The sequence below is a fragment of the Hymenobacter sp. M1-2 genome (genome assembly GCF_057808495.1).
Map to the genome: position 1 here is coordinate 1 of NZ_JBTYZO010000032.1, position 55735 is coordinate 55735.

The window sequence follows — 55735 nt, forward strand, 5'->3', positions numbered from 1 at the left end:
AAGGCCAGCCCTGGCTTTTGCGGACCTCTTCCGTTGTTAACTCACACCAAGCGTTAGAGAATAGGCCGAACTCCGTAGTGGCGCTCCACCAACCGCAGCCAAATGGCCACATTGCGCCGCATCACGGCTACGTCGTGAAACTTGGCGTGCTCTACATCGAGCACCGGGGGCAGGTCGCCGGGCACCAACGGCACGGTGCGGGTGAACAGGTTGGCTTGCCGCGCCGCGTCGGAGTTGGGCTGAAAGTAGTGATAGGCCCCGCGGTACACGCCCGCCTGCCGGGCGGCATTCCAGTTGCGGCGAAAGTGCGAGTCGCGGAGGGTGGCGCCTTCTGAGGCTTTAATGAAAGCAAACTTCACCTGATGGCTCGCCACTTCCGCCCAGTCGATACGGCCTTGGTAAGCTGAAACATCGATACCGTGTATAGAGTAGCCTTCAAGCAGGGGCGTTTTCTCGCGCCCGGTGAGGTGGCCAATAGTGAGCGTGGCCCAGGTACGGCGAGCGTAGCGGTTCACCTGCCGCCGATATTTGCTATAGAGTCCTAACGCCCCCAGCAACACCAGCAGTAGCGCCCAAAGCAAGAAGGGGCGCACCCAGGAGCGGCGACGAGAGGGGGAAGAAGAACGTTTCATTGAGGTAATCACGGCAAAAGTAACGCCACCAACGGCTGTTGTAGTGCCCAAAAACGACAAAAGGTGGGGCGCAGCAGCCGTTTTTACCGAACTTGCTACCTCGTTTCTCGCACACTACTTCCCATGCCCACACCTCCTGCCCCCAACGATGCCCGCGACGAAAACGGCCGTTTAATTCGTGAGTTACACGGCGTTACGCTAGCTACTATTGTAGAGTATTTGCACACCCACTACGGCTGGCCGGGTCTGGATGAGCGGTTGCGTATGAACTGCTTCGCCGTGAATCCTAGCGTTAAATCGGCCCTGGCTTTCCTGCGCCGCACGCCGTGGGCCCGTACCAAAGTAGAAGAGCTCTATATTCAAACCCGCACCGCCGAAGTGTTAAAGAAGTGATTAGGAGATTAGGTGACAGGTAACACGTGATAGGTGAAAAAATAGCACAACAGTCACCTTAACCTATCAACCACATCATTTCCTTATCATCTTTCTAATTCGTCCTATTTTCCAACAACCTCTCACGTGTTACCTGCCACCTGTAACTTCCTCACTTAAATGGCCGACGTAACTGAAAAATCTAGCTTGTTGGCTCTGGGTGCGGGGGCGGTTTGTTTTCTGCTATTCGAAACCGTAGCCTACTACTTGCTGCGTTGGGTGACGTCGCCGCTAGGCATGGCCGATCAGTATCAACCCGAAAACACCATTGTGCCGAACTGGGTGAAAGCAGTGGTGTTTCTGCTGCTGCACCTGATACTGGTAGTTGTCGGCGTCCTGACGGTCAGCAACCAGCTTCCACGCCGCTATCGAGGGCAGGTAATGGGCTGGTTCTATCTGTCGCTGCTGATGGGGTTCGTGTTGCTGTTTCTGCTATTTAACGGATGATATTCTTCTAGGCTGCCGGCCCATTTCGGTGGAAGCCCAAGGCAATAAAAAAAGCCACTGCAAAGCAGTGGCTGATGAGACAAGGTACCGGTCGGCCCCGGCGTTATAATAAGCAGTGACTAGGATTAGCGCTGCTTGATTTGAATTTCGCGCTGCTGGCTCGCTGAGTCCTGGAACGGAATGCGGATGCGCAGCTCGCCTTGCTCGTGAATAGCATCGATGCGGCTCAGGTCGAGGTTGGCCGGCAGATCGAGCACTCGGGTGAAGAGTGGCGCGGCCAGCTGATCCTCGGGGCTGTGGCGGAACTCACCATACACCGTCAGACGGCTGTTGCTGAGCACCACGTGGATATTTTCGGGGCTCACGGAAGCAGCAGCTATGCGAATTACTACACCCTGCTCCCGCTTGTCCACGCGCATCTGAGGCTGCGCAATGCCTCCGCCCAGCGTATTGAGCAGATCCAACTGCGGGGCCAGGTTACGGATGAATTCTCGGCTTATCAGGTTCATGGTTGTTTTCCTCTCGTAGATTCGATGGGTGTATGGCAAACCATGTACCAACAGAATATAAGTACTATGTAGGTACTACTTCGGACATAATGGCCGCTGAAATGACAGTATTAATAGTCTTTGCAGCCATTGTGGCCGGCAATGCCGAACAGTCGTCTGAGCAAAAAGCCGCCTAGAATGGCTTCAATACCTTTCCAATGGCCATGCAGCGTATTTAGTCATTGTTTTGTTGTTTTACCTATCTTCTGCTTTTATGAAAGATTCTGCTGTCAACCTGGCCAACCTGTCTAGCCGGGCGCCCACCGATTTACCGAAAGCGGCTACGCTGCGAGAGTTGAAGCGGATTCGGCAAGAGCTGATAGACTTACAGGACCGTCTCTACGCCGAAAACCGCCGTAGCGTGCTCGTCATTCTGCAAGGCATGGACGCCAGCGGGAAGGATGGATTGGTCCGGCGCGTGTTCAGCGGCATCAACCCGCAGGGTGTACGGGTGCATTCGTTTAAGTCGCCAACCGAGGAAGAATTGGCTCACGATTTTCTATGGCGGGTGCACCTGCAAGCGCCGCGCCGGGGTATGATTCAGGTGTTCAACCGCTCCCACTACGAGGACGTGCTCATTACGCGGGTGCTAGGGCAGGTGAACAGCGAGGAGGCCCACCGCCGATTCGTGGCCATCAACAATTTTGAAAAGCTCTTGCAGCAGGCGGGCACGACCATCCTCAAGTTCTACCTGCACGTGTCGGAAGACGAGCAACGGGCCCGGCTCCAGGAACGCGTGCTGGATCCTACTAAGCAATGGAAGTACGAAGCCGGCGACGAAGAAAAAGCTCAGCAGTGGCCCCAGTACCGAGTTGTCTACGAAGACGTGTTTCAGCACTGCAACCCCGCCAGCTGCCCCTGGCACCTCGTGCCCGCCGATCAAAACTGGTACAAAGCTTACGTGGTGGCCCGCACCCTGCGCGATACGCTGCTGACAATGCAACCTCAATACCCACAAGCCAAAGCTGCCCGCCCTCAGTGAAACAAAGCACTCACGCCACCAACTCCTGTTCCACTTCCCGCTCGAAGCGCACCCGCTCATCGTTACCGAGGCCAACAAGCTGAAACCCATTCCGGAGCAGCACCCGCTGCGATACCTTATTGCCGGGAAGAGTGTGCGCTAACAGGCGACGTACTTGCCCAGTGCGGGCCGCGTGCTGCACTAGCCCCGCTACCAATTCGGTGGCCAAGCCCTGCCCGCGCCAATCGGCCGCAATAGAATAGCCAATTTCGGCGGTGCCTTCGGCGTCGGGCGGGCCCCAAAAGCCGCCCGCGCCAATGAGCGTGGCGGGGTGCCCGTCGATGGCTCGCTGAATGGCATACCAGCCGTACCAACCCGCCGCCGTGCGTCCGCCGGCCGTCAGCTGGGCCAGGAAATAGCGGCTGGCCTCCTCGTCGTACTCACCGGGAGGCCAGTCGGTGGGCATGGCGGCGCCTAGCAAAACCGGGAAGTAGTGGGGTTTGTATAGCTCGGCCGTGAGCAACGCACGGCTTGCCGCCAGCAGAGTGAGGCGCGGGGTGTGGGCAATAAGCGGAATCATAGCGAAAGATAGAGGCTGTACCTAAGCCACCTTGGGAGACTGTACTCCCTGGAAGGGCAAGTCCAGCAGAATAGCTTCCAAGGCTTGCGGCGCTGAGGCGGCAATGTAATACAGTCCTTCTTCGCAGGCTCCGTAAAACGAGCCGTTGCTGGCAACCAGTAAACAAAGTGGGTCGGCGTAAGCGTGGCCCACGATGCTGAGCGCTTGGCCTGGCACTAAAGGCTCGTACTCGTGGCGCAACCGACACAAATTGAGCAGTCCCGCAGCCTGCCGAACATCGAACTGCATGCTGGCCGTGCTATGGTCTTGCCGGGTGAAGTAGCAGTGCAGGCCACCGAATTCGCTCAGAAAAGCCGCGGCGGCGGGCAACCAAGTGAGTTGCAACTGATGTGCTTCCTGCTCATAAGGTCCACTATCGACGTTGCGGCCGGCGTACCAGCCCGCCTCAGTCAGCAAATGATGCACTTCATCGGAGAAAGCGGGCATGGGCAACAAGGCAAGTAGCGCCGCAAGGTACTACTGCCGAGGTTCGGGGCAATATGGCGCCACTTTTCCCTTTCATTATCAAAGCGGAAAGGACGAACAGTGCGCCAGCTGTACCAGTTTTAATTGCTACAGGAAAGCTTCACCCACTATCACCACTATCAACAGGCGTCTTCCCGCCAAACTTTACTAACCCTAGTAAAGCACCCGCTTCGCACGCCTTTACTGCTGAAGCCTAGTTTAGTCGGCGCGCGAGAGCAGCAGCGTAGTATCATCAACGGGCACCGGGGCTAGCGTGGCGATGGTAGTTGCCTTCGTGAGATAGTCGCCGGGAGCTACGGTGCGGCTGGCGACTACACCATCCTGCGGCGCCGTCACGAAAAGAAAACTCAACTGCGCGGGCGCTTGAGCTACTTGCTGTCGAGTGGCAGTCAACTGTTCTTGCGCGGCCGTGAGAGCTTTGGCAGAAGCAGTGGGCTGCTGCGCGACTAGCGTGTCGTAGGCCCGCTGGTGCTGGCTGAGCAGCACGTCGAGCCGACGCTGCTCGGCGCTACGAATTTTCTCGGCTACTTTCAACAATAATTGGCCTTTACGGACACGCTGGCCTTCACTGAAATACACTTCCCACACGCGGCCAGCCACAGTGGCCCGTACCGGCGTAGCGGGTGAGGCAGCTGGTTTGTCAGTGACAGTAGAAGGTGTTTCAGTGAGAGGCAAATAGGCAGTAAGCGTTTCGGGATAAGAAGGACCGTTGGAAGGGAGGGTTTGCACAATAGCGGCACTACTTGCACCCACTAACAGGGTAACAAGCGCCACCCGCAAATACTTTTTCATGATGGAGGAGGAAGGGGCTAGCGTAGGCGTAGCGCAGGAGCAAGGCCGGAGCCTTAATGTAGTGGCGCCACGGCTTGTGGCCGGCGCAAGAAGTAAACTACGAGCAGCAGTATCAGAAACACGGCCGCGCCGATGGTAGAAGACGCTGGCATAGAAGTCAGGAATAGGAGGGAGGCAACGGCGCCCACCATAACCAAGGCCAGCCCGAGAGCTGCTAGCCGCGTGAAGCGGGGAATGAGCAGGCCGATGGCGCCTAGCACTTCCACCGCACCAATGGCATAAGTGGCCCAGGCTGGGTAACCCATGCTAGTGATGTTGCGAATCATCTCCGGGTTGCCCATAAGCTTGGTGCCGCCCGCGAACAAGAAACCCAAAGCCAGCAGCCCTTGGAGTATCCAGGCAACAATGTTTTGCGCTTTCATAGGAGTAGAGGTTGGGAAGAGGCTGCGGGTTAAGTGTGGAAGGAGAAGGCAAATGAGTGTTAAGCAGCCGCACCTGGGCAGCCGCAGTCTTGGTCGAAGTCTTTGGGAAGCCGAGCCGCTAGCTGCTGCATCACCTGCTCCAGCGACACGGCCGCCAAAGCATTGCGCATAGCCTGCTCGGCGCTGCCAAATAAGTCTTCCAGGGTGTGCTGCATCACGCGGCCCAGGTTGCAGTGAGAGTTGGGGGTGGTGTTGCCTACGGCGAATAAGTCAGGCTCGGGTTCTTGCATTGCTTCGTACACATCCAGCAATGACACGCTAGCCGGAGCTTGCGCCAATAGTGCCCCGCCGCCCGCGCCTAGTTGCGTCCGAACGAGGCCCGCCGTCCGCAACGTGCTAATCAGCCGGCGCACCACCACCGGGTGGGTACCAGCACTGCCCGCCAGCACCTCCGACGATACCGGCTGCCCTTGCGCGTGCGCCAGGTAGGCCAGAATATGCGTGGCAACGGCAAAGCGGGTGTTCATGAAATTAATGTAACTGATTTGGTTGCAAATATACGCCTTCCCCGAAGAATAGCAAGGTCACTATACGGAATAAGCCGCGCCACCAGCTTTAGTCAGCGCGGTGAATAGTAGGTGAAGGAAGCAACTTTATGCTCGCATATGTGACTATTGTTGCAAGCATCTCGTTGATTGTCAACTAAGATGTAGTTTCGTCCTTGCACATTTTCCGCTGTATGATGAATAAGTTATTTCTTTCATTTTTGCTGATGGGAAGTGCCGCTAGTGCTTCTCTTACTCAGGCTCAAGGCATTCCTGCCAATCCTCAGCCGGCTAGCACCGTTAATTTGCAAGATGCCTCCCCCAGCCAGGGCGCCCGCACAGTTACGCTCGATACCAACCGGGGAAAGCTGAATAAAGCATCTAAACAGCCGATGACCGCGCCAGATTCTACTCGTTCGTCGCAAAAGCCAGCCCCGAAGAAAGCCAAGCCCTAGCCGCAGTCGCTTCTTTAGGTGTTTAGCTAGGCCCAAACTCTTGCTGGCCGGGGCCGTTTATTCGCTGCCATCGACTGAAAGTCCCTGCTATGTCCAGTTTGTTTTCGCCGCTCGTGCTGGGCGGCCTCACGTTGCGCAACCGAATTGCGGTGGCGCCTATGTGCATGTACAGCGCTCAGGATGGCTTTGCCAACGACTGGCATCTGGTGCACTTGGGCAGCCGTGCCGTGGGTGGAGCCGCCCTCGTCATTCAGGAAGCCACCGCCGTATCGGCAGAGGGCCGCATCACCCCCGACGACCTAGGCCTCTGGAAAGATGAGCACGTGCCGTTTCTGCGGCGCATCACCGATTTTATCAAGGCGCAGGGCGCAGTGGCCGGTATCCAGCTGGCCCACGCCGGCCGCAAGGCTAGTCACACCAGCCCCTGGAAAGGCAGTACTGTAGTGCCCATTGAAGCTGGCGGTTGGACCACGGTGGCCCCCAGCGCCCTGCCTTTCACGCCCGATGAACCCGTTCCCCACGCGCTGGATCTGGCAGAAATTCAGCAAGTTGTGGCTGATTTTCAGGCTGCGGCTCGGCGGGCGCTGGACGCGGGCTACGAGGTAGTAGAACTGCATGCTGCCCACGGCTACCTGCTGCACGAATTTTTCTCGCCCCTGAGCAACCACCGCACCGACGCCTACGGGGGCTCCTTCGACAACCGAATTCGGCTGCTGCTTGACATAGTGGACGCCACTCGCACCGTGTGGCCCGCGCACCTCCCACTGCTCGTGCGCATATCAGCTACCGACTGGATGGAAGGGGGCTGGACGGCTGACGAAACAGTGGCTTTGGCCGCCATCCTCAAAAAACGGGGCGTGGACCTGCTCGACTGCTCTAGCGGCGGCAACGTACTGACGCCTATTCCGGTTGGGCCGGGCTACCAGGTGCCGTTTGCGGCGCGCGTACGGCAGCAAACGGGCTTGCTGACTGGCGCCGTGGGCCTCATCACCACTGCCCGCCAAGCCGAAGACATTATTGCCACAGGCCAGGCCGATTTGGTGCTGCTGGCGCGGGAACTGCTGCGTGACCCGCATTTCCCGTTACGTGCCGCACACGAGCTAGGAATTGATGTGCACTGGCCCAACCAGTATCAGCGGGCTAAACCGCGTTAGAATGCCAGGATTCCCAGGGGAAGGAATGCTCATCTTCGCAAGGCGTGGGCCGCAACCTGCCTGGCCTTCTTCGCGACCTTAGCCTTACTACTTCACCTTGCGCTGTTCCAATGATCAAACCCTACTCCCTCCTAACCTGGGGTATGGCGGCCGTGCTAGCCAGCTGCGCTACCACTACCCGCACCACGCCCGCCGCTACCACCGCGGCTCCCACGGCCACAACTCCCACGGCGGCTACTGCTGCGGCTCCTAGTATAAAAGGAGTCGGCATCAACCCCGCCGACCTGGACCGCTCGGTGTCGCCGTGCGACGACTTCTTCCAGTTTTCGGGAGGTACTTGGCTGAAAACCAATCCTGTTCCGAGCTACGCTTCCAGTTGGGGGCCGCGCAACCTGCTCAACGACCGGACGCAGATTCTCCTACGGCAGATTCTGGACGAAGCCGCCGCTAATACGGCCGCTGCCAAAGGCACCAACGAGCAAAAAGTGGGCGACTACTATGCTGCTGCTATGGACACCGTGGCTATTGAGAAGGCGGGTCTGACGCCCTTGCTGCCGGAGCTAAACCGTATTGCCGCCGTCAAGGACTTGAAAGGATTGACTCCCGTGGTGGCTCGGCAGAAGATGTTGCAGACGGGTGCTTTCTTCCGGGCCGGGGTGGAAGTAGATGAGAAAAATTCCACCCAGTACACCGTGGGTATGGCGCAAGGCGGCCTCACGCTACCCGACCGCGACTACTACTTCAAGCAGGACGCGCGCACCGAAACCATCCGGGCCGCGTACCGCAAGTACCTCGTCAATATGTTTGGGCTGCTGGGCGACGCGCCGGCCGTGGCGCAGAAGAACGCCGCCACCGTGGAGCGGCTGGAAACGCGGCTCGCCAAAGCTTCCCGCACCCGCGTGGAACTGCGCGACCCGCAACTGAACTACAACAAGATGACGCTGGCCGTGGCGCAGAAACGCTACCCCAACCTTAACCTCGCGCCGCTACTGGCCGATATGCAGTTGGGCCAAGCCAAGGAAGTTGTGGTGGGGCAGCCAGCTTTCTTCGATGAGGTGAACACGCTGCTCAAAGCCGAGCCGCTGGCCGACCAGAAAACTTACTTGCGTTGGCACTTGGTTCGGTCGGTGGCGGGGGCGCTGCCCAAAGCGTATGTAGACGAGTCGTTTCGGTTCCAGCAGGTGCTGAGCGGCAGCAAGCAGCAACTCACGCGTTGGAAGCGGATGCTCGGTTCTACTGATGCTGCGCTGGGCGAAGCGTTTGGCCAGCTTTACGTGAACAAGGCGTTTTCGCCGGAGGCCAAGCAGAAGGCCCTGGACATGGTGGCTAACATCAAGGTATCGATGGCGGAGCATATCCAAACCAACACCTGGATGAGCGACGCCACCAAGCAGGAAGCCCTGAAGAAGCTGAACGCCCTGCGGGTGAAAATCGGCTACCCCGACAAGTGGAAGGACTATTCTGCCTTGAATATCTCGCGCGACTCCTACCTCCGCAACCTGCTGGCGGCGCGCGAGTGGGAGTACCGCGAAGAAGCCAAGAAGTACGGCGGCCCCATCGACCGCAACGAGTGGGGCATGACCCCGCCCACCATCAACGCCTACTACAACCCGCCGATGAACGAAATCGTGTTTCCGGCGGGCTACCTACAGCCGCCGTTCTTTGACCCCAAAGCCGACGATGCCGTGAACTACGGCGCCATTGGCGGCGTCATCGGCCACGAAATGACCCACGGCTTCGACGACCAAGGCCGCCAGTACGATGCCGCCGGCAACCTGCGCGACTGGTGGACCCAAGCCGACAACGATGAGTTCAATAAGCGCGCTGCCGTGGTGGGTCGCCAATACGATGCCTTTTCCCCGCTCGATTCGGTACACGTGAATGGCAAACTGACGATGGGCGAAAACCTCGCTGATTTCGCCGGTCTAACCATTGCTTACGGCGCCTTGCAAAAGCAACTCAAACAGCAATTCGGCGACCAGCCGCGCCCCCTTATCGATGGGTTTACGCCGGAGCAGCGCTTCTTCCTGAGCTGGGCCCAGCTACGGCGCACCAACATCCGACCCGAAGCTCTGCGCCAGCAAATCCTCACCGACCCGCACTCGCCGGGCCAGTACCGCACCATTGGCCCGCTCATGAACATGCCCCAGTTTTACCAAGCCTTCGGCTGCCAGCCGGGCCAGAAAATGGTCCGCTCAGACGCCGACCGCGCCGTGATCTGGTAATCCCAAAGAAGGTGATGCATAATGAAAAGACGCTCTGTGAAAACGGAGCGTCTTTTTTAATGAACCCGTGTAACCGTAGTAATGCGACATGAGCTATGAAAAGCGAGACACAGGACGGGCGGATGTGTTGCAGCATTGTACATGAGCAGAGGCATCCGCTTAAGGTCGAGTGCCGATAGAAAGGTGTACAGGGTGAGGGCCACAGAAAGGCTAGTAGGAGTAAGAATTAAGGGTGTAGGGCTTAACCATAGACGCCTACCCGACCTATGATTTGAATACTTTTTCTTCGAGCTATTTGAAAAAGTATAATTCCAGTTTTTCGAAGAAGTTGAAAATACAGTAGGAGCAACTCAACACTTTTTAACTAAATCAAGTATATTAGTTTATAAGCACCACTTTGATAGGACATTTTCTTTCGAAGCGTTGTACGCTGTAAAGTCGAACCGTTTTACTCATCTTTCTTATGTTTAAAACCATACTCCTTCTTCTCTTCGCTCTGCTGGTCTTCGTTGATCCAGAAACAGCACTCGCCACTGCTACCGAAGGCACGGCAGCTCCCACTGAAATGGCCGCGACACCGCGTCCTAACTACAAGCGTTACCGTGGCAACAGCCGTCACAAGCCTCGCAAGCTAGGCCCCGTTCGCCGTTGGAAACTGCGCCGTAAGGCCCAGCGTAAGCGTGGTACTGGTCGGCCGAGCATTAAGGCGGGCCCACCGGTGCGCACTAAGTAAACATCTTCGGGGCCTAGTAGTAGCCCCCGCTCTGTCCTGTGAGGATGGAGCGGGGGCTTCTTTGTGCCATCTTCTATTTCTGCTCTTCCTCAATTCTTCGGCATCATTTTAGTAAAGAGGCTCGACAGCAAGCGGCGCTAGGAATAGAAGGCGTACCTTCATCCGTTCGTTCGCTGGCTAACGTACATTGCCTCAACCTCAACTCTTTGTCATGATTCGAATTGTATTCCTTTTGTTGTGCGCGCTGCTCGTGCTTTGTGAGCCAGGCCACGCCACTGCCGAGCCAGCCGCCACCGAAGCGGTCGATACCCATGCCGACGCTACCGAAGCGGCGGCCATTCCAAGACCAAACTACAAGCGCTACAAGGGCAACAGCCGCAGCAAGAAGCGCCGGCTTGGGTTTTTCCGCCGCCGGGCCGCCCGGCGCAAAGCCATGCGTAAGCGCAAGCAGCAAGCAACTGCTCCAAGAGGCGTAATCAAAGTAGATGCTCCAGTAGGAACTATGCCCAAGCGGTAGTCCACTCCGCATTGTGTGAATGCACCAACTATTCGCCGCCTTTCCTGAGTAGGAAGGGCGGCGAGTTTGCTTTTCAAGAGGTTCCGTACGCCCGGTCGTTTAGCCCATTTGAATACTAGAGCAATAGACGAAGACAGTAAGACAGCCGTAACCTAATGAGTGGCCGTATACTCGGGTACATCTCACGCCTAGCTTCTTTCACCTTATGATACGTGCCGCCACCCTCGCTCTATTGCTGACCACGCTCGTTGGCAGTGCTGCCCTCGCTCAGAACCGAGCCCCCGCTACACCCACTCAGCGCAAGGCGGGCGCCGTGAAAGTGCCGCCACCCAACACACCTATGCCCGCTCCGGCTACTGCCTCTGGCACCACCACCACCAACGGTCAGGGACAAAGCCAAGGCAAAGCCATTGCGCCTGGTCTAACCGGCGACCCCGCCCGGCAAGCCACTGTCGACGACAACCAACCCCTGCGCCAGCCGGTACCAGCCCCGCCTCTCGTTAAACCTGCTGCTCCCCCAGCTCCAGCTACCAACAAGAACCAGTAGATAACTTCTAGCATAACAAAGGCCGGGCAACTACCCGGCCTTTGTTGTTGGATGCGAATTCTGGGCTTAGAATCGGTGTTACCACGAGCCACTGTTGTCGTCGGTGCTGTCGAAGCCCCCGCCGCCCGTATCGTCTGAGGAAGTGTCGTCGTACGCACTATCATCGGACGAGAAGTAGTCGGGAGAAGAATCGGCGGCGGAGTCGGAGAAGTAATCTGGGGCCACTTCGTTGGAGCTGCCAGCATCATTCATGAAAGGGAAGCCGCCAGCGGTAGCGGGGCCAGCGCCGTTGTCGAGGGCTGGGGGAGTGTTGTCGGAGTTCAGGTGCGTGCTTTCTGGCTGGTCGTGCCCGGAAGCCATTCGGTTGCCGAGGTAGGCTCCGGCCGCGGCGGCGGCACCAGTTAGCAAGGCGCCGCCCATACCACTGCCACCCATACCACCGCCTATGCCGCTGCCGCCCATACCCGAACGATTTGGCAAAAACTCAGGGCCGGAAGCAGCTCCAGGATTGCGGCCATAGCCACCCGCGGGACCAGTGGGCGAATTGGGTAGAAAATCAGGAGCATTCTGGCCGGGCGTTGGGCCTGCTGCCGGCGCCGGGCGCCGCCGAAATAGCTTGAAGAGCAGCCAGATGATGCCGCCTACTACCAGTGCGCCCACAAGCAGCGTTCCAATACCAAGCCCCGATGATTGAGGTTCGGCAGCAGTATACGGACTTGTAACTGTGGGCTCTGGCTCGGCAGCAGACGGGAGTTGGTCTACTTGGTTTGAATTGGCGCTGGAAGCCGTTGCTGGATCAGGCGTGGTACCCGGTTCGGTCTTTCTAGGGTCGGAACTGGGATTAGCAGCCAGCATCAGCGTGTTGAGGCCCGTGCGTAGCCCAGCGAAGTAGTTGCCTTGCTTGAAGCTAGGAGTCATTTGCTGGTTGATTACGCGGGCTGTTAGCTCGGGCGTAATCACGTTGCGTAGGCCAGAGCCCGCCTGAATGGTGACTTTGCGCTCCTGGCCTGACAGTAATACCACCAAACCATTGTTTTTGTCGCGTTGCCCAATGCCCCAGGCTTCACCCAGCGCCCGGCCGTAGTCGGCCACGTCGCGGCCCCCAAGCGTAGGCACCGTCACGACTACTATCTGCGTGCCGGTATTGTCGGCGTAGCGACGCAGGCCACTTTCGAGCTTTTTGGCGTCGGCGGCACTCAATAATTGGCCTTGGTCCGTTACGAATCGGAATGGCGAAGGCCGTGCGGGTAGGTCGGCATCAGTGGCTTGGGCTATTGCCGCCGCGGGCCATTGCAATGCTACTACCCCGAGCAGCCACATGAAAACCAGAAAACGATGCATAGTGCAGAGGTTTAGAATGAGGAAAAAAGCCGCCGAACTCTCTCTGTGAATTTAATTGTGGGAAGGAGCCCGGAACGACGTCGGCTAAAAACATGTATCTACGCATGCCCTTGAAAAAATGCTGTCTTTGAGAGCTATAGCTTTAAAGCGGCGAACTGAAACAGTACTATGACGGGCACATACTTGGTGCTTTGCCCGATCTCCAGGAAGCTAAGCACACAAAAAAGCCGCTTCCTCGTGACGAGAAGCGGCTTTCCGTGGATTGTGAGGCGCGAATGAGCGTCTGTAGGGCTAGCGTTGGGCTACGCTGGCTAGGCTTAGGTCGGTGGTGCGCTGGGTGGTAGTGCGCAGTTGCAATGTGTAGCGGTGCGTATTCTTGCCTAGCGTTACGACTACGGCGTATTGCCCATCGCTGAGGCTTTCTACGTTGAGCTTCTGGCCGAACGAGGGACGGGTGGTAACTTCATCGTACAGCACAGCGCCATCATTCACGCGCACCAACTGCAGCCGACCCCGCTGCAGGCCAGGATTGCTCACGCGCACCAGGTACACAAATTCTCCTACGCGCTCCACGCCTACTGGCTGGCCAGAAATCTGTTGTTGCGGTGCTTCTTGCGCGGAAGCAGAACCCGTAAAACCTAGGGAAGTGGCAACAGTGAAAAGAGCGAAACAAGCGGCATTTTTCAAAGACGTTTTCATAACGATTGGGGATGGTGAGGGACGAATTAGCAGGACCGACCGGCCCTATCAGGCATTTGCCGCCGCAAAGGTCCGGCCCCAATATGTGGTATAGTAGATCGAAATATTATGCTTCTATCACGAAGCGGGCTGCTGTGTAATGCCATGGTTAAGTTGCCTGCTTGGTGTGCTTATGGGTCGTTAGTAAGAACCGTGCTGACTGGTGCAGGAACCCGTTGCAGGAAGCTAATTCGCGCGCTGCGCAGGCCAATGTAGCCTTACTCACACAGAAGAACCAAGCAGCTCAAGCACAGCAGCAGGTGCAGTAGACTCGGCTGGCGCTAATGGCCGAACAGAACCGGGCTACTGAAGCGCAGGCGCAAACCCAAACCGCACGCGTACAGCTGCTCACGCAGAAACAAAGAGCAGCCCGGCTAGCGGCCCTGCAACAAGAAAAAACCAACAAGCCCAGCTGCAAACGCTTGTGCTCTGGCTTGGGGTGCTCGGCGTCTGCTTGATCGTGGGGCTGCTGCTCCTACTGGCGGTTGCGGCGGCAAAGTGCGTTGCTGGCAGCTGCCAATGAGGTGAACCGGCAGTCGGCGGCGGAGAAGGAGGTGTTGCTGCAAGAGATTCACCACCGGGTCAAGAATAATCTGGAAATCGTCAACAGCTTGCTTTCCTGGCAGAGCAGCGCCCTGCCCGATCCGGCCCTAGTGGAAGTGTTGCGCAGCAGCCAGTCGCGCATCCACAGCATGGCCCTGGTGCACGAGTTCTTGTACCAGGCCGACAACCTGGCCCAGGTGCGGCTCGATGAGTACCTGGACCGTCTGCTCAAGGAGCTGCACCAGAACCTGACCACGCCCACGCAGCAGATTTCACTCACCTCCAACCTCTCGCCACTGGTGCTGGAGGCGAAGGCGACTTTCAACTTCGGTCTGCTGGTAAACGAGCTTATCACTAATACCCTGAAGCACGCTTTTCGCGGGCGGGCCAGCGGGCATCTGCACGTAGAACTGAGCGGCTCGGCGTCCAACTTCCGCTTGTTGGTGGCCGATGATGGCGTAGGTATGCCAAGTGCGGAGGTGCTGCAAACCAATACCGCCTCGCTGGGCACCAAGCTCATCAAGACCTTGGCCCGGCAGTTGAAGGCTATTCTGACTGTGGAGTCCAATCTGCCTACCGGCACGCGCGTGCTCATTGTGCAGCAGTAAAGGTTAGCGGGCGCCACACCCTACGCTTATTGGGTTGTGGCGCCGGTAAGCTCTAGCTTCTTGGTTTGTTGGACCTTTTCGCCTCCTTACCTGGCCTTCAGATAGGCCCCCGCTTCCACCACCCGAAAGGCCGGATCGGTGCGGAAGATGCCTTGCAGCGAGCCAACGTGGCGGGCGCCGATGATAGTAAGGATGCGCGTGCTCCGGGTGGACATTTGCGTCGTGACGAGGTTGGAGTAGATTTTCAGGTCGCGGTTGTAGAACACGGAGATGAACTCGGCCCCCACGTAGCGCGGATTGATAAAGGCCACGTCCACCATCGGGTCGGGTTTGAGCGTGCCGTTGACGATGCGGGCCGGCGTGCGGTAAACGAGGGTATGCAGCTGATGAAGGGTGGCCGGGCTGTTGAGGAAGGCCAGGTAGGCCGGCAGCGTCAGGGTGCCGCTTTTCAGCTGCTCCGATACGACCTTTACTTTATCGCGCAGCTGGGTCGTGGCCTGCTGGTACAACTCGATGTTGGTGCCTTCGTGCAGAATGCTTTGCGAGGTGCCGCCCGGCGCGTTCACGCAGTAAATCCGCTCCAGATTCAGGCGCTTGCCCAGCACGAAAGCCAGTTGGTACACTTCGGAGCGGCCATCGGGCAGGTTGGCGAATGAGAGCCGGCCTTGGCGGTAAAGCTGGTACAGACTATCGACGCGGGCTTGCCGCTCCGGCAGCTCCTCCACCGTGATGATGTCGGGCCGAAACCGTTGTAGCTGCTCGTGGAGGGTGGTAAGCTCGGCCTGCCGCCGGGGCGTGAGCACGTCGGTCAGCGGATTATCGGCTTTGTAGAGCTGGGCCAGATGGTCGCAGCCCAGGAGCAGGATATCGGTGGGGCGCTCGGCCGCGCTGGCCGTAGTGGCCGGTGGGCGGGTAGCGGTGCAGCCAGACAGGCCGATGAGCGAAACGGCGCACAAAAACAGGAAGCGGAACATAGAGGGAGAGGTTGAGGCACGACCGGCGAGGCTATGGGTTGGGATGCCGCGTCGGCTAGTGCATCCATAGATGTATCCAGCCACCCCAAACGTTGCCCATCGAGCTGACTATTGGTGTCGGGGTGCCTGTCAACTTCTGTTTTAGCTGGTTCCTGGTAGAACCAACGTGGACCCCACCCCCGTCCCCTCCCCTCCGGGAGAGGGGTGCGTTCTGACGGCTCTTGCGTCTGGCATCCCTCTCCGGGAGGGGAGGGGTTAACCCGCTGCTGATAGAGCCCTCCGCCTCACCTACTCACCTCCCTAGCTTGACCGTCCGGTTGGTCTTGGCGCTGGTGCGGGCGGCTTCCAGGATTTCCATTACTATCATGTTGTTTTCCAGCGAGGAAAGGTCGTAGGGCTTGAGCGTGATTTCCTTTTTGATGACGGCGGCCAGCAGGGAGAAGGGGTCGTCGTAGGGGGCTGGGCGCTCGGCTAGCTTCAACGATTCTTCCTGGTATTTGTCGTAGCCCTCGGCTTGGCGCACGCGCAGGTTGTTACGGTTGTCGGCGTAGATGGCGCCTTTCTGGCCGTAAATCTCCATGTCTTTCCGGCCCATGGGCCAGTTCCAGGAAGCTTGAATGGTGGCTTTGGCCTTCTCGTAGGTCAGGATGATGGTGGCTTCGTCGTCTACTTTGGGGTTGTTTTCGGGCTGGAGCTGCTGGGTTACGGCCGTGACGGAGGTGGGCTTTTTGCCGTCCTGCAACCAGGTCATCAGGTTTACGCCGTAGCAGCCGAAGTCCATGAGGGCCCCGCCGCCGTTCTGCACCGGGTCCGTCAGCCAATCCAGAAACTCCTGGTTCACGCCTATCTTCTTGGGACCCCGGTGCCCGTCCCGCACGATAACCTGGCTCAGCTCGCCCACCGTGCCTTTCTTCAGAATGGCGTAGGCCTCGTGGTTGGTGGGGTACCAGGTGGTTTCGTAGTTGGTGAGCAGCTGAATCTTATGCTTCTTGGCCAGCGCTTCCATCTGCCGGGCGTGGTCCAGGCTCACGGCCAAGGGCTTTTCCACCATCACGTGGATGCCTTTGGGGGCGCAGGTTTGCACCACGGCCAGATGCTCGTAGATGGTGCCGAAGGCCGTAACCGCCTCGGGTTTGGTGGCGGTTATCATTTCCTCCATCGTATTGAATACGATGTTCATGGAATAGCCGTGCTCCTTGGCGTAGCGCTGGGCCAGCTCCCGATTCTTCTCCACGATGCCCACAATCTGGATGTCGGTGCGGCCTTCGCGGCCTAGTATCCAGTGCACGTGGGTGTGGGTGAGGCCCACAACCCCCACCCGCAAGGGCGCCTTTTGCGCGAAAGCCGCTACCGAGTTTGCAATCAACATACAGACAATCAGCAGGAAGTATTTGTACGGCATGGGGCGGTGGGTTGGAAAGTTGGAAGGTGAAGTAAAGCAAAACCCGCCAGGGTGCAGCAGGCAAAAAGCCTAAGCGGGAGTACGTGTGCTCTCTGGCCCGGCAGAGCAAAGAAGCCGGCCGTGGCGATAAGTCTTCTTCCTTCAGCCCCGGCGGGGCGGCATATCGGTAGTTGTTGGGCTCATTTTACCTTTTCAAAAGCCCCATCGGGGCGACACAACCCGTCCAACGATTGGGTGTCGCCCCGATGGGGCTTTATCTAAATAGTATAGCTGTTTTTCTACCGATATGCCGCCCCGCTGGGGCTAGTGGGCCGACGCTACTGGGCCGAGTAATGCCTTTCGGGTTAAGCGGGAGGTACTCGCCGGTTAAAGCTGTTGCCGCCCATGCACAAAACGGCCCGGCCGCACAAAGCAGCCGGGCCGTAGAGCGCCGCGCCGGAGTTAGGGTGTGTAAACAGCAACAGAAAAAGGCACTGTTGAGCCTTTTAGATCGACAATGCCTTTTTCTGTTGCTGTTTACACACCCTAGTAGCTTTCCTTCTGGAAGCCGAAGACGCGCAGCTGCGCCTCAAATGTGTCGGGGAAATTGGCTTTGATGTGGTGGATGAGGGCCTGCAAGGCTTTGCGTACCTGCACCTCGTCCTGGTCTTTCTCGCTCACCTTGCCGCTGCGCTGCCCGGTGGTATCGGTGGCGGCCTGCACCAGCTGGGTGTATTCGTCGGCGAGGGGCTGCCAGTAGGCGGTGCCGTATTTCTTGCCGCCGAAACCATACTTCACGAGGGCCGCCAGCAGCTTGGTCACGGACTTCACCCGCTCGGGGCGGGCCTTGGGGAAGCCGTAGGTAGTGCCTTTTTTCTCGATACCGAACTCACTGTAGTACGCTTCCGCGTCGTCGTGTTCCTCGGCTATGTACGCTTTCACGAAGCGCAGGCCCTTGTTCAGGAGCTTGTCGAGGGCGCGGAGGCGCATGGTTTGCGGCGAGCGGGTGTCGCCGGCGGCATCGGCCGCGTCGCGGCTGGCGGCAAACGCGGTGGCCTGGGCCAGGAAGTCTTCCTTGGTGAGCCAGAGCAGCGCGGGCAGCGCCGAGGTTTGCCAGGCTTTGGCGGCGTTGGTTGCCACGGCTGCCAGGGCAATGGCACTGTTGGGAAGTTGTTTGGCCCGGCGTACGGGCTTGGGGGGCGTGGCTTCGGCCGCCGCCTCGGTAATAGGTTCTGACATGATAGAACTACGTAAAAGGTTGAGTTTACTTGCTCTAATATAGTGTTGCGTTGATACAAAGCAAACCTTACCCCAGCCCAGAAGTAAATGCTTCCGACCTGGGATAAGGTTGACCGAGCCCAGAAGTAATTACTTCTGCCCTGGTCTGGGCAAAACCTGCCCGGAAGTAATTACTTCCACCCTGGTTCAAGCTTGACTGAGCCCGGAAGTAAATGCTTTTGCCCTGGTTCAAGCTTATACCAGCCCAGAAGCATTTACTTCCGGGCTGGTATAAGCTTGACCGAGGATGGTGTGCACAAGTGTTGGTGAAATGGTGCGTGTGCCTTCGTCTGGTGCGAGGTGGAGTTCGCTTGATGAGCTTATGTCAGATAAAGGGGCGTAATTATCGGTGAATCACTAATTGCTCTCGCGACAACTCGAGGTAGCTGTTCCACTGCAACGCTCTGGTGAGAACTGGTAGATGTTGGCGAAACAGCTCTACCAACTCGCTGGTGCTGATGTTGCCAGTAGAAACCAGCAGCAGCTTATAGGGCCGGCCGTGCAGAATGAAGGTGTTTACAAAGTCAGCATCCTTGGTAATCACTACCCGGTTTTCGCGCACCGATAATTCGTTGATACTATCGTCTGACGTGTGGTTAGCCGCTGGTAGGTCGAGCGTGTGCAACGCATCAAATCCGGCTTCATGGGCAAGCCAACGCGCCAGATGCTTCGGGAGCTGCGCATCTACTACTACCCTTACCAGGGAGGCCGTCATCAGGAAGCCAGGCGATAGAAGGTCTTCGTTTTAAGCAGTTCCGCCGCGTAAGCCTGACAGGCGCGTAAGTCGTCAGGTTCCAAGTCCTCGTAGTCGGCCAGGATTTCGGCATCGGTCATACCTGAAGCCAGTAATTCCAACACGGTCTGTACCGGATACCGTAACCCCCGCACAGTAGGTTGGCCGTGGCAGATAGTAGGATCAACGGTGATGCGGGAAAGTAAATCAGCCATAGAAACAAAGTACAGAAATTTTCCACTGGCAGTACAGCATTACTTGGTTGTAGGCACAGCAACACGCATACAGTGTTTCTAAAAGGCCGCTCGCGCTACCAGCCCGCGCCCATCGGAGGACTCAGCTGCCGCAGCTGCCGATACGCCAGTGGCGCGGTTACGAGCACGAACAGGGCAAACAACGCTTGCTCCAATAGGCTCAGCGGAACCATGTGGGGTGTGGGGGGCCTAAAGTAGCCCACCAGATAGGTGTGGGTGTTGATGCTGACATCCGACACCATAATGACTACCGCTAAGCCAAGCGCCGGCTTCGGCCGCCACCACAGCAGCCCCGCCGTGAGCAGATCCAGCACCGTAAGCGCGTCCCAGTACACCCCAACTGCCAGCGGCACCAGATGCGGCACAAAGCCTAGGTGCAGTATACCGTTGGCGTGCGTGTAAGTCCCAATCAGAAAGCAAATGGAGTAGATGGCGAAAATCACCTTCACACTCCAGGGGTAGTTTGCCGGGGAGGGTTGGGGCATGGGAGAGAAACAGAAGTTAGTTAAGGGGTTGGCGAGGAATAGTTAAGGAGCATATATATCCCACAGACTGAATTTCGCTTCTGACAGAGGTTTGTATGCCACTATCCGCACCATCAAGTCACTTAAACTTCCGTCTACCCAAAGAAAATAGTCTACGTGTACTTCCGCTTCCTCCTTCGAAGAGGTAACGTATACTCTCCCTTTGCCTCCCGTTGGCGGTAGCGTCAGCCGTCCGTACTCACCGATAGCGGCTTCAATGTCTATTATATTTAGCCGCTTTTCCTGGCTCTCATCAAGTAGCTGTTGGTAGTTGCCCGCCACAAGGTTAGTCGTTATGTAGATAAGAATAGGTTCTAAATCTTTATCCATGATGCCTTTAATGATTACAACAACTGGATACTTCGTTAGCTTTACAAGGTCCATCAGTAACAACCACACCCGACCCACCGAAGGGTGCCCGAGTACTCACCAGCAAGTTCGCAACAACACCCCTGACTCTACCTCTGCCCAAAAGCTCTCAAAATCGGCGAAACGCAAAATGCGAATCTATTTCGCGCTGTGGCTTCTTCAATGCGTCATGACGCTAATGAACTTTGACTTAGTACTAACCGCAGAAAGCGAAAAAAAGAGAAAGGAGGTAACCATGATGAAGCAAAATCACGCATCAAAGATCAATGCAAAGGTTTTGAATCAGGAAGCCGTTGTTGAGGATGGAGTACTCGTGGTGGCTTAAGCTCTATGAGCTACATATGGAAAGAGGCGGCTACAAGCCGCCTCTTTTGCTTTGCACAAAGAATCTGAAATCTGGGTCGGGCCACCCAGCTGGAGTACTACCGCTACGAAGACGCGACCACAACAGCGTCCACACCCACACAGATTTCGCGGGCCGCATAGACGCGTTTCTGGCGCCGCTGCAGTAGGAGGTGTTGCTTGTTCGGGGCGGCAGTGGCTTAGTCCAGCCGTTTCAACAGCTGCTCGCTGTTAGAGAGAAACATTTCATCAAAGGAGCATTGGCAGTTGCCTATGCTACTCTGGCCGTCAGTAAACCTGATATTCCAAGATTCATCAGCTATCTCAACTTCGCCTTGAATACGCACTCCAAACCCGTTCTTGAAGTGCAAGATGATAGTCCCACCTTTTTCCCAGGTAACGTCAATGATAAGAACCTGAGTTAGCAAGTTTATTAGTAGAGCTCTAGCAGGTTCTTCTGAACCGCAATAGCTGTGGCTATTGAGTGGGTATGTATTCAACCACTTCTCCCACTCAACCTTGTTCTCTAATTCAAAGTCACTAATTGTTACTTCGGCATAAATGCCCAAATCAAGATTCTCTAAAATGAACTCATAAGCTGTGATATAATATTGATACGCCGTGTAGCAAGTACCCACGAGCACCTTACGCAGTACTTCAATTATTTTCTTCTCGCTTGTTATCACGTACTATAAGGGGAATCTTCGGGCTAGGAAGATAGTCTACCTGCCACGCTTCACGAGGAATTAGTGCTGCTTTGAGTCAGAATTGGGCGGCAGTTTGCCAATCTTCTCTAGGTAGGCACGTAGCTCCCGATCTGTAAGCGGGCCGCTCAGACGACCTTCTGCCCATTCGTCGGGCGTTTTACCGTTCATCGAAAGATTCGTTGGTGTCTTCGAGGAACTGGCGGATGATGGCGTCTCGGATGGCTTCATAGTCAGCTAGGTTTACATCGTCGATGACGACTGTGTGATCTATTAACGTCAGTTTTACCGTTATAAATTTCCGGTAGCTGACGGTATATCCCACACGCTCAAATTGGCCGGCAGCCCGAATATACGTTGAAACCTGAGCAGATTGCCATAGCAGTTCTCGGATTTCCTCCAATTCGATACGCACGCTGTGCAACCAGTTTAGGTTGATTTTGCCAAAGTCAATTTCCTAGTTCGCAAACATAATTTGATGCCGGTTAGCAAAAAGCCACCCCATGTTGGGGTGGCTTCTCAGTGATGCTACTGTATTGCTGGCCTACGGAAATGTTACCGTGTAAACGAACTCTTACGACCCGCAGGCCTCGCAGCCTTCCGGGTCGTCCAGGGAGCAGGTCATGTCCGACTGGTTCTGGGCGGCGACGTTGAGCGGCTCCAGAGTCTCGGCGGCTTGCTTCTGCACCGTGAACTTGATGGCGTCGGCGGCGGCTTTGGTGCGCAGGTAGTACATGCCGGTTTTGAGGCCCCGCTTCCAGGAGTGGAAGTGCATGCTGGTGAGCTTGCCGAAGTTCACGTTCAGCACGTGCAGGTTCAGGCTCTGGCTCTGGCAGATGTACGCCCCCCGGTCGGCCGACATGTCGATGATGCGGCGCTGCGAGATTTCCCACACCGTCTTGTAGAGGTCCTTGATGTGCTGCGGAATGCTAGCAATGTCCTGCACCGAGCCGTTGGCCGCGATGATGGCGTTCTTCATCTGCTCGTTCCAGAGGCCCAGCTTCACCAGGTCTTTGAGCAGGTGCTTGTTCACCACCATAAACTCGCCGCTCAGCACGCGCCGCACGTAAATGTTGCTCGTGTAAGGCTCAAACGACTCGTTGTTGCCGAGGATCTGGGCGGTGCTGGCCGTGGGCATGGGGGCCACCAGCAGCGAGTTGCGCACGCCGTGCGTCATTACTTCCTGGCGCAGTGCGTCCCAATCCCAGCGGCCGGAGCTTGGCGTTACGCCCCACAGATCGAACTGGAACTGGCCCTGGCTCAGCGGCGAGCCGGGGAAGGTTTCGTAGTGCCCGTCCCTGATGGCGAGGTCCTTGGAAGCCGTCATGGCCGCGAAGTACACCGTCTCGAAGATGTCCTTGTTCAGGCCCGCGGCTTCGTCGCTCTCGAAGGGCATACGCAGGGCAATGAAGGTATCGGCCAGCCCCTGCACGCCCAGCCCGATGGGCCGGTGGCGGCGGTTGCTGCGCTCGGCCTCCACTATGGGGTAGTAGTTGATGTCGATGACCTTGTTGAGGTTCTTCGTGGCGTGATACGTCACGTCGTAGAGCTTCTGGTGGTCGAAGAACAAGTTGCCGTTCTCGTCGGGGCGCACGTAGCGGGGCAGCGCCAGCGAGGCCAGGTTGCACACGGCCACCTCGTTCTTGTCGGTGTACTCCATAATCTCGGTGCAGAGGTTGGAGCTCTTGATGGTGCCGAGATTTTTCTGGTTGCTCTTGCTGTTGGCGGCGTCCTTGAACAGCATGTAGGGCGTGCCGGTCTCGGTCTGGCTTTCCAGAATGGCAAACCACAGATCCTGGGCCTTGATGGTTTTACGGCCGCGGCCTTCCTTCTCGTACTTCTGATAGAGCTTCTCGAACTCCTCCCCGTAGCATTCGTCGAGGCCGGGGCACTCGTTGGGGCACATTAGCGTCCAGTCGCCGTTGGCTTCCACGCGCTTCATGAACAGGTCGGGCGTCCAGAGGGCATAGAACAGGTCGCGGGCGCGCATTTCCTCCTTGCCGTGGTTTTTCTTCAGCTCCAGGAAGTCGAAAATATCCGCGTGCCAGGGTTCCAGGTACATGGCGAAGGCGCCTTTGCGCTTGCCGCCACCCTGGTCCACGTAGCGGGCCGTATCGTTGAACACCTTGAGCATGGGCACTAGCCCGTTGGACGTACCATTAGTGCCTTTGATATAAGAGCCCGTGGCGCGCACGTTGTGCACGGCCAGCCCAATGCCGCCGGCGCTTTGCGAGATGAGCGCGCAGTTTTTTAGCGTGTCGTAGATGCCCTCGATGGAGTCGTCCTTCATCGTGAGCAGGAAGCAGGAGCTAAGCTGCGGCTTGGGCGTGCCGGCGTTGAAGAGCGTGGGCGTTGCGTGCGTGAACCACCGCTCGCTCATCAGCTCGTAGGTTTCAATGGCCGAGTCGATGTCGTCCTTGTGAATACCGATGGCCACACGCATGAGCATGTGTTGGGGCCGCTCCACCACTTTGCCGTCGAGGCGTAGCAGGTAGCTGCGCTCCAACGTCTTGAAGCCGAAGTAGTCGTAGTTGTAGTCCCGGTCGTAGATGATGGCCGAGTCGAGCGTAGCCGCGTGCTTGTGCACCACCTCCCACACGTCCTTGGCGATGAGCGAGGCATTTTCGCCGTTTTTGGGGTCCTCGTAGGTGTACAGCCGCTTCATGGTGCTGCTGAACGACTTACTGGTGACCTTGTGCAGATTGCTCACGGCAATGCGGGCGGCCAGGATGGCGTAGTCCGGGTGCTTGGTGGTGAGCGAAGCAGCCGTTTCGGCAGCCAGGTTGTCCAGCTCCACGGTTGTCACGCCGTCGTAAATGCCATCAATGACCTTTTTGGCCACTTCGATGGGCGAGACATACAGCATATTGAGCCCGTAGCAGAGCTTTTCAATGCGCGCCGTGACTTTATCGAATTTCACGGATTCGCGGCGGCCGTCGCGTTTGAGTACCAGCATAGACGTAGCAGGTTGGTGTGGAGGTTATGGTATGGGTCTGCCCGCCTTAGCAAGGACAAGCAGAATGTTCAGAAGAGGAATCCAGGACGCCAGCACATAGCCCAATTCGCGTCCATTGATTGCGGAAGATATTTCTATCTGAGGTGTAGGACAAACCTTCTTTTAAGAAGTTTTCCACATAAGCCTAAAACGGTACGTTTCAGGCGTTTTTACTAACGTGCAGTTTGCTATATAGGTTAGTAAAGCTCGCGCAATCTGGGTTGTTGGATTGGTGGGGAAGTGGTAATGGCCTCACCCCCCGGCCCCCTCTCCTAGGGGAGAGGGGGAGCCAAACGCGTTGCTCCGCGCAGCACTTTCGGCTCGCGCCTCAAGTGTTGCTACCTACTAATGAAATGAGGGTAAATGAAAGAGCACCGATACCGCACTTCAAGAGGTGCGGTATCGGTGCTCTTTCATACTTCCTAAACCTAGGCCGCTGTAACCTCTTGCTTGGTTAGCGGCACTTGAGGCGTGAGCCGAAAATGCTGCGTAGGGCAACGTGTCTGGCTCCCCCTCTCCACGGGAGAGGGGGCCGGGGGGTGAGGCTAAAAATCCTCGTCCAGCGAGAAGGCGTTTTCGGTCCGCTCGCTCATCACGCCGGCCTTCTGATATTCTGCCACGCGCTTCTCGAAGAAGTTGGTTTTGCCTTGCAGCGAAATCATCTCCATGAAGTCGAAGGGGTTGGAAGCGTTGTAAATCTTGCTGTAGCCCAGCGACTCCAAGAGGCGGTCGGCTACGAACTCGATGTATTGGCTCATGCTCTTGGCGTTCATGCCGATGAGGTTTACGGGCAGCGCGTCGGTCACGAATTCCTGCTCAATCTGCACCGCGTCGCGGATGATGTCGTGCACGCGCGACTCGGGCAGCTTGTTTTGCAGGTGCTTGTCGTAGAGTAGGCAAGCGAAGTCGCAGTGCAGGCCCTCATCGCGCGAAATCAGCTCGTTGGAGAAGGTAAGGCCGGGCATGAGGCCGCGCTTCTTCAGCCAGAAAATGGAGCAGAACGAGCCGGAGAAGAAGATGCCTTCCACGGCAGCGAAGGCAATAAGGCGCTCGGTGAAGTTCTCCGAGTTGATCCACTTGATGGCCCACTCGCCTTTCTTCTTCACGCACGGCACGGTTTCTAGCGCGTTGAAGAGGCGGTCTTTTTCCTTGGGGTCCTTGATGTAGGTATCAATCAGCAGGGAGTAGGTTTCCGAGTGGATGTTTTCCATCATCACCTGGAAGCCGTAGAAGCAGCGCGCTTCAGCCATTTGCACTTCCTGCATAAAGTTCACAGCCAGGTTCTCGTTCACGATACCATCGGAGGCCGCGAAGAAAGCCAGTACGTGGCTGATGAAGTGCTTCTCGTTGTCGTTGAGGTTTTCCCAGTCCTTTTGGTCCTGCGAAAGGTCGATTTCCTCGGCCGTCCAGAAAGAGGCTTCTGCTTTCTTGTACATCTGCCACACGTCGTTGTGTTGGATGGGAAAGAGGACGAAGCGGTTGGGATTCTCAGTGAGCAACGGTTCCATAAGTGGGAGCAATAGAGGTGAGAGTTGGCGCGAAGCCCGTCTTGCGCCGAAGGTCAGGTGGCCGAAAACACGCCAGTAAACAGGAATGTTTACAGCACTTCGAGACAATGGACGGGAGGTTGGAGCACCAAATATAAACCGCTCCGCCGGGAAGGTTGGCCGCCGATGAGCGTTTTTTCTGTGTTAAATTTTGGGTATAGCCCTGAGGCTTCGGACGGGCACTTATCCCCAAAAGCAGTCGGCTTTTCGGGCAGAAGTCCCGACGCCAGACAAGTTTTCCACATTTCATCTGTGGACAATTGAAGTTTTCCACAAAAATGCTATTCGCGTACCCGCTAGCGCTTCTGTAAGAGGTAACGTGGAGGTCACAAAGCTGGTGGAGCGATGAGGTTTAATGAGTTAGGGGTTGCATATGTAAAACTATCCTTCTACTTTTGCCTTCCATTTTTCAGAAACCGCGAAGACGCCGATGTACGCAATTGTCAACATAGCCGGGAAGCAGACCAAGGTCGAAGCCAATAAATTTGTATACGCCCACCGTTTGGCTGGCAACGTCGGCGACACCGTAGAGCTGGGCAAGGCCCTGCTGACCGATAACAACGGAACTATCACCATTGGCGCTCCTCTGTTGGACGTAGCCGTTACGGGCACCATCCTGGCCCACGTAAAGGGCGACAAGGTGTTGGTATTTAAGAAGAAGCGCCGCAAGGGCTATAAGAAGCTGAACGGCCACCGTCAGCAATTCACCAAAGTACTGATCAACAGCATCGGTTAGTATAGGGCTTAGTTGTTAGTGCCTAGTGCTTGGTTTTCGGACTGGGCCCAATGCACTAACGCAACTGTCTAAGCACTAGCAACCAAGCACCAAGCACTAAACTAACATGGCACACAAGAAAGGCGTAGGTAGCTCCAACAACGGTCGTGAATCGCATTCCAAGCGTCTCGGCGTGAAAATATTCGGTGGTCAGGGCATCATTGCTGGCAACATCATCGTGCGTCAGCGTGGCACCAAGCACCACCCCGGCCAGAACGTGGGTATCGGCAAAGACCACACTCTGTTCGCGATGATCGACGGCACCGTGCAGTTTCGCAAGGGCCGCAAAGACCGTTCGTTCGTATCGGTAGTTCCGGTTACGGAAGTTGCTGAAGTAGCTGAAGTAGCTTCGGCCGAGTAGGTTTCCCGCTCTGTCTTACAAAAGGGGCCATCCGCGAGGGTGGCCCCTTTTGTCGTTATGGTTTGAAGAGCCATGAAATTAGTAAAGAGCCTGTATTACGTGCCTAACGCGTACAACACCGGTTTGCTAGGGCTAGCATCTAGCTCCAGGCTGATGATTTGAAGGTTGAGCAGAAAGAGGCCATCTTCCACTTCGTCGGACACGAAGATGAGTTCCGTGATGGTGGCTTGCTCACGGGTAGCGTGCGGATATTGCCAGAAGGCGTGGTGCGCCAGCAACTGGCCGGCATCTTCTTCCCGGTCCACGCTGGGCAAGTCTAAGAGTAGGTGCTCAATATGGCGGTCAGCTAAGTATTGCGCTAAAGCTGGCTCCAAATAGGTAGGGTTGGTGCCGGAGTAGTGGCGGGTACGTTTGGCTTTGTGATTGGGTAACGTGCGCAGGATGAGTGCTTCTAACGGCAAGGCGGCGTGCGGACCACTTTCCAACTCGCGGCGTACATCATCGAGCATTATTACTTCGTCGCCGTTGGCTTGGGGCCGGGGCTGCACCGATACGAGGCGCGCCACGAACAAGAAGCGGCGTAGGCAACGGTTGAGTGTGGCGGCTGGGTCGGGGGAGATGTGGCCGTAGCATTCCGTATGGGTGCCGTTGCCGTGCGGTGTCACGTGTACGCGCTTATAGTTAGTGCTGCCGCCTTCGGCCACGCTGCCTACAAAGTCTCCCACTCGAATAACGTCGAACTGCACCGGCTCAGCCCAGAAACAATTCACCTGATTATTGCCGGGGGCTAGGGGCAATGATATATCCAGCGGGGCAGCAGGGTTGAAGGAGTACGCGCGGCCGCAATAGGGATAGGTGGCGAGCATGTTCTACTGAGCAAGTGATGAGCGAGTGAATGAGTATCAGGCTGCTGTCAACGGCGCTTTTTCACGTGTTTACTTCTTCACCCATTGCGGCCAATAATTTGTTGAGGATTTCGCTGATTGCTTGGGCGTGACTGACTACCATAAAGTGGCCACCGCCCGGAATGAGGTAATCGACGGGGGTGGGGCCGGGTGGAAACACTCGGTCGTGGGTGCCTAGAATTTGAATGCTGTGCGGGGCTGAGGTACTGTCCCAGTGCAGCAGGCGGTGAATGGCCCAACGCGTGTAGCGCGGCTCCATATCTCGTAGGATTTGCTTGAACAGCTCGTACTCTTCGCCATTCTTCACCCCGAAATACCATTGCCCAGCTCGTGGAAAGAGTTTGAGCATGGCAGGAGGAAAGAGCTGATACACGCCACTACCCCGAATGAGGCGTAACAACGGTGGCAGACAACTAGCATCGGGCACGCTGCTCACGAGTACAGCCCGCGCCAGAGGCCGTATCCGGCATATTTCCAGCGCCACTACCCCTCCAAACGACACGCCCACCAGCATACATGGCTGTGCCAATGGAATAGCTTCGGCCATACGCGCCGCGTAATGTGGCAACGCCTCATCCGGTTCCGGCAATAGCCACGACAACACTTGTGTTCCACCCTTCAATAAGGGCCGTAGATTCTGGAATACCCGTTCATCGGCACCCAAACCGGGAATGAGGTAGAACATTTTAGAATGAGTAATGAGTAATAATCTAAAAGCCCTTGTTGACTAATTCTTCATTCCCAATTCCTCATTCAACCCTTAAGGCTCGACGCGGAGGAAGACGCCTTCTAGGTAGAAGATGTTGTGGGGCGTACCGGCTTCGTACTCGTCGGCGTCAGGGTCTTCAGCTTCGGGGTCCAGGTTAATGTCGAAGGTGTCCTCCGGTTCGTCCTCTTCTTCCTCGCCTTCGAAAGGACCGTCGGCGGGGTAGGTGCAGGAGAGTTTTAGGGCCACGTTGGGTAGGGGAACGGGCGGCTCAGTTTCGGAGGTATATTCGAGCAGGCAGGGCCAGTCCGTGACGGTAGCCAAGGCATCGGCCACATCTTCTTGCAATGCCCCGGCACGGTCGCCGGCTAGGCGTAGCAGTAAATCAAGCTGCTGGAACTGCAAGCCTAGATGGAAGAAGTGGGGCTCCTGGTCGAAATACGTGGTGGCCCAGATGGTTACGTCGTTCGAGTTGTCGAACACGATGGCCGTTATCTGCACCTGCTCAATGAAAAAGTCCGTGTCGTCGGCCAGAGCATCAATCAGTCTTCTCATAATCGAAGATTACGCTGATTTTTTTGATTCCGCCGAATCGCGGACCACCGCACGCGGCAGCAAGGCCGGAGCCCACCACAAACCGCCAGATATATAGCGCGGTAGAAAAATAAGAATTTTGCCGTAGCCCAGCTATTCTCAAGCGCGCCTACGCTGAGGGGCTCTGAAACAGTTCCAGCGTAATATGGTCAGCCAGCAGCTTGCCTTTGTCGGTAAGGCGTAGTGCCTGATTGTGGTCTATCGCCGCTAGTCCGGTAGCTTGCAGCTCACGCAGGTAAATACCGTGCGTAGCCAGCAGATCTACGCCCAGGGAAACGCGCAGGTGGTGTACGTCGCAGCCTTGGGCGGTGCGCAGACTGGTCATCAAGTATTCGTTGGCGCGGTCCAGAGTTGTTAGAACTTCCACGGTGGCCGGCACTTCATGGCGTTCTAGCACTGCCGCCACGTACTGCGGATTGTTGGCGATGGTGTACTGGCGGCTGCTTCCGTTGAAGGAATGCGCGCTTGGTCCCAGACCTAGGTAAGGCACGCCACGCCAGTACGCCGAATTGTGGCGCGACTCGCGGCCGGGCTGGCAGAAGTTGCTGATTTCGTACTGCTCATACCCGTGGCGAGCCATTTCTGTGAGCAGCAACTCAAACTGCTGGGCCACAAATTCGTCCGGCGGTGGGCGGAAGGTGCCTTTCTGCTGACGCCGGCCAAACACCGTATCGGGTTCCACGGTGAGGGCATAGCAGGAAAGGTGAGGCACTCCTAGCGCGAAAGCGGCGGCCATATCTCGTTCCCAGATACCGTGGTCAGGAGCCGGGACGCCGTAAATCAAGTCCACCGAAATATTCTCGAAGCCGGCTTCCTGCGCCAGCCGTACCGCTGCCGTCGATTCCTGCGCCGAATGGGCCCGGTTCATGAATTGTAAGTGCGGTTCGTGGAAGCTTTGTAGCCCGATGCTCAGGCGGTTAACCGGCGAAGCAGCCAACTCCCGCAGCTTGGCGTCAGTGAGGTCATCGGGGTTGGCTTCGAGCGTAATTTCTGCTCCGGCCGCTATTTCAAAGTGACGATGCAGTGCCTCAAAAATCTGGTCCAGCTCGGCGGCCGTCAGCAAGGAAGGAGTGCCCCCGCCCAAGTAAATGGTTTCGATGGAAGGTTGCGGCCCTAAGTAGTCAGCTCGTAGCGTTAGCTCCTGCGTTAGGGCATCTACCAAGCGACTTTTCAGGGCCATACTGGTGCTGAAATGGAAGTCGCAGTAGTGGCAGGCTTGCTTACAGAAGGGAATATGAAGATAGATGCCGGGCAAGAGAGTAGGTAAGCAGTGGGGTGAGCAGGGTAATAGAGGAAGATAACAGTGGATTAGAGCAAAAAACGGCTTTCGAATTCGTTTACGATACTAAACAGTTAGGGTCAGTTGTCTACCAGGATGCTGCTTAGCAGGATATTACCTTTGGGAAATTAAAAGCGCGTTTTCGCGTTTGAGTTCCTAAATGTACGCTCGCCTCTTCGGTTTCTGGTTGTTAGTCAGCTTGCTTTGGGGCGGCGCGGGTGCCGCGTGGGCTCAAACAACGCCTCCACCAACGACTCCCGCTCCGGTGGCGCCTCGGCCAACTCCTAGCCTCAACCTGAATCTGCCGCCCGTGCAGTCGCTCCCCGCGTTGCCCCCAGATTCCACTCGTGGAATTCCATCGGATAGCGCCCGGGTTGCCCGGCCCGACTCAGTGCCCCCGTCCCGGGCGGTGCGAGCGTCACTGCCGGTGCGCCGCCCCCGTTTGCTGGTGCTCGATACCGAAGCCGCCGACCGGCTGGTGTTGCGCCGCTACCGCTACAAAACCGTGCTGGCCGATTCGTTAGCCGTGCTGCGTGAAGTTCGGGAGCTGGTGCTGGCTTTGCAGAGCGACTCTTATCTGACCGCCTCAGCCGATGGCATCCGTTGGCGGCGCGATACGGTGCGGGTGCAGTTGTACGTGGGTGAGCGGTTCAAATGGGCCCGGCTGCGCAACGGCAACCTCGGCGACGGTCTGCTCACGCGCGCTGGCTACCGCGAAAAACTGTACCGCGAGCAGCCCTTCCAGCCGCAAGACTGGAGCCGCTTGCAGCAGCGCATCCTCACGGAAGCCGAAAACCAAGGTTTTCCCTTCGCCACCGTCCGCCTCGATTCGGTGCAGCTGCGCGGGGCCGATATTGAAGGCCGCGTGTTGCTGGAGCGTGGTCCGGCCATTGTGTTCGACTCCCTGCAAATTGTGGGTAGCACCAAAACTCGCAAGCGGTTCCTAACCAAATATCTCCAGCTTTTCCCCAACCAGCCTTTCAGCCAGCAACGGGTGCAAGAGGCCGCTCGGCGCCTGCGTCAACTACCATACTTACAGCTGAAAGCCGAGCCCGAAGTGCGCTTCGCCCAGAACCGGGCGCGAGTGTATCTGCTGCTCGAAGACCGCACCGCCAACCAGTTTGACGCCATTGTGGGCGTACTGCCTAACCCTACACCGGGCCTTGGTCAAAAGCGCGTGCAGCTCACCGGCGATGTAACCATTGCGCTTCGCAACATCAAGGGTGGCGGCAAAGGCATTGGGTTGCAGTGGCGCAAGGTGGATGCCAACTCCCAGCAGCTCGACGCCCAATACAGCCACCCCACGTTCTTCGGGACGCCGCTGGAATTAGGCGGCACCTTCAACCTCTACCGGCAAACCGACCTCGTGAATGCCTTCCAGACGTTGCGGCCGCGCCTCCAAGTCACGTATCCCACGGCGCGAGCCGGCCGAATCAGCTTTTTCACGGAGTGGCGCAGTTCTAGGCTGCTGCCCGATACCAACTTCACCAAGCTCACTGCTTTACCGGCCAATATCGACACTCGCTTCACTTCCTACGGCCTCGAATACACCTGGACTACGCTCGACGACTCGTACTTCCCGCGTACTGGTGTGCTAGCCAGCGGACAAGGCGCCGTGGGTAGTAAGATTATCAGCAAGAATGGTCTGATCAACGAAGCACTGTACGAAAACCTGCCGTTGCGCACCACCCAGGTAAGCGTGGGCGCCCGCGCGGAGCGCTACAACCGGATTGGGCGAGGCGGCGTGCTCCTGACCCGACTACGAGGTGAGGCGCTGTTCAACCAGCGCTTGTTCCTGAACGATTTATTTCGACTGGGCGGCCTGAGCACGTTGCGGGGCTTCAACGAGCTGAATTTTTACGCCAGCCAATACGCTGTCGGCACTGTGGAGTTTCGGCAGTTCACGAGTGCTGATGCTTACGTGTTTGCCTTCGTGGACCAAGGCTACATCCGGCGAGACATCCTAGCCGAAACCAACGAGGGTAAGGGCGAGGATAGCCCTACGGGTCTGGGCGTCGGCTTGAGTTTCCGTACTGGAGCCGGGCAGTTTCAGTTTGTGTACGCCCTGGGCCGCGGCGAGCAGCAGAAGCTGGCATTGGGTGCAGGCAAGATTCACTTTGGTATCACCAGCCGCTTCTAAAGCTGAGTACAAACGGCGCGAGCAATGTTTTTTTCGGCCTGACAGTCAGGGAGCAAGCAGGAATTTAGGCTTGTATCGTAACCCGCAGTAAGGTATACCCGAAAAACACTGTTACATTTGCATTACCAAACAGTGCGGGGTGGAGCAGTTGGTAGCTCGTTGGGCTCATAACCCAAAGGTCACTGGTTCGAGTCCAGTCCCCGCTACCTAACCGGCCCGGTTGTCGTTTCGACAGCCGGGCCGGCTTTTTTATGTATTGCTTAACAAGCGTGCAACTACCTAAATGCATAAGGCCCGGCTCGTTTCAAACGAGCCGGGCCTTGCGGAGCCAGAGAAGAGAAAAGTTAGTTTAGCCACACCGTAAGGAGCACCTCGAAACGGTGGGGAGCAAAGGCGTTGAAAAAAGGAGCTTCGCCCTGGAAGCCTAGCACGTGAATCAGGGGCATGCCTTCGGTGCGGGAGTCCACTACACGGACGGGGTAGAGGTTGCCCTCTTCAGGCCAGTCGCCGACGTGGTTGTAGGGGCGTTGGCTGGCATCCACGCAGCGAGCGTAATCCACGAAGGGCGCGTGGCGGGTGGCTTCGGCCAGGGTCAGGTTGTCTACTTCGTATGCCATAAGCTTCTTTACAAAAAGCGAGGAAGTTTGATTCAGTAGGGAGCCGGAAAGTAGGCGCCGGGTTGCAAGGTGTTGATCAGGAATGAGGAATTAAAAATGGGGAATGAAGAATTGAGGCAACGGACATTCTTCATTACTCTTACAGCTGGAACTGCAAGCTTATTTTCACCCCAAAGTTACGGGCGCCGGGAGAGTTTCGATACGTCAGGCGATGCAGAAAGTCGACGCGCGCTACGCGGAAGATGTTCTCGACGCCATAGCCTATTTCGGTGTAGGGCAGGCGCCCCAGTGGCTGGAAGCGCGGCAGTGGCTCGCCACTTTCAGGGTCTAGATAGGGAATGATGTCGTCGTTGGCACGAGCAACGGCGCCGTAGAGCACATTGCCGGTGGCTACAAGGCGCCAGTTGAGCTGCTTCAGCGCGGGCACCGAGTTGAGCAGGAAACCTTCGAAGTGATGATCGAGGCGCAGTGCCACGTACCGGTCACTCACGAACTCGAAATAGCGCATCAGGTTGTAAGCTCCCACGTTGTAGAAGGGAGACTGGTTGCCGAGGTGCGATTTCAGGACCGGATAAGGCACCGTGCTGGGAATATAGCCCGCGTCGAACGTGTAATTGGAACGACCTACTTGGCCTAAGCGCACACTTTGGCTAACCAACAAATTGAACTTATGGTAGCGGAAGTCGCCACCCAAAAACTTGTTCAAACCCAGCGTATAACGCAACGTCAGCACGGGTAGGCGCTTCACTCCAACGGGCGCGCGGCGGTTCTGGTTTTCGTTCTGCACCAGCACCTCATCCGGGGCGTAGCGCGACTCCAGCACCACTTCCGACAAACTAAACTTGGTGTCGGTGGGCGCGCCTGGAGTAGGTTCTTCAGTGTAGTAGGCGAACCGGTAGAGAGGCCGAAACTGCTGGTGCCGGAACGTCACTTTCTGCGTGAACCCCCGAAACAAGTCCGACTGAAAGGAAAGAGCCGACAAGTCCCGCAGCAACGGCCGGCCACGGTCGATGTTGCCGAGGCGGGCCGAAGCTTCAAACAATGGGTTTTCGAGGGCGTAATCATTATCGAGCAAGGCTACTTGATCGATGTCGTGGCGATACTCGAAGCCAACCGTGGTCCAAGTGCGGCGGTCGAGAACGTGGGTGACGCGGGTGCCATATTTAAAACGGCCATCGCGGGTACCGTAAGCCAAATAGGCCCGTAGTGTCCAGTCGCGGCTGATTTCCGAGGTAGTGCGAAAGCCGAGGCGGGGCCTCAGCCCTTCGATATTGTTGTAGCCGAGCGTAGCCAGCACGGGGCCCACATCAATTTTGCCCACCCGGTAGTAGCCATTCACCACCACATCGGCTAGTTCCAGTAGCGAGTGCACCGCCGGCAGCTTCCGCACCGAGTCGAGCACCATGAGAGTCCGCTGCTCCTGCACGGAAAGGGTGTCCGGCCGGTTCTTGTCGAAGTAGTCCGTTTGGGGCTTGGCGTTGTTATTCACCGTCTCCAGCGGCAGGTCGTAGAAGGCCAGCGGATGCGGATGGCCGGCATCAAAACTTGAGTTGACGGTTGTGAAGCGCGCTATTACGCCCGTGCTTTGCTTGGTGGGCCGGATGCCAATCAAGACGCGGGTGCGCAGCGGCAGCCACGGCCCAGATGGAGTCGGCGTCAGATCCTGCCACACCTGAATCTGCTCGATGAAGTTGATATTGGCCTCCGGGCTGACGCGCAAATCCAGGCGGCGCAACGCGTAGGACTTGGCTGTAATCCAGATGGTGCCCGTGAAAGCGAGGTCCTGGGGCCGACGCGGCGTTACGGCCAATTGGTAGCAAAAGTCTTGGCCAATAAAAACGGAGTCCTGCAACTCGTAGTCGTACGTGAACTTCCAGCCGTCCGCGATGGGCGAGATGAAGTCCTTGCCCATGATCTGCTGCCAGTTGCGGTAAAAATCCCAGTCCTGAAACGAGGAGCCCGTAATCTGCGATACCACTGAACCTTCGCGCGGCGCTATGCCCCGCATCTGCGACTGCCGAATTTCCTCACGCCGCCGTAGCGGCTGGCGCAGCACATAGTAGCGCGAGAGAACCTCCGAAACGAAAACCGGCACGATAGGCTTACCATTGGCCCCGCGCTCCAGGCCCAAACTATCGGCCACGGCGGCCATCTGGCGCAGCACCTTACGCCGGCTCACCTGGTCGGGTAAGTTATTGAGGCTGATGTCGGTGCGGTTGTATGAGTCGAATTCGAAGGCGTTGAGACACGCTTTGTTATTGCGGTCTTTCTGTTGCTGCACCCGGCGTAGAATGGCGTAGGCCGGGTTTTCGGTGGGCCGCACCACCACTTCGCCCAGAGAAACAGCTCCCGAACCTAGTGCGAAGTCAATAGTTTGGCTGGCTACCTGCGGCTTCAGGGCCTTCTTCAGCGGCGCAAAGCCCATAGCCGACGCTACAACGGTATCGGCAGGGGCAGTGCTCAACCGATACCGACCATTTTCATCGGCCGTGGCGCCGGAAGTGGTACCTGGTACGAATACTGAGGCGAAAGGCACGGGTTTGCCCGTAGCGGCCTCTGTTATGCGGCCCGTGACAACCACCTGTTGCGCCCAAACAGACTGTGCTCCAACTAGTAGCAGGAGCAGAAACAGCGAAGAATAAGAGAAGCGGTGGTAGAAGAGCGGCAAGATTGATAATCAAATAGATGTCGACAGAAGAACGCGCAGTGAGCCGTAAGATACAGAATAAGGACTGTACCCCTACCCGCCGTGGCAGCCGGGAGGAAAAATTATGCCAGCAGTTAAAAACAAAACCTAGCTATTCGAGTTTTAGCGGGCTTCTGGCGCATTCACCTTTCGCCACGATAACAAAAGAGTAATCCAGGGGAGAGGTAAGTGCCTCACTATTGTACTACTACCTCCACCCGCCGGTTGCGTGGGCGTTGCTGCGGGTCTCGGTTGTCGGCCACGGGACGAGTGCCGCCGTAGCCGCGGGCCGTGAGTCGCACGGAATCAATGCCTTGCTGCACCAAATATTGCCGTACCACGCGGGCCCGCTGATCGGAAAGGCGCAAGTTGAGAGCAGGCTCGCCCACGTTGTCGGTGTGGCCGGCTATTTCCAGGCGCAGGCTCGGCTGTTCCCGTAGCCGGCGAGCCAAGGCATTGAGCATGGGCCGGGAAGTTGGCAGCAGTGAGGCCGTACTCTGTGTGAAGTACAAATTGGGCAGCGTAACCGCCGCGCCCCGGCTCAAAGCGGCCAGATCCGGCAGGACCACCGTATCAACCGAAGGTCCGGCGGGCAATGCTGGACGAGCGGCTGGACGAGTAACTGGGCGCGTGACACGCGGCGCAGCTGGACGAGGAGCCGCAAGTTTAGCAGCAACAGTGGGCTTGGGCGGCTGGCGGCTAGCAACTACTGGCGCAGCCGGTGGTTCGGGCAGCGGCCGGGGCAGCTCAGGATACAGATACTGCTTGGGCACCACTGTGGGGCCGAGGCGCTTAGCTGCATCAAACGCCTGCTCCAGCGTGGTAGGTCCGCCCATCGCCGACGGTCGCACCCACGACAGCACCGCCCGGGATACGCCCTGTACGTTCTTGTAGGCGAGGTCAATCTGGTAAAAGTGGCCAGCTGTGAGGCTCTGCACCATATCAACCGGAATGGGCGGCTTGCGCGGCGCAAAGTACTCCGGCTCATACTTTTCCATGCTCAAGACGTTGGCCCCCGCGAAGGAAATGTCAGTGGCGTCATCCCACTCGGTATGAAACACATACAGCCCCGACTCTGGGGCATACACGTAGCCGGTCCAGCGCACGGAGAAGCCCTGGCTTGGCACGCCGGGCGCCGGGGCGCTGCCCCGCCACGTTACGTTCAGCACCGGCTCTACGCGGCTGTGCACGGCCGGCCCGCGCACCGAGCTAGCATAGTATGTGGCTTGAAGTCCGATGCCGTCGGGGAGCTTGCCGGGTACAGTTACGCCCGCGCTGGGCTGTACGGGGGTGGCGGTAACGGGCCGGCTGCCCGGCGGACCGGGCACGATGCTAATGGTACCGCCAGTAGGCTTTGGAGCGGCCGCCGGTAGTGGCTTGGCCGATGTGGGTAGCGTGGTATACAGCCGGGCGCTTGGAATAGGCCGGGGTTCTTCGGTGGAGTTCGGGAGCTTCCAAGTCAGCAAGGCCCGGGTATCGTACTCCACTTGGTAGTATTCCACTCGGAGCGGATAATAGCGGCCCGCTTCCAGCCGTACTTGCATGGTATACTGCGTAGCAGGTTGCCCTCGCCAGGAGTTCAGGAGCCTTTTGCCGCCCACCCACACGCGCATTCCATCGTCGGTGGTGGCCTGAAAGGTATACATGCCCGTGATGGGAGCGTACAGGTGGCCGGTCCAGCGAACTGAAAAGTCGGTGCCATCCAAGCCGGGCCCCGGAGCCATAAAGCGAGCGGGTGGTTGGCCGGGTGCGGGTGGGGTGTAGGTCCAGTTGAAGTCGACGGTAGGGTCGGTGCGCGTGAAGGCGAGCCGTTCGAAGTTGCGGCCATTATAGTACTCGCCTTTTAAACCGGTGCCGGGCGTAGCGGGCAGCACCTGGGCTGAGGCCGCAAAGCCGAAGGCCAGCACCACCGACAACCAAAACAGAACTCTCATCAAACGTTATAGCTTAGGAGTAGAAGTGCTAATAAATTGTCAACGTCAGCAAGATAGAGGTAACCACGCTAGATGTTGAAGTGCAAAGTTTTATAGGAACACCTTATAGTTGAGCACGTATTGCTAGTATCTCCCTATTGTATTCATTCACATAAAGCAAAAGGTATCATGGCAGAGAAAAAGGCACCATGTTGGAAAGGCTACGAGCAGCAGGGTACCAAGAAGAAAGAGGGCAAAACTGTCCCCAACTGCGTTAAGAAGGATTAATGTTTATAAGCCTGGCGTTAAACCGCCCAGAAGAACCCCGACCTTGGCTTCACGGTTGGGGTTCTTGCTTTCCGGAAGTTCGGGCAGTATCTTCGCCTTGCTACTTATCCAGAAAGACCGAGGGACTGGGCCCGACGACGTCTTGGCAACCTGAAATAAAACAAGGTGCCAACTCCCATTTCGCCACCAGCGGAAGAAGATAAGTACGGACTCGCTTCGCGCGGCTCTTTCTGGATAGGCACTTTTTCGTTGCCCGTTTTCTTTTAGAGCCGATATGCCCACGACCGTCCAGCCCCACTCTCCGCTACACGATATCCTCCAGCAGCGCCTGCTCATTCTCGACGGCGCCATGGGCACCATGATTCAGCGCCACACGTTGAGCGAGGAAGATTTCCGCGGCGCGCGCTTCGCAGATCATCCCAAGCCCCTGCGCGGCAACAATGACCTGCTCAGCATCACGCGGCCCGACATCATTAAAGGTATCCACGCTGATTATTTCGCGGCCGGTGCCGATATGGTGGAAACCAACACGTTCAGCGGTACCACCATCGCGCAAGCCGATTACGGCCTAGAACACATTGTGTACGAGCTGAACTACGAGTCGGCGCGCATTGCGAAAGAAGTGGCCGACGAGTTTACTGCGCAGAATCCAGCGAAGCCGCGTTTCGTGGCTGGCGCCGTTGGGCCTACCAACCGCACTGCTTCTTTGTCGCCGGATGTGAACCGACCCGGCTTCCGCGCCGTGACATTTGATGAGCTAGCTACAGCCTACCACGAGCAAGTGCGTGGCCTGGTAGACGGCGGTTCCGACGCGCTGCTCATCGAAACCATCTTTGATACGCTTAACGCCAAAGCGGCGCTATTTGCGGTGCAGAAGTTCTTCGACGAAGGTGGCCGCGTGGTGCCCGTCATGATTTCGGGTACCATTACCGACGCTTCGGGCCGCACACTCTCCGGCCAGACGGTAGAAGCTTTCTGGAATTCCATTCGGCACCTGCCGCTGCTGAGCGTGGGCCTGAACTGCGCCCTCGGCGCCGACCAGTTGCAAGTCTATATCAAGGAGCTGAGCCGCATTGCGGACGTCCATATCTCCGCTTACCCGAATGCCGGCCTGCCCAATGCCTTCGGCGGTTACGATGAGTCGGCGCAGGAATTTGCGGGGGTGGTAGAAAACTACCTCAAGGAAGGCCTGGTGACGGTGGTGGGTGGTTGTTGTGGCACCACGCCGCAGCACATTGCCGAGCTGGCTCGGCTGGCGGAGAAGTACGAGCCTAGAAAACTAGAGCTAGAAATTAGCTCCCCTCCTTTTTTCAAGGAGGGGTTGGGGGTGGTTCAATCGTTGAACAACTCTGGCCAAATAGATTTTAGCTCTAACTCAACCACCCCCAACCCCTCCTCGAAAAAAGGAGGGGAGCTAATTTCTAGCTCGGTCACCCGCCTGAGTGGTCTGGAGCCATTCAACATCACCGCCGACAGCCTCTTCGTGAACGTAGGGGAGCGGTGCAACGTGACCGGCTCCCGCGCTTTTGCGCGGCTTATCCGTACCGGCGCTTACGAGCAGGCTCTGCAAGTAGCCCGCGACCAGGTGGAAGGCGGCGCTCAGGTCATTGATGTGAACATGGACGAAGGCATGCTCGACTCGGAGCAGGCCATGACGACGTTCCTCAACCTCATTGCCTCGGAGCCCGACATTTCGCGGGTGCCGATCATGATTGATTCCTCGAAGTGGAGCGTGCTGGAAGCCGGCCTCAAGTGCGTGCAGGGCAAGAGCATCGTCAACTCCATTTCACTGAAAGAAGGCGAAGAGGTGTTCAAGGAGCGCGCCCGCACCGTGCGGGCGTACGGCGCCGCTATGGTGGTCATGGCCTTCGATGAAAACGGCCAGGCCGACTCCTTCGAGAAGCGCATCGAAATCTGTAAGCGCAGCTACGACATCCTGGTGAACGAAGTCGGTTTCCCGGCCGAGGACATCATCTTCGACCCCAACATCCTGACCGTGGGCACCGGCATGGAGGAACACCGCAACTATGCGCTGGACTTCATTGAGGCAGTCCGCTGGATCAAGCAAAACCTGCCCGGCGCCCTCACCAGCGGCGGCGTCTCGAACATCAGCTTTTCCTACCGCGGCAACGACGTGGTGCGCGAGGCCATGCACTCGGCTTTCCTCTACCACGCCATCCGGGCCGGACTGGATATGGGCATCGTGAACCCGAGCCAGCTGGCCGTGTACGACGAAGTGCCCCAGGACCTGCTGGAACTGGTAGAAGACGTGCTGCTCAACCGTCGCCCCGACGCCACCGAGCGCCTCGTGGACTTCGCCGAAACGGTAAAGCAAAAAGACAAAGCTGAAGTAGTAGCTGACACCTGGCGCAGTCTGCCCGTTGCTGAGAGGTTGCAGCACGCGCTAGTGAAGGGTATCACTGAATTTATTGACGAAGACACTGAGGAAGTGCGCCAGCAAGTGGGCCGGCCGCTGGAGGTGATTGAAGGCCCGCTGATGGCCGGCATGAACGTGGTGGGCGACCTGTTTGGGGCGGGCAAGATGTTCCTGCCGCAAGTGGTGAAGTCGGCGCGCGTGATGAAGAAAGCCGTGGCCTACCTGGAGCCCTATCTGCTGGCTGACAAGCGCGGGCAGGAGCGCCAGACGGCCGGCAAAATCCTGCTCGCCACCGTGAAAGGCGACGTGCACGACATCGGTAAGAATATCGTGGGCGTGGTGCTGGCCTGCAACAACTTCGATATCGTGGACCTGGGCGTGATGGTGCCGCTGGAGCGGATTCTGGATGAAGCCGCCAAGCACCAGGTAGACGTTATTGGCCTGAGCGGACTCATTACGCCGAGCCTGGACGAGATGGTGTACGTGGCGCAGGAAATGGAGAAGCGGGGCCTCAAAACGCCGCTGCTCATTGGCGGGGCCACCACTTCGCGCCTGCACGCCGCCGTGAAAATCGCGCCCAACTATTCCGGCCCCATTGTGCACGTAAATGATGCTTCGCGCAGCGTGGGCGTGGCCGCCGGCCTGCTAGGCTCGGGCCAGGAAACCTACGCCCGCGCCGTACGCGAAGAGTACCGCCAGCTCCGCGAAGACTACGCGGGTCGTCAGCGCGAAAAAAGCTACCTGCCCATCGACGCCGCCCGCGAAAACGGCTTCAAGGCCAATTGGGAAATGACGCCCATCGTGAAGCCTACCTTCCTCGGAACCAAAGTGCTGGAAGACTACGACTTAGCTGAGCTGGCCGAGTACATCGACTGGACACCCTTCTTCCAGACCTGGGAGTTGAAAGGCCGCTACCCGCGCATCCTGACCGACGAAAACGTAGGCGAAGCTGCCACCCAGCTCTTCAATGATGCGCAAAAAATGCTCCGGCAGATCATTGACGAAAAGCTGCTGACGGCTCGCGCGGTGCTGGGTTTCTGGTCCGCCAACACCGTAGACCACGACACCGTCCAGGTGTTTAAAGACGACAACCGTCAGGAAGTACAAACCGAGTTTTTCACTCTGCGCCAGCAAAGCGAAAAGGCCGAGGGTGTGCCTAACCTGGCTTTCTCCGACTTTGTGGCCCCGCGCGAAACCGGCCGTCAGGACTACATTGGCGGGTTTGCCGTTACGGCGGGCTTGGGTATTGAGAAGCTGCTGGACCAGTACGAGAAAGACCACGACGACTACTCCAGCATTATGGTGAAAGCTCTAGCCGACCGCCTCGCCGAAGCCTTTGCCGAGCGTCTGCACCAGCGGGTACGGGAAGAGTTCTGGGGCTACGACCCGGCCGAGAACCTGTCGAACGAGGACCTGATTCAGGAGAAGTACAAAGGCGTGCGGCCCGCGCCCGGCTACCCCGGCTGCCCCGACCACACCGAGAAAATCACGCTGTTTGAGCTGCTCGACGCTGAAAACAAAACCGGCATCCACCTCACCGAAAACCTGGCCATGTATCCCGCTTCGTCGGTCAGCGGCCTCTATTACGCCCACCCCGATTCGCGCTACTTTGGCCTCGGCCGCATTGGCAAAGACCAAGTAGAGGACATAGCCGCGCGCAAAAACATGCCGCTGCCGGAGCTGGAGCGTTGGCTGGCCCCCAATCTTAACTATGAGCCGACGAGCGTACCCGTAACGGCACTGTAAATTTGTTGTCTTGGGCGCAAGTCCAGGCTGTGTAGCGCAAGAGTATTCACCTACTATTTCGCGCTGTATTCTTCCGCTAACTAGCCCAGGGCTTCAGCCCTGGGCCGCCTTCATGAAAGTAACTGAACACCTGACCCGCGCCAACGGCAAAACACTGTTTTCCTTCGAAGTACTGCCACCGAAAAAGGGCGAGAATATCCAGAACCTGTTCTCGAACATCGAGCCTCTAATGGAGTATAAGCCGCCGTTTATTGACGTGACTTACCACCGCGAGGAGTATGTGTACCGCCAGCATCCTAATGGATTTCTGGAGAAGAAAACCGTGCGTAAACGCCCGGGCACGGTGGGTATCTGCGCGGCCATCAAGAACCGTTTCGACGTGGATACGGTGCCTCACCTCATCTGCGGCGGCTTCTCGAAGGAGGAGACCGAAAACGCCCTCATCGACCTGCACTTCCTCGGCATCGACAACGTGCTGGCTCTGCGCGGCGACCCTATCAAGTCGGAAGGCCACTTCAAGCCCGACCCTGACGGCCACGCCTACGCGGCCGACCTCATTGGGCAAGTGGCCAATCTCAACAAGGGCGAATACCTGGACGAGGAGCAGGATGATACTTGGGCCACCAATTTCTGCATTGGTACGGCTGGCTACCCCGAGAAGCACTTTGAGTCGCCGAACTACGGCGCCGACTTGCGCTACCTCAAGCACAAAGTAGACCGTGGCGCCGAGTACATCGTAACCCAGATGTTCTTCGACAACGAGCAGTTTTTCAACTTCGAGCGGCGCTGCCGGGAAGCTGGTATTAACGTGCCCATTATTCCCGGTCTTAAGCCGCTAACTACCAAGGGGCAGCTCACCATGCTGCCACGGGCCTTCTACCTCAACATCCCGGAGGAGCTAGCCGACGCCGTGCACCTGGCTCCGAACAACGAGGCCGCCCGTGAAATCGGCATCGAGTGGTGTATCAACCAGAGCAAAGAGCTGATGGCGCACGGCGTGCCGGTGTTGCACTACTATAGCATGGGCAAGGCCGAAAGCATCCGGCGCGTGGCAGCGGCACTGTTTTAAGGAGTAGTTTTTGGTTGTTTGTTTTTGGTTGTTCGTTATATACCTGAGTTCAGCATGCCCCACGCTAGCCACTCCACCGAACAACCAAAAACAAACAACGAAAAACGAATTCATGGACCTCGACGACCTATTTGTGCGCCTGCGGGAGGCCAGCGCCCCTGCGGAGATAGAAGCGCTGCAAAACGGCATCTGGCAGCTGTGGCTGACCACCGGCGACCAGCTGCTCGATAAGTACTTGGAGTCGGGAATGCGCGCCTTGGCGGCGGAAGACTACAGCTTGGCTATTGCCGATTTCACGACGCTTATTGAACTGCGGCCCACTTACGCCGAAGGCTGGAACAAGCGCGCTACAGCGTATTATCTGCGCGGCGAGTACCGCGCCTCGCTGCTCGACATTCAGGAAACGCTACGCCGGGAGCCGCGCCATTTCGGAGCGCTGTCGGGCTGGGCCACTATGTTGCGCATGCTCGGCGACAACGCGGGCAGCCTGCGGGTGCTGCGGCGGCTGGAAAAGCTGTGTCCGCGCTGGCCCGGTTTGCAAGCTCAACTCCGCGACCTGCAAGACCGGCTGGATGGTCACGAGAGCTGAACCGCAAAGCGTTTGTTAGTTTGTTATTATAGTTATATCTTCCGAAGTCCAAATCTTTGCCAAGAAACACGTTGGCGAGCCATTTATTAGCTCTCGAAGCCACTTAAAGGCGTTTTGAGCCATAAAGCACAAGCTGACAGGTAGAGAAGAGGTATGTGAGAAGTTTGTGCTTAACTAATATTTTTCTTTGCTCTAACGGCTGACTTGCCGTTCCCCGCCCGTCCCCATTCCCACCCCCCGCCCATTCTATGAAAAAAATTTACCCAGTAGCGGCGTTATGCGTCCTGCTTTTATTGCTCTGTTCGTCCGTTCAGGCGCAACGCCCTCGCAAAAGCGACCTGGAAAGTGGCGAGATGGAAAAAGGTAAAAAAATTGGCGTGTGGGAGTACTTCAGTCTCACCCGCGACGGCCGGCAAGTATTGGTGCAGCGCTACGACCACACCGAAAATAAGCTGCTCTTTTACCGGCCCATTGAAGATATTCCGTACGATACCGAAGTAAGCCCCGGCCAATGGACGCGCACCAGAGTGGAGCAGCCGCCACTTTTTATTGGGGGCGAGGCCGCCTTAGCGGCCTACATGGCCAAGCTCAACTACCCCGAACAAGCTCAGAACAAGAACATTCAGGGCCGGGTCGTCATTGCTTTTGCCATCGACACGCTGGGCCGCGCCTCCAACCATAAAGTGCTGCTCGGCATTGGGGGCGGCTGCGACGAAGAAGCCATGCGCCTCTGTCGTATCATTCCGCCGCTCTGGATTCCGGCGCGCCTCGGCGGCCACCCAGTATCCGTGGTGTATGAGTTGCCCTTCACGTTTCGATTGCTACAAGCACCGCGCTGATTCCGTTGTGCGCACTCTAGCTGTCTAACCCTAGACGGCTGTGCTTGCGTACATTGGGACCATGAAACTCTTCTCTACTTTCCGTTTGCTGACGGCTACGGCCGTGGCAGCCGTATTGCTTACCGCCTGCGATACCACTCCTCGTGAGCGGCAGGAAGCAGTGCGCGAAGAAGCTCGTAAGCTCGATACCGCCGCCGACCGCGCCGCCGCGAAGTTGCGCGTAGCCGGCCGCCGCGCCGCCCGCTTCGATTCGGCTTCCCGGGCCCGCAGCCGCCAACCGCTCGATGAAGCTGCTACTACCTCTTTCGCTCAAGAATTGCTGGGCAGTTACGCCTCCATCGAGCAGCTGACGCCTACCACCATCGAGCCGGCTTTTGTGCAGTTTATGCAGCAGGTGCGAGCACATCGTAAGACATGGACCCAGCGCGATTGGGATTATGCTACCGCCCTCAGCCGCCGCCTCAATGCGCAGTTTCGGGCCATCCGCCTCGACATCAAAGGCCGTGACGAGCTGCACATTCGGGCCCTGCAAACCGAGTTCACCGCCCTCGAAACCGGCCGGGACGTAAAAGACCTCGGCGACGCGGTAAAAACAAAATAGCCAAGTCGCAACGTCTTGTCGAGGTCTTGTCTTATTGCCCCGCATTCGTGCGGGGCTTTCTTTTACTCTGGTGATGAAGGGGAATACCTTATGTAGCAAGTGGTGGTGGCTATTGTGTAGCTGGCTGTTGATGCCCGCCACCCAGGCGCAGCAACTCATTCAAAAAGCGGAAACGCTGCCAGCTGGAGAGCTGTGGCTGAGCCCCGGCGATGCGCTGCAAGTGCGCCTGGTAGGGGAGCCCAGCGGGCAAGCCTCGTTTTTGAACGGCCAGCCATTGGTAGAGCTACCCGCCGCCCAGGCTGGCGGCACTGTTGGCGTTTACCAAGGCACTTATTACGTTCAGCCCAACGATACGCTGGCCGGTCGGGCTGGTGCGCCGCTCTGGTTGCACCTGCGCCTCCCCGACGGCCGCCACGATTCTCTGCAAACGGCTTTCCCTGTGCGCGTGCTCAACCCCAACCAGCCGCAGTTGGCCGTCACGAAAAACGCACTGGCTTATCTGAACTACGGCTTGGGCGAAGACCGACTGGGTGGGGCCAAGATGGGCTACCTCGATTCTTTAGTGATGCTGCACCTTGTGGGCCGCGTGGGCGAGCAATACCGCGTGCGGCTGGCCGAAGGACAATACGCCTGGGTACCGCAGGAAGTGATACGTCTGTTGCTACCCGGCGGCTTTGTGCCTGCCTCGCTCACCGGCTCCTGGAGCGCCCAAGGCGATTCGCTCTACGACTACGTGCGCCTGCCGCTCACCCAACGCCTGCCCTACCGCTCCCAACTGCTGCAAAATCCCACGCGCCTAGTAATAGACGTGTTCGGGGCCACTTCCAACTCTAATTGGATAACGCAACGCAACGGCCTGCGTGAAGTAGGCACCATCTACTACGAGCAGCCGCAACCCGACGTATTCCGAATGGTGCTGCCGTTACGCCACCGCCAAAGTTGGGGCTATCATATTCGCTACGAGAAGAATACGTTGGTTGTACAAGTGGCGCGCCCGCCCAGCCGGCTACGCTTGCGGGGGTTGCTGATAGCTATTGATGCCGGCCATGGCGGTACCAATGTAGGAGCCACCGGAGCCAGCGGTGCCCGCGAAAAAGACCTTACCCTCGCCATTGCCCAGCAGCTGCGGCAGGAGTTGGAGCGCCGAGGTGCCCGCGTACTCATGACCCGTGAAACGGACGTTTCGCTTGATATCAGTGAGCGGGTGTTGCTACTGCGCCAGCGGCGGCCGGCGTTGTTGGTCAGTATCCACGTCAACTCCACGGGCAGCGCTGCTACGCAAGGCACCAGTTCGTTTTACCGCTACGTGGCATTTCGGCCCCTGGCTACGGCGCTGTACGGGCGTATGCAAGCTACCGGACTGGCGGGTTGGGGCCTGGTCGGCAATTTCAACTTCGGTCTCAATGGGCCAACTGAATATCCCAACGCCTTAGTGGAAACTGCTTTTATCTCCAATCCCGAGGACGAAAAGCGCCTAACTGACCCTATCTTCCAGCGCCGAATGGCTCAGGGCATGACGCTGGGCATTAGGGACTTTCTGAAAGCTAGTCGTGCAAAGGGAGTACGCGGCTGGATTGGCAAGCGCCCAGCTGAACAATAAGCGGCATACAAACAGCAGATAGCTATAGAGTTTTACCAGGCAAATATTAGCTGCGCTTGCTATAGCTATAGCTGCTTAGCAAAAAATACTTGGGCTTTTTGCACTAATCGGCGTACAAAGCGGATATCTTCCTCACTTTCAGGCTAACTCAACAGTTAGGCTGACGAAGTCGTAGCCGTTTTTCTCACCAAAACCCACCGATTCGCAATGGCAGAAACATCTCTACTAGACCGTAGCCGCACCGTAGCTGGACCGGGCTACAATCGTTGGTTAGTGCCGCCGGCGGCCTTAGCTATTCACTTGGCCATTGGGCAGGCGTATGCGTTTAGCGTGTTCAAAAAACCGCTCGGCTCCCTCATCAGCGGCAACCCCGACGCGCCAGCTCCCACCGATTGGACAGCAGGCCAGCTAGGCGTTATCTTCTCCATTGCCATTGTGCTGCTGGGGCTCTCGGCCGCTATTTTTGGAAAATGGTTGGAACGAGTCGGGCCGCGTAAGGCCATGCTGGCGTCGGCGCTCTGCTTTGGCGGGGGCTTTTTTATTGCCGCGCTGGGCGTGCACCTGCACAGTATCTGGCTGGTGTATTTCGGCTACGGTTTCGTGGGCGGTATTGGGCTCGGAATAGGGTACATTTCGCCAGTAAGCACGCTCATTAAGTGGTTCCCAGACCGCCGCGGCGTGGCTACGGGCATGGCTATCATGGGGTTTGGTGGCGGCGCCATGATTGGCTCACCACTGGCCGTGGCCCTCATGGATCGTTTCAAGGATTCGGCGCCGCAGGGCGTAGCCCCCACCTTTCTCGTCATGGGCTTGATTTACCTGCTCTTCATGCAGTTCGGCGTCTGGACCATCCGAGTACCCGCCGACGACTGGAAACCTGCCGGCTACACGCCTTCCAACGAACACAACGCCCTCATCACAACCGGCAACGTGACGGCTGACAACGCCATCAAAACACCGCAGTTCTGGCTGCTGTGGGTCGTGCTGTGCATGAATGTAACGGCCGGCATCGGGGTACTCGAAACGGCTTCACCGCTTATTCAGGAAACCTTCTCCGATAATGCCCTGGGTGCCGGGCGAGGCGTAACGGCCGCGGCGGCGGCGGGCTTTGTCGGGCTGCTCAGCTTGTTCAACCTGCTTGGGCGCTTCTTTTGGTCGTCGGCCTCCGATAAGCTAGGTCGCAAAACCACCTACGCCATTTACTTCGGGCTGGGCATCGTACTGTATGCGCTAGTACCCACACTTGGCGCTGGGGCGCAGCTCACGTTGTTTGTGGTAGTGTCGTGCGTGATTTTGAGTATGTACGGTGGCGGTTTTGCCACTATTCCGGCCTATCTATCGGACTTGTTTGGCAAGTTGCAAGTGGGCGCCATCCACGGCCGGCTGCTTACCGCCTGGAGTACGGCTGGGGTGCTGGGGCCCGTCATTGTTAACTATTTACATGCCAGTGCCAAAGCCAACGGACAAGCGGGAGCTGCTGCCTATCAGTCGGTATTCTACACCATGGCGGGCTTGTTGGTAGTCGGGCTGATTGCCAACTTCTTGGTTCGGCCCGTGGCTGAGCAGTATTTCGAGAAAGAGGCTGCTCAGAAAGCCACTGCCTAAGCATACTTCACCTACATTCATTTCCAATTTTTAGCATGGAACAGAAAGCTGCATACTCCGATGCACAAGCCGCACCGAGCTCCACTGGGGCCCTGGTAGTTGCGTGGTTGTTCGTGGGCATTCCTCTGGTTTGGGGCGTGTCGCAAACCTTCATAAAAGCCTTGGCACTCTTTAAATAAGTTGAGTGAAGAAAAAACAGCTCCCAGAATGAAAGAAGCACCCAACAAGGTGCTTCTTTTGTTTTGCCTGAAACACTCCACTTCATGTCCGACGAGTCTGCCAATACTCCCATTGTGCTGCTAGCCTCTTTCGCCAACATCATTTCGGCGCATCTGGCCAAAAATCAGCTGGATGCGGCGGACATTCCTTGCTTCCTCAGCAACGAAAACCGTCCGTACGGGCCTATTTCGGGCGGCGTACGGCTGCACGTGCGCCAGCAGGATTTAGCAGCAGCGCAGGAATTGCTGCATGCCAGCCATACCACCATGCACGCTTTAGCCACGGATGAGGAACCCGACGGCACCACCGACACCGTTCGATGCCCACGCTGCCATCATACCGACGTAGTGTGCCAGCAGCAGCCAAAATCCACCGATACTTTGCTCACGCGCCTACGTCTGTGGCTTCTGGCCCCGGAAAAACCGCAGTGCCACTGTTTTCAGTGCGGGTTTGATTTTGAAGGGTAGATATCGAGACATAAGACAGTGGGACATGAGAAGTGAGACAGATGCTTGGCCGTTAAATCTTTGCGGACAAGTTCATTTGGATTCACTTGTACTTAAGTAACCTGTATTCTTATTCGTCGAGTCATGAGCAATCTACGTCTGTCTCACTTCTCATGTCCCACTGTCTTATGTCTCAGATTTCACTTAAACCTCCACGCGGGCAGCACGGTACCAGCTGGGAAAAACTCTGTTTCGGCCGGTAGCTCCAGAAATGCATCAGCAGTGAGCAAACTAGCTTGGTCGCCGGAGCCGCCGGCCCGCTCCTGGTAAGCTAGCAAGCGCCCATCAGACCCGTGTTCCAAACTCACCAGCAAGAAGTGCGTTACTGAGGGCCGAAACGTTATGTCCTGGGCCAATATAGCCGGAATGGGCCCGCCGGCTGTGCCAGTAACCGTAGCGGAAGTAGGCTGCTGCACGGCGAACAGCCAAGGACGAACGTAGCGGTAAAAATTTACGAGCGTGGAAACCGGATTGCCAGGCAGCGCAAATACCACCGCGCCTTCTGGGTGCTGCCCAAACCAAAACGGCTTGCCCGGCCGCTGCCGCACTTCGTGAAACAGCTGCTCCACGCCTAGTTCGCGCAGTATTTCCGGCAGAAAATCGGCCTTACCTTTCGACACGCCCCCGCTTAGCACCACCGCATCAAATTCATCTAGCAATGCTGGCAGACCTCGGCGCAGTGCTGCGGGGTCATCATCGAAGTGGAAGATTTCGGTGAGAGCCCCGGTGGTTTCCGCAGCGGCTTGTAGCATCAGGCCATTGGAACGCCGAATTTGGTAGGGCAGCGGTACGGCCGTGATAGGAACTAGCTCATCGCCGGTACTCACCACTGCTACCCGCGGCCGGCGCGTCACGGCCACTGTAACGGCGCCAACAGTGGCCGCTGCCGCTAGCGCAGCCGGGCTTAGTCGGGTGCCCGTGGGTAGCAGCAAGTCGCCTTGGCTTCGGTCGGCTGCTTGAGGATGGATGTTGTGGCCGGCGCGCGGCGGCAGTGTCTGCACTACGGCAGTGCGCTGGCCGGTGGCCGTATCGGTACGGAAGCTCACGTCTTCGTAGCGGATCACGGTATCGGCGCCTTCAGGGAGGGCGGCGCCGGTCATTATCTCGATGGCTGCGTACGGGCTCTGAAGCGGTTGTGGGGCCTGGCCGGCAAACTGCGTGCGTTCCACCAGAAATTCAGTTTGGCCGGTTTCAATAGCTGCGAAAGCTAGGGCAATACCATCCATTGCCACTCTATTGAACGGTGGAAAGTCTCGGTCGGCGCGCAGGTCTTCGCGCAGGATGCGGCCGGCCGCCAATGGCAATCCTACGAACTCCGCCGGCAGCAAACGGACAGTGGCCGCGACGTGGCGGGTGGCTTCTTCAACGGTGAGCATGGAGGCGAATGTAGCGTAAGCTTTAAACCAAAGCCGCAGTCGAGTTGGCACAAGCTGCTATGCTGAGCTCTACTTCGCGCCTGTTCCGATGGTTCATCTTGAGTCAGCCTCGTAATAAGCGCGGGTGAGATATACTGCTAGCCTGCATCAACCCACAGACTGCCGTAGCTTGCGTCATTAACCGAAGATGCTCGTAGTTGGTTGAATACAGCCCTGCTCGCCAACACTTACGTTATCCATCCGCCACCTGACGGTGCCAGCGTAAGCTTACGCCCCACTTTCCGCCCATGTCTGATTCTTCCAAACTCACTCACCTCGATGCCTCTGGCCAGCCTGCTATGGTTGATGTGGGCGCTAAAACTGCCACCCGGCGCGTGGCGCGGGCTCGTAGCCGCGTAGTGCTCGGAGCCGAAATCTTAGCCTTAGTGCAAGCCGGTGACCTGCCAACTCGCAAAGGCCCCGTGTTTCAAACCGCCATTCTGGCCGGCATCATGGGTGCCAAGCGCACGTCGGAGCTCATTCCGCTCTGCCACCCTCTGGGGCTCGACGACTGCCAAGTGCGCATCGAAGTGCAATTACCCGATGCAGTGGTGATTGAGTGCACAGCCAGCGTAACGGGCAAAACCGGTGTCGAAATGGAGGCGCTGACGGGGGCCTCAGTGGCCGCCCTGACCATCTACGACATGTGCAAGGCTTTGTCGCATAACATTGTCATCCAGGAAACGCGTCTGCTGAATAAAACCGGCGGCAAACAAGACTTTCATCATGCCGACTGACCCTAATGCCCCGCACCGTAAACACGCCCAGCTGGCCCGTCCTGATCTAGGCGAATTCAACCGCCACGAGCTGGCTATTCTAGGTGCGCCGTGCGGCCGTATCAAAGAGCTAGTAACCCGCCTGCTGCCGCACTTGGCGCCGGGGCTACGGGTAGCTTATGTAGATGCTGACCACGCAGCCGGCGACGAAGCGGCCCAAGGCGGGGCGGGCGGGCAGGACGCCATTCTGCAAGCTGGTGCTAGCGCCGAGCTAACCGACAAAATCACCTTCCGTCGCTTAGACGTACGCCGCGAGCAAGACAAGTTTGCGCAGCAAGAATGGCTGCAACACCAGGGCTTGGTGCTGGTGAATGGCAACCACTTCCGAGCCCGCCGCCAGCTCATCATCCTCGATCCCGCTAAGCCCCTACAAAAGAAACTGAACCGCCTCACTGATGTACGCCTAATTCTGCTGCCCGAAGGCGTTACCGAACTACCCAGTTATCTGCGGGAACACCTACCACCAAACCTGCCCATGCTACCCCTCCACGACACGGCCGCTATTGCTGCCGCCGTGCGGCAGGAATGGCTGACAGCAAAGCCCCGCCTGCGCGGTCTGGTATTAGCAGGTGGCCAGAGCCAGCGCATGGGCCGAGACAAAGGCCGCTTGAGCTACCACCACGGTCAGGAGCAGCGGGCCTACGCGGCCGCCTTGTTGGGTTCTTTTTGCGATGATGTATTCGTGTCGTGCCGTGCCGACCAAGCTGCGGAGCTGCAAGCCGCTGGCCTAATACCTCTGCCCGACCAATTTCTAGACTTAGGCCCAATGAGCGGCCTGCTTTCCGCGTTTCGCCACGACCCCAACGCCGCCTGGCTGGTGGTGGCCTGCGACCTGCCTTTCTTATCGGAAACCACCTTGCAGCATTTGGTGGAACACCGCCACGCGGGCCGGATGGCCACGGCCTTCCAAAGTCCCGAAAACGAGTGGCCCGAGCCACTCATCACTATCTGGGAGCCCAGCAGCTACGGCACCCTGCTACGCTTCCTGAGCCTCGGCTACTCCTGCCCGCGCAAAGCCCTCATCAACTCCGACATCGCGTTGCTGCCCGCCCCTGCTCCCGAAGAGCTACGCAACGTAAACACCCGTGAAGAATACGAAGCCGCCCGCCAAGACTTAGCCACTGAAGGTTAAGAACCAAACCAACTTCTCACTTGAAGCTCGAAAAAGAAATAAACCTAAAAACTAAGTCTAGTCTTCTCTCCACGGGATAATGCGCATCAAGCATTTGCGGGGCTAGTGGGTGAAGCCTACGGGTGCGCCGCCACCCACACGTCCCCATCCTCGTAAAACTCTTTTTTCCAAATAGTCACCACCTGCTTCAGCGTGTCGATGATGTACTGGCAGGCGGCGAAGCTCTCCGCGCGGTGCGGTGTGGAGACTGCCACTACTACGGCTACGTCGCCGATATACAGAGTGCCTTTGCGGTGGATGACGGCTACTTTTTGCAGCATGGGCCACTTTTCGCGGGCCTGCTCCGCCACTTTGCGCAACTGGTGCAGCGCCATACTGTCGTAGGCTTCGTACTCAAGGCGGACGACGCGGCGGCCAGTGCTTTGGTTGCGGACTGTACCAATAAACGTATTAACGGCCCCGGCTCCATCGGCCTGCACCGCTTCAAGAGCGGCCGCAACATCAATAGGCTGGTCGGTGAGTTCAATGACCATCGTCGAATCAATCAGAGTGAAGCAGGAGCAACGAAGAGGATAACGCCAAGCTGACTCCTTCGTTCGGCCGCTTATCAAGCAAATGTTACCCCCCCGAAACCGGCGGAATTAGCGCTATTTCGTCTTGCTCACGCAAGGTTTGCGAATCTTCGGCGTACTCGTTGTTTACGGCCACGGCGAGGCTGCTGAGTTGGCGCAGAGCCGGATACTGGATGCGCAGCTGTTCCAGCAAATCTTGCACGGGCTGGCCTTCGGGGGCCGTCAGGACCAGTTCAGGTTGGCCCACTATTTCTTTGGCGATGCCAAACAGAGCGACTTTCAGGTTCATTGGTTATCGAAATAATTCATCAACATTACGTATAGCAAACCCAAACAACAATGCTGGTGTTACGTTTTGCCTGGCATCATTTGGCTTGGGTCTCTGTTTTCTTCTCCTTACTATGGCTACTGCCGCTCCGTCTGTTCTGTTCGACAACCACGGCCGCCCGTTGGAATACCTACGGCTAGCCGTGACGGACCGCTGCAACCTACGTTGCTTCTACTGCATGCCCGAGGAAGGTATTCAGTACATGCCCAAGCAGCAACTGCTCACCTACGAAGAAATGGAGCGCCTGGTAGCTTTACTTGTAAGCCTGGGCGTCCGCAAGGTGCGCCTTACCGGCGGCGAGCCATTCGTGCGTCGCGACCTAGTGCCCTTCATGACTCGCCTCGCCGCCATCCCTGGCCTTACTGACCTCAGTCTCACCACCAACGGTGTGCTTACTGCTCCGCACGTGCCGGAGTTGGTCCGCATGGGCGTGCGGGCCGTCAATCTTAGCCTCGATACGCTGGATCGGGCCCGGTTCACGCGCATCACCCGCCGCGACGAGCTGCCGCGCGTGCTGGACACATTCTACGCGCTGCTGGCCGCCAGAATTCAGGTGAAAATTAATGCCGTGGTGATGGATGGGCAGAACACGGAAGACATTCTGCCCCTGGCTGAACTAACTCGGGAATTGCCTGTGGAAGTGCGCTTCATTGAGGAGATGCCTTTCAACGGCGGCAGCCACGTGGCCACGCCTGCTACGTTGCCCTGGAACTATACCCGTATCCGGCAGCACTTGGAACAGCATCTGGGCAGCCTAATACCGGTAGCTACGTCCGCCGGCGCTACGGCTTCCGAATACACTGTTGCGGGCCACCAAGGCCGACTAGGCATTATTGCGGCATATTCGCGCACCTTTTGCGGCAGCTGCAACCGAATTCGTCTCACGGCTGAAGGCGGCCTCAAAACCTGCCTCTACGATCAAGGCGTACTCGACGTCCGCGCCCTCTTACGCGGTGGCGCTTCCGACGCGGAAGTGGCAGAAGCATTAAAAAACGCTTTTCGCCACCGAGCTGCCAACGGCTTTGAAGCGGAACAGCGTCGTCCTGTGCATCAACTTAATTTCGAGTCGATGTCGACGATTGGGGGCTAAAAACTGCGCCAGAAGGTTGCCAGACGCAAAGCAGACACCTACACCTCCTTCTGCAAGGAAGTGATTTCGGCTACTTCACAGCGTCCGTTACAGGATTGCTAATGGAGCTAAAAACAGTGTGCTCTAGGAACTCACGTATTTTCTTAGGAGAGTTGTCTGATCCGCTGGCTTCCGTGAGTGATGGTAAGTGTTCAGCAAAAAACATCTGCTTGCGAGCCGTTTCCAGTATAGTGCTCACCAACGTGAGCGGGTAAGGATAAGTAGGATTCAACTCCTGTATTACCAAAGCAATACGCCGCGCGAGCTTTTTGTATTCCTGAAAAAAGCCGGCTTTGTTGTCCTCGTCTACTTCGTGGGTCAAATAAGACTTGGAGCCTTCTCGAATTACAATGCGAGCTAGCGCTGCGTCGTCGAGTTCTGTTAAGGCAGGCGTACTCCTGTCCTCGCCTGCGAGTACTTTTAAAATTAGGTGGATTTTCTCTTTCGGATCATTGGCATGGGAAACCACAAACTCGATTTGAAAACGCATCCAGGCCCAATACCAGGAAACCAAATAATTGAGCAGATGATGCTTGTTGAGAAAGTAACGGTATAGAGTAGCCTCTGAGGACCCCATGCGCGTAGCGAGCTTCTTGAAGGTGAAGTGCTCAAAACCAATTTCGTCGATGAGGCGGGCTCCCTCCAGGAGTAATCGCCTGCCAATCTCTGAATCAGTAGGGTTCTTCGCATATAAGTGCTCGTTAAGTTCTATGCGTAAGGAAGCGTTCATGGACGGTGTGTAGGGTTAAAGAGGAGCGGCAGAAACAGTATCGCAATGTAAAGCAATACTAGTGCTGGAGAAAGCGATTGATAAGTTCTCTACACACTGCTACTTGTACAGCTTAAAGCGAAACAGTAAAAAGTTATAAACACATACGAAGCTTATTACATCCTGGGATTGACTTTTCGTTAGGGGGATTATTGATGCAAGCAGTGAAAAGTGCAAGCAATATTGCTTCAACTAAGTTTTGTTTAAGCATAAAGCAGAAGGAGTTAAACCGCGCAAGTAGTGAAGTCATAAGCTCACAATATTCTAATTATGAGAGGTTTTTTGAGGAATTTTCTCAATTGTAGATTAAATATATTAAAATAAGCGGGAGGCTATGGATCATTCTACCTACA

Annotated in this window: 55 protein-coding genes, 1 tRNA gene and 1 riboswitch; of the genes, 25 read left to right on the forward strand and 31 right to left on the reverse strand. The window is 57.2% G+C overall.

The window, feature by feature from the left end:
* Positions 1 to 53 precede the first annotated feature (53 nt).
* Entirely contained in the window at positions 54 to 632 is a 579-nt protein-coding gene (locus ACYSMN_RS23025) for a glycoside hydrolase family 25 protein (protein ID WP_488926275.1), read from the reverse strand.
* Positions 633 to 755: 123 nt separating this feature from the next.
* Here ACYSMN_RS23025 and ACYSMN_RS23030 point away from each other — a divergent pair, with 123 nt between their 5' ends.
* Together ACYSMN_RS23030 and ACYSMN_RS23035 are read left to right on the forward strand one after the other, a co-directional pair.
* Positions 756 to 1025 carry a VF530 family protein gene (locus tag ACYSMN_RS23030; protein ID WP_488926276.1) on the forward strand — a complete coding sequence of 90 codons (270 nt, stop codon included), beginning with the start codon at positions 756 to 758 and terminating at the stop codon, positions 1023 to 1025.
* Between the two features lie 159 nt (positions 1026 to 1184).
* Positions 1185 to 1511, forward strand: a complete 327-nt coding sequence (locus ACYSMN_RS23035) for a hypothetical protein (RefSeq protein ID WP_488926277.1) — start codon at positions 1185 to 1187, stop codon at positions 1509 to 1511.
* A gap of 125 nt (positions 1512 to 1636) precedes the next feature.
* On the opposite strand, the gene ACYSMN_RS23040 is transcribed toward ACYSMN_RS23035, so the two are convergent.
* Positions 1637 to 2020 carry an Hsp20/alpha crystallin family protein gene (locus ACYSMN_RS23040; protein WP_488926278.1) on the reverse strand — a complete coding sequence of 128 codons (384 nt, stop codon included), beginning with the start codon at positions 2018 to 2020 and terminating at the stop codon, positions 1637 to 1639.
* A gap of 253 nt (positions 2021 to 2273) precedes the next feature.
* Between ACYSMN_RS23040 and ACYSMN_RS23045 the strand changes: the two genes are divergently transcribed.
* A complete protein-coding gene (locus ACYSMN_RS23045) occupies positions 2274 to 3041 on the forward strand; it encodes a PPK2 family polyphosphate kinase (RefSeq protein WP_488926279.1) in 768 nt (255 codons plus the stop codon).
* A 10-nt stretch (positions 3042 to 3051) separates the two neighbouring features.
* Here ACYSMN_RS23045 and ACYSMN_RS23050 read toward each other — a convergent pair whose 3' ends face one another.
* The 5 genes from ACYSMN_RS23050 to ACYSMN_RS23070 all read right to left on the reverse strand — a co-directional run bounded on the left by ACYSMN_RS23050 (position 3052) and on the right by ACYSMN_RS23070 (position 5866).
* Positions 3052 to 3600 carry a GNAT family N-acetyltransferase gene (locus ACYSMN_RS23050; RefSeq protein ID WP_488926280.1) on the reverse strand — a complete coding sequence of 183 codons (549 nt, stop codon included), beginning with the start codon at positions 3598 to 3600 and terminating at the stop codon, positions 3052 to 3054.
* 21 nt (positions 3601 to 3621) lie between these two features.
* Positions 3622 to 4086, reverse strand: a complete 465-nt coding sequence (locus ACYSMN_RS23055; protein WP_488926281.1) for an SUKH-3 domain-containing protein — start codon at positions 4084 to 4086, stop codon at positions 3622 to 3624.
* Positions 4087 to 4323: 237 nt separating this feature from the next.
* Positions 4324 to 4917, reverse strand: coding sequence for a hypothetical protein (locus ACYSMN_RS23060; protein WP_488926282.1), 594 nt, complete (start codon positions 4915 to 4917; stop codon positions 4324 to 4326).
* A 53-nt stretch (positions 4918 to 4970) separates the two neighbouring features.
* Positions 4971 to 5339 (reverse strand): DoxX family protein, encoded by a 369-nt coding sequence (locus ACYSMN_RS23065; protein WP_488926283.1) that lies wholly within the window; start codon positions 5337 to 5339, stop codon positions 4971 to 4973.
* Positions 5340 to 5398: 59 nt separating this feature from the next.
* Positions 5399 to 5866, reverse strand: coding sequence for an Rrf2 family transcriptional regulator (locus ACYSMN_RS23070; RefSeq protein WP_488926284.1), 468 nt, complete (start codon positions 5864 to 5866; stop codon positions 5399 to 5401).
* Positions 5867 to 6428: 562 nt separating this feature from the next.
* On the opposite strand from ACYSMN_RS23070, the gene ACYSMN_RS23075 reads away from it, so the two are divergent.
* From ACYSMN_RS23075 to ACYSMN_RS23095, 5 genes are all read left to right on the forward strand, one after another.
* On the forward strand, positions 6429 to 7493 hold the full coding sequence (locus ACYSMN_RS23075; RefSeq protein WP_488926285.1) for an NADH:flavin oxidoreductase/NADH oxidase: 1065 nt from the start codon (positions 6429 to 6431) through the stop codon (positions 7491 to 7493).
* 110 nt (positions 7494 to 7603) lie between these two features.
* A complete protein-coding gene (locus ACYSMN_RS23080; protein ID WP_488926286.1) occupies positions 7604 to 9718 on the forward strand; it encodes a M13 family metallopeptidase in 2115 nt (704 codons plus the stop codon).
* A gap of 463 nt (positions 9719 to 10181) precedes the next feature.
* Positions 10182 to 10451: a hypothetical protein gene (locus tag ACYSMN_RS23085; RefSeq protein ID WP_488926287.1), complete on the forward strand. Its 270-nt coding sequence runs from the start codon at positions 10182 to 10184 to the stop codon at positions 10449 to 10451.
* Between the two features lie 211 nt (positions 10452 to 10662).
* Positions 10663 to 10968 carry a hypothetical protein gene (locus tag ACYSMN_RS23090; RefSeq protein WP_488926288.1) on the forward strand — a complete coding sequence of 102 codons (306 nt, stop codon included), beginning with the start codon at positions 10663 to 10665 and terminating at the stop codon, positions 10966 to 10968.
* 205 nt (positions 10969 to 11173) lie between these two features.
* Positions 11174 to 11515, forward strand: coding sequence for a hypothetical protein (locus tag ACYSMN_RS23095; RefSeq protein ID WP_488926289.1), 342 nt, complete (start codon positions 11174 to 11176; stop codon positions 11513 to 11515).
* Positions 11516 to 11593: 78 nt separating this feature from the next.
* On the opposite strand, the gene ACYSMN_RS23100 is transcribed toward ACYSMN_RS23095, so the two are convergent.
* Positions 11594 to 12856, reverse strand: coding sequence for a TPM domain-containing protein (locus tag ACYSMN_RS23100; RefSeq protein WP_488926290.1), 1263 nt, complete (start codon positions 12854 to 12856; stop codon positions 11594 to 11596).
* A 291-nt stretch (positions 12857 to 13147) separates the two neighbouring features.
* Positions 13148 to 13555, reverse strand: a complete 408-nt coding sequence (locus tag ACYSMN_RS23105; protein WP_488926291.1) for a hypothetical protein — start codon at positions 13553 to 13555, stop codon at positions 13148 to 13150.
* A 524-nt stretch (positions 13556 to 14079) separates the two neighbouring features.
* On the opposite strand from ACYSMN_RS23105, the gene ACYSMN_RS23110 reads away from it, so the two are divergent.
* Positions 14080 to 14745: a sensor histidine kinase gene (locus ACYSMN_RS23110; protein ID WP_488926292.1), complete on the forward strand. Its 666-nt coding sequence runs from the start codon at positions 14080 to 14082 to the stop codon at positions 14743 to 14745.
* Between the two features lie 86 nt (positions 14746 to 14831).
* On the opposite strand, the gene ACYSMN_RS23115 is transcribed toward ACYSMN_RS23110, so the two are convergent.
* The 11 genes from ACYSMN_RS23115 to ACYSMN_RS23165 all read right to left on the reverse strand — a co-directional run bounded on the left by ACYSMN_RS23115 (position 14832) and on the right by ACYSMN_RS23165 (position 25807).
* Positions 14832 to 15719: a DUF5694 domain-containing protein gene (locus ACYSMN_RS23115; RefSeq protein WP_488926293.1), complete on the reverse strand. Its 888-nt coding sequence runs from the start codon at positions 15717 to 15719 to the stop codon at positions 14832 to 14834.
* A 292-nt stretch (positions 15720 to 16011) separates the two neighbouring features.
* The gene (locus ACYSMN_RS23120; RefSeq protein WP_488926294.1) at positions 16012 to 17121 is read right to left on the reverse strand and encodes a Gfo/Idh/MocA family protein; all 1110 of its coding nucleotides are present in this window, start codon (positions 17119 to 17121) and stop codon (positions 16012 to 16014) included.
* A 525-nt stretch (positions 17122 to 17646) separates the two neighbouring features.
* Positions 17647 to 18339: a hypothetical protein gene (locus ACYSMN_RS23125; RefSeq protein ID WP_488926295.1), complete on the reverse strand. Its 693-nt coding sequence runs from the start codon at positions 18337 to 18339 to the stop codon at positions 17647 to 17649.
* 382 nt (positions 18340 to 18721) lie between these two features.
* Positions 18722 to 19093 carry a DUF5615 family PIN-like protein gene (locus tag ACYSMN_RS23130; RefSeq protein ID WP_488926296.1) on the reverse strand — a complete coding sequence of 124 codons (372 nt, stop codon included), beginning with the start codon at positions 19091 to 19093 and terminating at the stop codon, positions 18722 to 18724.
* Entirely contained in the window at positions 19093 to 19326 is a 234-nt protein-coding gene (locus ACYSMN_RS23135; protein ID WP_488926297.1) for a DUF433 domain-containing protein, read from the reverse strand. The genes ACYSMN_RS23130 and ACYSMN_RS23135 overlap by 1 nt, the downstream gene beginning before the upstream one ends.
* Positions 19327 to 19421: 95 nt before the next feature.
* Positions 19422 to 19850, reverse strand: coding sequence for a hypothetical protein (locus tag ACYSMN_RS23140; protein WP_488926298.1), 429 nt, complete (start codon positions 19848 to 19850; stop codon positions 19422 to 19424).
* A 42-nt stretch (positions 19851 to 19892) separates the two neighbouring features.
* Complete coding sequence (locus ACYSMN_RS23145) at positions 19893 to 20219, reverse strand: DUF7668 domain-containing protein (protein WP_488926299.1); 327 nt, start codon at positions 20217 to 20219, stop codon at positions 19893 to 19895.
* A 581-nt stretch (positions 20220 to 20800) separates the two neighbouring features.
* Positions 20801 to 21286 carry a hypothetical protein gene (locus ACYSMN_RS23150; RefSeq protein WP_488926300.1) on the reverse strand — a complete coding sequence of 162 codons (486 nt, stop codon included), beginning with the start codon at positions 21284 to 21286 and terminating at the stop codon, positions 20801 to 20803.
* A gap of 178 nt (positions 21287 to 21464) precedes the next feature.
* The gene (locus tag ACYSMN_RS23155; RefSeq protein ID WP_488926301.1) at positions 21465 to 21719 is read right to left on the reverse strand and encodes a hypothetical protein; all 255 of its coding nucleotides are present in this window, start codon (positions 21717 to 21719) and stop codon (positions 21465 to 21467) included.
* 159 nt (positions 21720 to 21878) lie between these two features.
* On the reverse strand, positions 21879 to 24260 hold the full coding sequence (locus tag ACYSMN_RS23160; protein WP_488926302.1) for a ribonucleoside-diphosphate reductase subunit alpha: 2382 nt from the start codon (positions 24258 to 24260) through the stop codon (positions 21879 to 21881).
* Between the two features lie 584 nt (positions 24261 to 24844).
* Positions 24845 to 25807 (reverse strand): ribonucleoside-diphosphate reductase small subunit, encoded by a 963-nt coding sequence (locus tag ACYSMN_RS23165; RefSeq protein ID WP_488926303.1) that lies wholly within the window; start codon positions 25805 to 25807, stop codon positions 24845 to 24847.
* 469 nt (positions 25808 to 26276) lie between these two features.
* Between ACYSMN_RS23165 and rplU the strand changes: the two genes are divergently transcribed.
* Positions 26277 to 26582: a 50S ribosomal protein L21 gene (rplU, locus tag ACYSMN_RS23170; protein WP_488926304.1), complete on the forward strand. Its 306-nt coding sequence runs from the start codon at positions 26277 to 26279 to the stop codon at positions 26580 to 26582.
* 106 nt (positions 26583 to 26688) lie between these two features.
* The gene (rpmA, locus tag ACYSMN_RS23175; protein WP_488926305.1) at positions 26689 to 26982 is read left to right on the forward strand and encodes a 50S ribosomal protein L27; all 294 of its coding nucleotides are present in this window, start codon (positions 26689 to 26691) and stop codon (positions 26980 to 26982) included.
* Positions 26983 to 27077: 95 nt separating this feature from the next.
* On the opposite strand, the gene ACYSMN_RS23180 is transcribed toward rpmA, so the two are convergent.
* From ACYSMN_RS23180 to hemW, 4 genes are all read right to left on the reverse strand, one after another.
* A complete protein-coding gene (locus ACYSMN_RS23180) occupies positions 27078 to 27848 on the reverse strand; it encodes a cyclase family protein (RefSeq protein ID WP_488926306.1) in 771 nt (256 codons plus the stop codon).
* Between the two features lie 61 nt (positions 27849 to 27909).
* The gene (locus tag ACYSMN_RS23185; RefSeq protein ID WP_488926307.1) at positions 27910 to 28572 is read right to left on the reverse strand and encodes an alpha/beta fold hydrolase; all 663 of its coding nucleotides are present in this window, start codon (positions 28570 to 28572) and stop codon (positions 27910 to 27912) included.
* 75 nt (positions 28573 to 28647) lie between these two features.
* The gene (locus ACYSMN_RS23190; RefSeq protein ID WP_488926308.1) at positions 28648 to 29148 is read right to left on the reverse strand and encodes a hypothetical protein; all 501 of its coding nucleotides are present in this window, start codon (positions 29146 to 29148) and stop codon (positions 28648 to 28650) included.
* A gap of 148 nt (positions 29149 to 29296) precedes the next feature.
* Positions 29297 to 30442 carry a radical SAM family heme chaperone HemW gene (gene hemW, locus ACYSMN_RS23195; protein ID WP_488926309.1) on the reverse strand — a complete coding sequence of 382 codons (1146 nt, stop codon included), beginning with the start codon at positions 30440 to 30442 and terminating at the stop codon, positions 29297 to 29299.
* Positions 30443 to 30626: 184 nt separating this feature from the next.
* Between hemW and ACYSMN_RS23200 the strand changes: the two genes are divergently transcribed.
* Both ACYSMN_RS23200 and ACYSMN_RS23205 read left to right on the forward strand, forming a co-directional pair.
* Positions 30627 to 32606, forward strand: a complete 1980-nt coding sequence (locus ACYSMN_RS23200) for a BamA/TamA family outer membrane protein (RefSeq protein ID WP_488926310.1) — start codon at positions 30627 to 30629, stop codon at positions 32604 to 32606.
* Between the two features lie 133 nt (positions 32607 to 32739).
* Positions 32740 to 32812 (forward strand) — tRNA-Met (locus ACYSMN_RS23205).
* Between the two features lie 138 nt (positions 32813 to 32950).
* Here ACYSMN_RS23205 and ACYSMN_RS23210 read toward each other — a convergent pair.
* The 3 genes from ACYSMN_RS23210 to ACYSMN_RS23220 form a co-directional block, all read right to left on the reverse strand.
* Positions 32951 to 33223: a hypothetical protein gene (locus tag ACYSMN_RS23210; RefSeq protein ID WP_488926311.1), complete on the reverse strand. Its 273-nt coding sequence runs from the start codon at positions 33221 to 33223 to the stop codon at positions 32951 to 32953.
* Positions 33224 to 33362: 139 nt separating this feature from the next.
* On the reverse strand, positions 33363 to 35891 hold the full coding sequence (locus tag ACYSMN_RS23215; RefSeq protein ID WP_488926312.1) for a DUF5686 and carboxypeptidase-like regulatory domain-containing protein: 2529 nt from the start codon (positions 35889 to 35891) through the stop codon (positions 33363 to 33365).
* A 215-nt stretch (positions 35892 to 36106) separates the two neighbouring features.
* Complete coding sequence (locus tag ACYSMN_RS23220; RefSeq protein ID WP_488926313.1) at positions 36107 to 37843, reverse strand: PA14 domain-containing protein; 1737 nt, start codon at positions 37841 to 37843, stop codon at positions 36107 to 36109.
* Positions 37844 to 38211: 368 nt separating this feature from the next.
* Positions 38212 to 38316: riboswitch (SAM riboswitch) on the forward strand.
* A 68-nt stretch (positions 38317 to 38384) separates the two neighbouring features.
* Between ACYSMN_RS23220 and metH the strand changes: the two genes are divergently transcribed.
* The 9 genes from metH to ACYSMN_RS23265 all read left to right on the forward strand — a co-directional run bounded on the left by metH (position 38385) and on the right by ACYSMN_RS23265 (position 49222).
* A complete protein-coding gene (gene metH, locus ACYSMN_RS23225; protein ID WP_488926314.1) occupies positions 38385 to 42233 on the forward strand; it encodes a methionine synthase in 3849 nt (1282 codons plus the stop codon).
* Between the two features lie 112 nt (positions 42234 to 42345).
* Entirely contained in the window at positions 42346 to 43302 is a 957-nt protein-coding gene (gene metF, locus ACYSMN_RS23230) for a methylenetetrahydrofolate reductase [NAD(P)H] (protein WP_488926315.1), read from the forward strand.
* A gap of 112 nt (positions 43303 to 43414) precedes the next feature.
* Positions 43415 to 43891, forward strand: coding sequence for a tetratricopeptide repeat protein (locus ACYSMN_RS23235; protein ID WP_488926316.1), 477 nt, complete (start codon positions 43415 to 43417; stop codon positions 43889 to 43891).
* A gap of 248 nt (positions 43892 to 44139) precedes the next feature.
* Positions 44140 to 44730 (forward strand): energy transducer TonB, encoded by a 591-nt coding sequence (locus ACYSMN_RS23240; RefSeq protein ID WP_488926317.1) that lies wholly within the window; start codon positions 44140 to 44142, stop codon positions 44728 to 44730.
* A 61-nt stretch (positions 44731 to 44791) separates the two neighbouring features.
* A complete protein-coding gene (locus ACYSMN_RS23245; RefSeq protein ID WP_488926318.1) occupies positions 44792 to 45331 on the forward strand; it encodes a hypothetical protein in 540 nt (179 codons plus the stop codon).
* Between the two features lie 130 nt (positions 45332 to 45461).
* Complete coding sequence (locus ACYSMN_RS23250) at positions 45462 to 46931, forward strand: N-acetylmuramoyl-L-alanine amidase (protein WP_488926319.1); 1470 nt, start codon at positions 45462 to 45464, stop codon at positions 46929 to 46931.
* Between the two features lie 207 nt (positions 46932 to 47138).
* Positions 47139 to 48536 (forward strand): L-lactate MFS transporter, encoded by a 1398-nt coding sequence (locus ACYSMN_RS23255; protein WP_488926320.1) that lies wholly within the window; start codon positions 47139 to 47141, stop codon positions 48534 to 48536.
* Positions 48537 to 48571: 35 nt separating this feature from the next.
* Positions 48572 to 48715, forward strand: coding sequence for an MFS transporter small subunit (locus tag ACYSMN_RS23260; RefSeq protein ID WP_488926321.1), 144 nt, complete (start codon positions 48572 to 48574; stop codon positions 48713 to 48715).
* Positions 48716 to 48799: 84 nt separating this feature from the next.
* Entirely contained in the window at positions 48800 to 49222 is a 423-nt protein-coding gene (locus tag ACYSMN_RS23265) for a putative signal transducing protein (protein ID WP_488926322.1), read from the forward strand.
* Positions 49223 to 49401: 179 nt separating this feature from the next.
* Here the strand turns inward: ACYSMN_RS23265 and ACYSMN_RS23270 are convergent, their stop codons facing one another.
* Positions 49402 to 50637: a molybdopterin molybdotransferase MoeA gene (locus ACYSMN_RS23270; RefSeq protein WP_488926323.1), complete on the reverse strand. Its 1236-nt coding sequence runs from the start codon at positions 50635 to 50637 to the stop codon at positions 49402 to 49404.
* Positions 50638 to 50924: 287 nt separating this feature from the next.
* Between ACYSMN_RS23270 and moaC the strand changes: the two genes are divergently transcribed.
* Positions 50925 to 51413, forward strand: coding sequence for a cyclic pyranopterin monophosphate synthase MoaC (moaC, locus tag ACYSMN_RS23275; RefSeq protein ID WP_488926324.1), 489 nt, complete (start codon positions 50925 to 50927; stop codon positions 51411 to 51413).
* Entirely contained in the window at positions 51403 to 52584 is a 1182-nt protein-coding gene (locus ACYSMN_RS23280; protein ID WP_488926325.1) for an NTP transferase domain-containing protein, read from the forward strand. Before moaC ends, ACYSMN_RS23280 begins: the two co-directional genes overlap by 11 nt.
* A 116-nt stretch (positions 52585 to 52700) precedes the next feature.
* Here the strand turns inward: ACYSMN_RS23280 and ACYSMN_RS23285 are convergent, their stop codons facing one another.
* Both ACYSMN_RS23285 and moaD read right to left on the reverse strand, forming a co-directional pair.
* Positions 52701 to 53117: a molybdenum cofactor biosynthesis protein MoaE gene (locus tag ACYSMN_RS23285; RefSeq protein ID WP_488926326.1), complete on the reverse strand. Its 417-nt coding sequence runs from the start codon at positions 53115 to 53117 to the stop codon at positions 52701 to 52703.
* Positions 53118 to 53202: 85 nt separating this feature from the next.
* A complete protein-coding gene (moaD, locus tag ACYSMN_RS23290; protein ID WP_488926327.1) occupies positions 53203 to 53445 on the reverse strand; it encodes a molybdopterin converting factor subunit 1 in 243 nt (80 codons plus the stop codon).
* Between the two features lie 112 nt (positions 53446 to 53557).
* Here moaD and moaA point away from each other — a divergent pair, with 112 nt between their 5' ends.
* On the forward strand, positions 53558 to 54574 hold the full coding sequence (moaA, locus tag ACYSMN_RS23295; protein WP_488926328.1) for a GTP 3',8-cyclase MoaA: 1017 nt from the start codon (positions 53558 to 53560) through the stop codon (positions 54572 to 54574).
* A gap of 70 nt (positions 54575 to 54644) precedes the next feature.
* Here moaA and ACYSMN_RS23300 read toward each other — a convergent pair whose 3' ends face one another.
* Positions 54645 to 55343, reverse strand: a complete 699-nt coding sequence (locus ACYSMN_RS23300; protein WP_488926329.1) for a TetR/AcrR family transcriptional regulator — start codon at positions 55341 to 55343, stop codon at positions 54645 to 54647.
* Between the last annotated feature and the right edge of the window lie 392 nt (positions 55344 to 55735).

Bases quoted from the DNA above. Each gene is read 5' to 3' on its own strand.
- ACYSMN_RS23140 (WP_488926298.1), bottom strand. From the start codon at position 19,850: ATGCCCCAACCCTCCCCGGCAAACTACCCCTGGAGTGTGAAGGTGATT.
- ACYSMN_RS23085 (WP_488926287.1), top strand. From the start codon at position 10,182: ATGTTTAAAACCATACTCCTTCTTCTCTTCGCTCTGCTGGTCTTCGTT.
- ACYSMN_RS23245 (WP_488926318.1), top strand. From the start codon at position 44,792: ATGAAACTCTTCTCTACTTTCCGTTTGCTGACGGCTACGGCCGTGGCA.
- ACYSMN_RS23075 (WP_488926285.1), top strand. From the start codon at position 6,429: ATGTCCAGTTTGTTTTCGCCGCTCGTGCTGGGCGGCCTCACGTTGCGC.
- ACYSMN_RS23055 (WP_488926281.1), bottom strand. From the start codon at position 4,086: ATGCCCGCTTTCTCCGATGAAGTGCATCATTTGCTGACTGAGGCGGGC.
- ACYSMN_RS23280 (WP_488926325.1), top strand. From the start codon at position 51,403: ATGCCGACTGACCCTAATGCCCCGCACCGTAAACACGCCCAGCTGGCC.
- ACYSMN_RS23260 (WP_488926321.1), top strand. From the start codon at position 48,572: ATGGAACAGAAAGCTGCATACTCCGATGCACAAGCCGCACCGAGCTCC.
- ACYSMN_RS23265 (WP_488926322.1), top strand. From the start codon at position 48,800: ATGTCCGACGAGTCTGCCAATACTCCCATTGTGCTGCTAGCCTCTTTC.
- ACYSMN_RS23135 (WP_488926297.1), bottom strand. From the start codon at position 19,326: ATGGCTGATTTACTTTCCCGCATCACCGTTGATCCTACTATCTGCCAC.
- ACYSMN_RS23105 (WP_488926291.1), bottom strand. From the start codon at position 13,555: ATGAAAACGTCTTTGAAAAATGCCGCTTGTTTCGCTCTTTTCACTGTT.
- ACYSMN_RS23065 (WP_488926283.1), bottom strand. From the start codon at position 5,339: ATGAAAGCGCAAAACATTGTTGCCTGGATACTCCAAGGGCTGCTGGCT.
- ACYSMN_RS23180 (WP_488926306.1), bottom strand. From the start codon at position 27,848: ATGCTCGCCACCTATCCCTATTGCGGCCGCGCGTACTCCTTCAACCCT.
- ACYSMN_RS23130 (WP_488926296.1), bottom strand. From the start codon at position 19,093: ATGACGGCCTCCCTGGTAAGGGTAGTAGTAGATGCGCAGCTCCCGAAG.
- ACYSMN_RS23190 (WP_488926308.1), bottom strand. From the start codon at position 29,148: ATGAGAAGACTGATTGATGCTCTGGCCGACGACACGGACTTTTTCATT.
- ACYSMN_RS23165 (WP_488926303.1), bottom strand. From the start codon at position 25,807: ATGGAACCGTTGCTCACTGAGAATCCCAACCGCTTCGTCCTCTTTCCC.
- ACYSMN_RS23285 (WP_488926326.1), bottom strand. From the start codon at position 53,117: ATGGTCATTGAACTCACCGACCAGCCTATTGATGTTGCGGCCGCTCTT.
- ACYSMN_RS23240 (WP_488926317.1), top strand. From the start codon at position 44,140: ATGAAAAAAATTTACCCAGTAGCGGCGTTATGCGTCCTGCTTTTATTG.
- rplU (WP_488926304.1), top strand. From the start codon at position 26,277: ATGTACGCAATTGTCAACATAGCCGGGAAGCAGACCAAGGTCGAAGCC.
- ACYSMN_RS23035 (WP_488926277.1), top strand. From the start codon at position 1,185: ATGGCCGACGTAACTGAAAAATCTAGCTTGTTGGCTCTGGGTGCGGGG.
- ACYSMN_RS23080 (WP_488926286.1), top strand. From the start codon at position 7,604: ATGATCAAACCCTACTCCCTCCTAACCTGGGGTATGGCGGCCGTGCTA.
- ACYSMN_RS23030 (WP_488926276.1), top strand. From the start codon at position 756: ATGCCCACACCTCCTGCCCCCAACGATGCCCGCGACGAAAACGGCCGT.
- ACYSMN_RS23095 (WP_488926289.1), top strand. From the start codon at position 11,174: ATGATACGTGCCGCCACCCTCGCTCTATTGCTGACCACGCTCGTTGGC.
- ACYSMN_RS23235 (WP_488926316.1), top strand. From the start codon at position 43,415: ATGGACCTCGACGACCTATTTGTGCGCCTGCGGGAGGCCAGCGCCCCT.
- moaA (WP_488926328.1), top strand. From the start codon at position 53,558: ATGGCTACTGCCGCTCCGTCTGTTCTGTTCGACAACCACGGCCGCCCG.
- ACYSMN_RS23120 (WP_488926294.1), bottom strand. From the start codon at position 17,121: ATGCCGTACAAATACTTCCTGCTGATTGTCTGTATGTTGATTGCAAAC.
- ACYSMN_RS23160 (WP_488926302.1), bottom strand. From the start codon at position 24,260: ATGCTGGTACTCAAACGCGACGGCCGCCGCGAATCCGTGAAATTCGAT.
- ACYSMN_RS23040 (WP_488926278.1), bottom strand. From the start codon at position 2,020: ATGAACCTGATAAGCCGAGAATTCATCCGTAACCTGGCCCCGCAGTTG.
- ACYSMN_RS23070 (WP_488926284.1), bottom strand. From the start codon at position 5,866: ATGAACACCCGCTTTGCCGTTGCCACGCATATTCTGGCCTACCTGGCG.
- ACYSMN_RS23090 (WP_488926288.1), top strand. From the start codon at position 10,663: ATGATTCGAATTGTATTCCTTTTGTTGTGCGCGCTGCTCGTGCTTTGT.
- ACYSMN_RS23200 (WP_488926310.1), top strand. From the start codon at position 30,627: ATGTACGCTCGCCTCTTCGGTTTCTGGTTGTTAGTCAGCTTGCTTTGG.
- ACYSMN_RS23025 (WP_488926275.1), bottom strand. From the start codon at position 632: ATGAAACGTTCTTCTTCCCCCTCTCGTCGCCGCTCCTGGGTGCGCCCC.
- ACYSMN_RS23185 (WP_488926307.1), bottom strand. From the start codon at position 28,572: ATGTTCTACCTCATTCCCGGTTTGGGTGCCGATGAACGGGTATTCCAG.
- ACYSMN_RS23100 (WP_488926290.1), bottom strand. From the start codon at position 12,856: ATGCATCGTTTTCTGGTTTTCATGTGGCTGCTCGGGGTAGTAGCATTG.
- ACYSMN_RS23210 (WP_488926311.1), bottom strand. From the start codon at position 33,223: ATGGCATACGAAGTAGACAACCTGACCCTGGCCGAAGCCACCCGCCAC.
- ACYSMN_RS23250 (WP_488926319.1), top strand. From the start codon at position 45,462: ATGCCCGCCACCCAGGCGCAGCAACTCATTCAAAAAGCGGAAACGCTG.
- ACYSMN_RS23300 (WP_488926329.1), bottom strand. From the start codon at position 55,343: ATGAACGCTTCCTTACGCATAGAACTTAACGAGCACTTATATGCGAAG.
- ACYSMN_RS23060 (WP_488926282.1), bottom strand. From the start codon at position 4,917: ATGAAAAAGTATTTGCGGGTGGCGCTTGTTACCCTGTTAGTGGGTGCA.
- ACYSMN_RS23270 (WP_488926323.1), bottom strand. From the start codon at position 50,637: ATGCTCACCGTTGAAGAAGCCACCCGCCACGTCGCGGCCACTGTCCGT.
- rpmA (WP_488926305.1), top strand. From the start codon at position 26,689: ATGGCACACAAGAAAGGCGTAGGTAGCTCCAACAACGGTCGTGAATCG.
- moaC (WP_488926324.1), top strand. From the start codon at position 50,925: ATGTCTGATTCTTCCAAACTCACTCACCTCGATGCCTCTGGCCAGCCT.
- metF (WP_488926315.1), top strand. From the start codon at position 42,346: ATGAAAGTAACTGAACACCTGACCCGCGCCAACGGCAAAACACTGTTT.
- moaD (WP_488926327.1), bottom strand. From the start codon at position 53,445: ATGAACCTGAAAGTCGCTCTGTTTGGCATCGCCAAAGAAATAGTGGGC.
- metH (WP_488926314.1), top strand. From the start codon at position 38,385: ATGCCCACGACCGTCCAGCCCCACTCTCCGCTACACGATATCCTCCAG.
- ACYSMN_RS23125 (WP_488926295.1), bottom strand. From the start codon at position 18,339: ATGTCAGAACCTATTACCGAGGCGGCGGCCGAAGCCACGCCCCCCAAG.
- ACYSMN_RS23255 (WP_488926320.1), top strand. From the start codon at position 47,139: ATGGCAGAAACATCTCTACTAGACCGTAGCCGCACCGTAGCTGGACCG.
- ACYSMN_RS23115 (WP_488926293.1), bottom strand. From the start codon at position 15,719: ATGTTCCGCTTCCTGTTTTTGTGCGCCGTTTCGCTCATCGGCCTGTCT.
- ACYSMN_RS23145 (WP_488926299.1), bottom strand. From the start codon at position 20,219: ATGGATAAAGATTTAGAACCTATTCTTATCTACATAACGACTAACCTT.
- ACYSMN_RS23050 (WP_488926280.1), bottom strand. From the start codon at position 3,600: ATGATTCCGCTTATTGCCCACACCCCGCGCCTCACTCTGCTGGCGGCA.
- ACYSMN_RS23220 (WP_488926313.1), bottom strand. From the start codon at position 37,843: ATGAGAGTTCTGTTTTGGTTGTCGGTGGTGCTGGCCTTCGGCTTTGCG.
- ACYSMN_RS23045 (WP_488926279.1), top strand. From the start codon at position 2,274: ATGAAAGATTCTGCTGTCAACCTGGCCAACCTGTCTAGCCGGGCGCCC.